Raw genomic sequence first — 45,471 nt, forward strand, 5'->3', positions numbered from 1 at the left:
GGATGTAGGCCGACACGTCGCCCGCCTGCGTCTCGATGATCGGCAGCGCGGTCAGGGAGCCGCCCCCGTTCACGTCCGACATCTTGGCCGCGCGCTCGAGCAGGCGCGAATGGAGGTAGAACACGTCGCCGGGATAGGCCTCGCGGCCCGGCGGCCGGCGCAGCAACAGCGACATCTGGCGATAGGCGACCGCCTGCTTCGACAGGTCGTCATACACGATGAGGGCGTGCATGCCGTTGTCGCGGAAATACTCGCCCATCGCGCAACCGGTGTAGGGGGCAAGGAACTGGAGCGGCGCGGGATCGGACGCGGTAGCGGCGACGATGATGGAATATTCCATCGCCCCGTTCTCCTCCAGCGTGCGGACGAGCTGGGCGACCGTCGAGCGCTTCTGCCCGACCGCGACATAGACGCAGTAAAGCTTCTTGGACTCGTCGGTTCCGGCGTTCACGGCGCGCTGGTTGATGAAGGCGTCGATCGCGACGGCGGACTTGCCCGTCTGGCGGTCGCCGATGATCAGCTCGCGCTGACCCCGGCCGACGGGAACGAGCGCGTCGATGGCTTTCAGGCCCGACTGCATCGGCTCGGAGACCGACTGGCGCGGGATGATGCCGGGCGCCTTCACCTCGACGCGGCTGCGCTGGTCCGACACGATCGGCCCCTTGCCGTCGAGCGGATTGCCGAGGCCGTCCACGACGCGGCCGAGCAGCCCGCGACCGACGGGAACATCGACGATCGTGCCGGTGCGGCGGACGACATCGCCTTCCTTGATCTGCGCGTCCGACCCGAAGATCACGCAGCCGACGTTATCGGCCTCGAGATTGAGCGCCATGCCCTGCACGCCGCCCGGGAACTCGACCATCTCGCCCGCCTGGACGTTGTCGAGGCCGTAGATGCGCGCGATGCCGTCGCCCACCGACAGCACCTGCCCGGTCTCGGAGACTTGAGCCTCCGAACCGAAATCGGCGATCTGGGCCTTGATGATCGCCGAGATCTCGGCGGCGCGGATATCCATGGTCTAGCCTTTCCGACGGCGAAAGCGCCGTCAGCCTTTCATTTGGTTGGCGAGGGTATTCAGACGGGTGCGGATCGAGCTGTCGATCATTTGGCTGCCGATGCGGACGACTAGGCCGCCGAGCAGTTCGGGATTGACGGCGAGATCGACCGAGACCTCGCGGCCCAGACGCAGGCGGAGCTGCTGCTTGAGCTCGGTCACCTGATCGTCGGTCAGCGGGTGAGCGGAGGTGACCTCCGCGTTCGTCTCGCCGCGGTGGCGCGAGGCGAGCGTACGGAACGCGCGTACGATCTTGGGGAGCTCGGCCAAGCGGCGATTCGCGGCGAGGACGCCCAAGAAGTTCGCGGTCGTCGCATCGACGCCCAGCGGTTCGGCCGCGGCCTTGACCGCGCGCCCGGCCTGCGCGCGCGAGATGACGGGGCTGGTCGTCAGGCGGCGGAAGTCGTCCGACTGCGCCACGGCGTCGCGGACGCGAAGCAGGCTTCGCTCCGCAATGTCGATCGCCTTGGCGTCTCGCGCGAGCTCGAACAGCGCGACGGCGTAGCGGCCGGCGAGGCTCGCCTGAATGTCGCCGCCCACATTACCGCCGCTGATGTTACCGCCGGATGCCTCCACGCGATCCAATTCCCTGTATGATCAGCCGGTTGATCCCGTGCGGACAGGGCGCACGAAGACGCCTCGGCACGAGTTGGCGAGCGGCTAGCATGAGGGGTCGGATGTTGCAACAATGCGGGCGGTGGACGCTGTCCCACCCGCTGATCTCGCGTGTTATCCAGATCCCGTACGGCTTGTGCAACGTCGATATGGCCGCCGGCCATGAACGCTCGCATACCAAGTGGATTGACATTGTACCGGTAGTTGTGCAGTTTAGGCTTATGGATGTACTTACCTACTCTGACACGCGGGCGAATCTTAAGGCCGTGATGGACCGCGTCGTCGAGGATCACGCTCCCGTCGTGATCGCGCGCCAGAACGGCAAGCCAGTGGTGATGGTCTCGCTGGAAGATTGGTCGGCGAAGGAGGAGACGGAGTATCTTATGTCCTCGCCCGCCAACGCCCGCGCGCTTCGCGAAGCCATAGCGCGAATGGACGCGGGTGAGGGCGTCGAGCACGACCTGATCGATCCGTGAAGCTGACGTGGGACGAGCCGGCCTGGCTAGACTATGTCGCTTGGCAAGGTGAGGATGCCAAGATTGCGGTCAGGATCAACGTGCTCATCCGCGAATGCCTGAAGACACCCTTCGCAGGTACAGGCAAGCCCGAGCCGCTTCGGCACGAACTGAAGGGTTATTGGTCGCGCCGGATCACCGCCGAGCACCGGTTGATCTATCGCGTTTCGGGCACCGGCAAGACACAGAGCCTGGAAATTATCCAATGTCGCTTGCACTACTGAACGAGCTCCATCCGACGATGTCGAACTGCGCGCTTTGATCGCAAGGCGCGGGATGCGCCGGCGAACGGGATGCGGCAGAACGTCCGCATGACGCATCCGATCGACCTCGACGCCGCATGGGCCGCCTTCGACGCGCGCGACCGATCCGCCGATGGGCGCTTCGTCGTCGCGGTCAGGACCACGCGCATCTATTGCAAGCCCTCCTGCCCCGCACGGCGACCCAAGCGAGAGAATGTCGAGATGCTCGGCGACGGCCCGGCGGCGCGGGCGGCGGGGTATCGCGCGTGCCTGCGGTGCCGGCCAGACGACGGCGCACGCGATGCGGAGGCGGTGGCGCGCGCGGTGGAACTGCTCGGGGAGGCGACCGAGCCGACGCCGCTCGCGGTGCTGGCGGAGCGGGTGGGCTATGCGCCGCACCATTTCCAGCGCCTGTTCACGCGGGCGCTGGGGGTCAGCCCCGCCGCCTATGCCAGAGGCTTGCGGGCGGAACGCGCGACGGCGGCGCTGAACCGGGAGGGAAGCGTGACGGAGGCGATCTACGAGGCGGGCTATTCGGGGCCGAGCGGCTTCTACGCGCAGGCCGCACCCCGGCTGGGCATGACGCCGGCGCGGGCGCGGGCGGGCGGCGCGGGCACGTCCATCGGATGGGTGGTGGTCGGCACGAGCCTGGGGCCGCTGCTGGTCGCCGCGACCGAGCGGGGCCTGTGCCGCGTGGCGTTCGAGGAGACGCCGGACGCGCTCGCCCGGCGATATCCGCAGGCGGCGATCGCGCCCGGCGGGGCGGAGCTGGCCGGGCTGGCCGCGCGGGTGATCGAGCTGGTCGAGCGGCCGACAGCGGGCGGCGCGGACGAACTGCCGATCGACGTGCGCGGCACCGCGTTCCAAGAGGCGGTGTGGGCCGCGCTGAAGGCGATCCCGCCCGGCGAGACGCGCAGCTACGCCGAGCTGGCGGCGGCGGCCGGCAACCGCCGAGCGGTGCGCGCGGCGGGATCGGCGTGCGGGGCCAACCCGCTGGCGGTGGTCGTCCCGTGCCACCGGGTGCTGCGCACCGGCGGCGGCGCGGGCGGATACGCCTGGGGCGTCGAGCGCAAGCAGGCGCTCATCGAACGCGAACGGGGCTGATCAGTCGAAAGCCGTGCGAGCGCCAGCCAGGCTTGGTTAGGCGGATGTAAAGCCTTGCGCCCTACCCCGTCCCGACGATCGAGGGGACCAAGCTGACATGAGTGCGTTCGGGCGTCGCGGCGGAATGACCGGGGGACAAGCGTCCCGCACCGCCTTCGGGGTCGCTAAGCCGATGCAGGGCGGCGGCCCCTCCCCGCGTCCCGAGGCGGACGGCGGCGACCAGTTCCCGCCGCTGGACACCGTCGGGCTGCCCGGCGGAATCGAGGCGGAGGCGGGCGGCCTGTCCGGGCTGCAAGGCGACGCGATGCAGCGGCTGGCCGACCGCCAGAACGCCAGCGGCGATGCGGGCAACAGCAAGATGGAGGGGTTCGAGGCCTCCATCCACAAGATCAAGGAACAGGTCCTTCCCCGGCTGCTGGAGCGCGTGGACCCGGAAGCGGCGGCGACGCTGGGCAAGGACGAGCTGGCCGAGGAGTTCCGGCCGATCATCGGCGAGGTCTTGGCCGAGCTGAAGCTGACGCTCAACCGGCGCGAGCAGTTCGCGCTGGAAAAGGTGCTTGTCGACGAACTGCTGGGGCTTGGGCCGCTCGAGGAGCTGCTGGCCGACCCGACCATCACCGACATCATGGTGAACGGACCCGAACAGACCTACATCGAGCAGAAGGGCAAGCTGATCCTTGCGCCCATCCAGTTCCGCGACGAGGAGCATCTGTTCCAGATCGCGCAGCGGATATGCAACTCGGTCGGCCGACGCGTCGACCAGACCACCCCGCTCGCCGACGCGCGGCTGAAGGACGGATCCCGCGTCAACGTGATCGTGCCGCCACTGTCCCTGCGCGGCACCGCGATCTCCATCCGTAAATTCTCGGCCAAGCCGATCACGCTCGACATGATGGCGGGCTTTGGATCGATGAGCCCGAAGATGGCGACCGCGCTCAAGGTCGCGGGGGCGAGCCGGTTCAACATCGTCATCTCGGGTGGCACCGGCTCGGGCAAGACGACGATGCTGAACGCCCTGTCCAAGATGATCGACCCGGGCGAGCGCGTGTTGACGATCGAGGACGCGGCCGAGCTCCGGCTCCAGCAGCCGCACTGGCTGCCGCTCGAGACCAGGCCCGCCAACCTGGAGGGCCAGGGCGAGATCACGATCCGCGACCTCGTCAAGAACTCGCTGCGGATGCGGCCCGACCGGATCATCCTGGGCGAAATCCGCGGGTCGGAGTGCTTCGACCTGCTCGCCGCGATGAATACGGGCCATGACGGGTCGATGTGCACGCTCCACTCCAACTCCCCGCGCGAGTGCCTGGGCCGCATGGAGAACATGGTGATGATGGGCGACATCAAGATGCCCAAGGAAGCGATCAGCCGCCAGATCGCGGACTCGGTCGACCTCGTCGTCCAGGTCAAGCGCCTGCGCGACGGATCGCGGCGCGTGACCAACATCACGGAGGTGATCGGCATGGAGGGCCCGGTGATCGTCACGCAGGAGCTGTTCAAGTTCGAGTATCTCGAGGAGTCGGCCGACGGCAAGATCATCGGCGAATACCGCGCGATGGGCTTGCGGCCCTACACGCTCGACAAGGCGCGGCAGTTCGGGTTCGACCAGGCGTTCCTGGAGGCTTGCCTCTAGTACCCGCGCCCGACATGCCGGGCGCATGCACCGGCTTCTCCCGCTCGCGGCGCTCCTGATCGCCGCGCAGTCGCCCGGGCCCAAGCCGCCCGTGCCGATCGCGAGCCGCGATCCCGGGCGCTTCGCGATCGCCCCGGACGCGGAGGCGCGGTGGGTTCCGTTCGATCTGACGCCGGGCAACCAGGTCCGCTTCATCATGACGGTCGACGGCCGGCCCGCCACCGCGATCCTCGATACGGGCGTCAGCTTTTCCGTGCTGTCGCGCGGGTTCGCGGGGCTCGAGCCCAAGCGCGTGCGGGCCGGGGGCGAGGCGAGCACGATCGGCGGGGCGGTGCCGATCGGCTGGGTCCCGACCGCCGTGCTGGAGCTGGGCGGGGTGACGCGCACGGGCGGCGGGCTGGTGGTGGCGACGCTGCCCGCGCTCGCGACCGGAAGCGCCGCGCCCGTCGACCTGCTGGTCGGCCGCGACCTGCTGGCGCGCCACGCACTCGATATCGACTATCCGGGGAGGCGATTCCGGCTGCTGCCATCCGGGCGGCTGCCGTTCCGGGGTGCGGTCGCGCCGCTCCGCGTGTCGGCGACGCGGCGGGTGTACGAGACCGAGCTTCGCCTGGGCGGGCGGCGCGTCCGCCCGGTGATCGTCGATACGGGCGACGGATCGCCCGTGACCGTCACCCGCGCGCACTGGCAGGCGGTCAGCCTGGCGGTGCTGCCGACGACCAGCGCGCTGTCTTACGGGTTGGCGGGACCGGTGATCCACGATCTCGCGATCGCGCCGGAGATCGGGCTGGGCGCGCTGACGATCCGGAACGTCGAGGTCAGGATCGAGCCGGCGGACGGCTTTTCGGGCAAGGTCGGGGTGGCGGGGCGGATCGGGAGCGGGCTGTTCGGCAGGCGGCGCGTGCTGCTCGATCCGGGCGCGGGGCGGATGGTGTTCGGCCCCGGGCCCGCGGTCGACGTAGGGCCGGTGCGCTCCACGAGCGGGTTGCTGGTCGGCATCCTGCCCGACCGCTTGCGGGTGCTGCATGTGATGCGCAGCGGCCCGGCCGCCGCGAGCGGGTGGAAGGACGGCGACCTGATCTGCGCGGTCGACAGCGTTCCCGTGACCGCCGCCTATCCGGCGAGCCCGCAGGCGCGGTGGACGGTCGGCGATCCGGGACGGGTCGTTGCCTTACGCACCTGCGCGGGGGTCGAGCGGTCACTGACGCTCAAGCGGTTCTATTGAGGCCGTGGTTGCGCGCTCGGGCGGTCCGGGGCATGCTCCGCGACACTATTCAGGAGGCCAAGCCCATGTCCCGTTTCGTCGCGCTCGCCTGCATCGCCGCCGCCGTGACCGGGGGCGCGGTGGCCCAATCGACCCGCCCCAACGCCGCGATCGCCGCGGCCGTCGCGTCGGACGCGCGCACCCCGGCCAACCGCGAGCGCGACCGGTACCGGCACCCGGCCGAGACGCTCGCCTTTTTCGGGGTGAAGCCGACCGACACGGTGGTCGAGTTCATCCCCGGCGGCGGATGGTACACCGAGATCCTGGCGCCGATGGTGAAGGGCCGGGGGAACTACGTTGCGCTGGTGCCGATGTCGCAGGGCGACCGCACGCGCACGATGCTGGCGGGCAAGGCGGCGCAGTTCGGCGCGGCGCGCGTCGAGACGGTCGACATGGCCGCGGGCACGACGACGATGGCCCCGGGCACCGCCGACGTGGTGCTGACCTTCCGCAACGTCCACAACCTCACGATGCAGGACAATGCGGCGGTGCCGGCCAATGCGTTCAAGACCTTCTTCGCGGCGCTCAAGCCCGGGGGCACGCTCGGGATCGTCGACCACCGCCTGCCCGAGGACAAGGATACCGCGCTGGAGAAATCGAGCGGTTACCTCAAACGGTCGACGGTGGTGCGGCTGGCGACCGCGGCGGGTTTCCGGCTGGCGGGCGAGTCGCCGGTCAACGCCAACCCGCGCGACACGCACGACCATCCGGAAGGCGTATGGACGCTGCCGCCCAATTACCGGTTGAAGGACGTCGACCGCGCGAAGTACGCCGCGATCGGCGAAAGCGACCGCATGACGCTGAAGTTCGTCAAGCCGCGTTGACGACAACCCTCTCCCGCTTTTGCGGGAGAGGGACAGGCGCGTGAGCGCCAGGGTGAGGGGCGGGCCTCTCTCGGGTAGGCCCGCCCCTCACCCTCGCCGCGGCTGCGCCGCGTCTTTCCCTCTCCCGCAAAAGCGGTAGAGGGTTTGGTTATGCCGTCAGCTCGTCCACCTTCGCCTGCAGTCGGGCGAGTTCGGCCTTGAGCGCGGCGATCTCGCGGTCCTTCGCGCCGGGGGCCGAGACACGGGCGGCGGGGGGCTGGAACGCCGACGTCGCCGCTTCGAACATCGCCATGTTGCGCTGGACGAGCTCGGCGAAGGGTGATCCGGCCCACGCGCCCTCGACCGCCGAGCGGAACTGGTCCTGGTTACGCTTCAGGCTGTCGAGCGAGGCGGACAGATAGCCCGGCACGACCGAGTGCATCGACCCGCCATACATCGCGATCAGCTGGCGCAGGAAGTCGACCGGAAGCATCGTCTCGCCCCGGCTCTCCTCCTCCATGATGATCTGGGTGAGAATGTTGTGGGTGATGTCCTCTTCCGTCCGCGCGTCCACGACCTTGAAGTCGCGCCCCTCGCGAGTCATCACGGCGAGGTGCTCGAGCGTGATGTAGGATGAGGACTCGGTATTGTAGAGCCGCCGGTTCGCGTATTTCTTGACGACGGCCACCCCGTCGCCGGCATTCTGCTTCTTCATGATCGGCGGTCCCAAGGTTCGGGCAGAGCGTAGGCCGAACGCTACCGCGCTGCAACATTCGCCCCGGCCGGACGGACGAGCGGGCGGGAACCGTCCGAGCCGCCGCGGACACCGGCCTGACCCGATATGAAACATATGGTCAAGAAACTGTAACCCGTGCGCAACAGTCGACTACGAAACGCCCTGTAATCATCACCTTACGCTTGTGCGAACCCGCCCGGTGCCGTTCATCATTCTTTCACTGGGATGAACGGACGCAGGGTCCGGTCCCGTGGGGACGTAAACAAACATGAACATCACTCGCTTGCTGGGCGCGACGGCGTTGGTCGGTTCTCTGTTCGTGGCGCCGGCGGTTTGGGCGCAGGCTGCGCCGAATGTTTCCAACCCGACGACCGGAACCGAAGCCACCCAGGAGACTACGACCGCCGAGGAGGATCAGCAGGTCAGCGCGGACGGCGAGGAGCGCGGCGGCAACGAGGTGATCGTCACCGGATCGCGCATTCCGCGGCCCGAGACCGACGGCGTGCTGCCGGGTGTCCAGGTCGATTCTACCCAGATCGTCGCTCGCGGCTTCACCAATGCGATTGAAATCCTGAACGACATCCCGCTGGTCGGCCCTGGCGCGTCCCCGCTCGGCAATAACGGCGGGCAGGCTGCGAGCCTGGGCGCAGGCTTCGCGGACCTTCTCGACCTAGGTACATCGCGCACGCTCACGCTGGTCAACAACCGCCGGTTCGTGTCGGGCAATGCGGCGTCATTGTTTGTGGCCGACAATTCGACCGGCAGCCAGGTGGACGTGAACGGTATCCCGGCATCGCTGATCCAGCGCGTGGACGTGCTGACCGTCGGCGGCGCGGCGGCGTACGGATCGGACGCTATCGCGGGCGTGATCAACTTTATCCTGAAGGACAATTTCGAGGGTCTCGAGATCGGCGGCCTAGCGGGCGTGACGACGCGGGGCGACGCGGGTCAGCAGCAACTCCGCGCGCTGGCCGGACGCAACTTTATGGACGATCGCGGCAACGTGACCCTGTCGTTCGAGTACAACCACAATGACGGGCTTCAGGCCGACTCGCGTGATTTCCGGCTGCGCCGTGCGTCGACGCTGGTCAACGGAAACTTCTTGAACGGCGGCGTCCGCAACCCCGCATTCGGCTCGGCAATCATCGACGTCCAGAACACCAATAACGGCGCGTTCCTGCGCGCGACCGACGACGGCCAGCCCGCGACCAGCGTGGGCGAAGGTTTGGTCAACCAAACGCTCAGCTTCAACGGCACCATTCTCAACACGCTCGCGGCTCCGCCCGCCTATTACACGCCCCTGACGCAATCGATCGGCGGCGCGGTCGCGACGAGCAACTTCATCGCGTTCCGCAACGGCCTAGGCGCGGTCGGCCAAAACTTCGCGGGCAACACGCTCGCGGGAACGCCGACCACCGTCACCGGACCCACCAATCAGCTCTTCTTCAACACCGGCGTCCAGTTGGTCCAGGGCGCCCCCGGATCGACGCTGATCGGCGGCACGGGGTTGAACGGCCGCGCCACGCCGATTGCCGGCCTGCCGATCACGACCTTCGCGCCGACCGCGCTGCCCGCGGGCGTCACGGCGGCGCAGGTCTTCACGCAGTTCGGCGTGACGCCGCCAGCGGGCGCGACCACGGCGCAGTCGACCGCGCTCGCCATCAACGTCCTCCAGGCGAACCGTCCGACCGCGCGCGAGTTCTTCGCGGCTAATCCGAACGTAAACGTCAACGCGTTCATCGGCACGTTCATCCCCGGCGTCCCACGCGTCGCCAATACCGACACGACCCCTGTCAGCGTCCGCTCGAACCAGGGCGGCGGAACCGTGCAGGTGCCGCTGAACCAAGTGCTCCCATTCCTCGCGGTGCCGCTGGAGTTCACCGAGGGCGGCCAGGTGCGGCCCTACACGGCCGCGTCGATCACGCCGACCACGCAGGCCACGATCGCGCAAGCCCCGGGGTCCGACGGCGGCTTCCTCCGCTCGATCGAGAACATCGTGCTGCGCGTTCAGCAGGACCGCTATATCGGCAACTTCTTGGGCAAGTTCGACCTGACGGACGAGGTGACGTTCTTCACGGAAAATCAGTACGCCCGCACCAAATCGGTAGCGCTCCAGAACAGCCCCAGCCAGAACTTCCTGTCCACGGGCGCGGAGAACGCCGGACTGGTGGTCAATGTCGACAACCCGTTTCTCGACGCATCGGACCGCACGGCGCTGAACGCGGTCGGCATCAACGCGGCGACGCGCGGCGGCACGTTCGTCGTGACCCGGCAGAACCAGGACATCTTCGGCGATAATCCTGTCAGCAACGATGCGGAAACCTACCGCTTCGTCGGCGGTGCCCGGTCTAACTTCAATTTGTTGGGGCAGCGTTGGAACGCGGAGGTGTCGGCCACCTACGGCCGCGCTAAGCAGAAGACGCGCACCACCCAGATCAACGACATTGAGTACCAGTTGGCGCTCGACGCGGTCGACCAGGGACTGGCGACAACAGGTGTGGCAAACGGCAACATAGTCTGCCGGTCGCAGCTGTTCCCGGCGCAGTATCTCGGGCGCACCCCGATCGGCACCGTCGCCAACCTGACGCGCCAGCCCGGCGCGGACGGGTTGCCGACCGAGGTGCTGTTCACCCCGACGATCACCCAGGCGCAGATCAACGCGTGCGCGCCGCTCAACCCGTTCGGTTACAACCAGATGTCGGAGGCGTCGAAGCAGTATGTCCGTCAGGACAATCTGTTCACCAACGTCGGCGAGCAGATTTTCCTTCAAGGAACGTTCGGCGGCGGGCTGTTCGAACTGCCGGGCGGCTTGGTATCGTTCGCGGCGGCGGCCGAATACCGCAAGGAGAAGCTCGACTTCCGCACCGACGCCCTCAACCAGCTCGGGCGCGGGCGCTCCGCTCCTTCGGCGCAGACCCGCGGCCAGATCGAGGCGTACGAGGTCGGCGGCGAGGCGCGCATTCCGATATTCGGGGGTGATTTCGGCCTGGGCGAGCTGGAGTTCAATCCGGCGGTCCGTGTGTCCAAGCAGGACGGCAGCTCGGCCGCGTTCCGCAACCTGGCCGGTCAGGTCGTCAGGCCGGAATCGAAGGGCGACGCCGCGACCATCTATTCGCTGGCGGGCAATTTCCGGCCGATCCCCGACATCACGATCCGCGGCAACTATACCAAGTCTATCCGCCAGCCGTCGGTGGTGGAGCTGTTCCTGGGAGGCCAGCCCGCCTTCGCCGCGCCGACCGATCCGTGCGGTCCCGCTCAGATCACGGGCGGCGCGAGCGCCGAGCGGCGGCGCGCCAATTGTCGCGCGGCCGTGATCTCGCAGGGGATAGCCGCCGACGCGACTACTGCGGACGCATTCCTGGCGACGTTCCTACCCAACGCCGCCGCCCTTCCGGGCAGCTTTTCGGGTGCCGCGGGCCTGTCGCCGGAGCGGGGCACGAGCTGGACGGCGGGCGCGGTGCTGGCGCCGCGTTTCGCGCCGGGCTTCAGCCTGTCGGCGGACTACATAAACCTGAACCTGCGGAACATCATTCAGCCGACCAACCTCGCCCAGGCGCTGCAATTCTGCTATGACAGCGCGACGTTCCCGGACACGGGGCCGCAGACGGGCGCCAACACCTGTGGCTTCTTCACGCGCAACGCGGCCGATTTCCAGGTCGCGCCGGGCTTCGCGTCGGGGTTCATCAATCTGTCGGCGGTGAAGCTGCGGGCGGTCAATATCTCCGGCCGCTACTCGTTCGAGCTGCCGCAGAACCTTGGACAATTCACGATCCGGGGCAACGGCTATCACCTTATCCGTTTCGAGGAGTCGGCCGCAGGCAACTTCACCGACGGTCTCGAGACGGCAGGGACCTTCACCCGGCCGCAGTGGGAGGCTCAGCTTTCCGGCCGGTACGAGAAGGGGGCGTTCTACACGCAGCTGACCTATAATTTCGACGCCAAGACCAAGCTGTTCACCAACGGCGCGCCGTCCACGATCGAGAACTTCCCCGACATCCGCTTCGATAGCGTGAACCTGTTCGACCTCACGGTCGGCGCGGACCTGAACGATCGGTTCCGGCTGCAGGCGACCGTGATCAACCTGACCGACAAGAATTATGCGGGCTCGAACGGGTTGGCGCAGGGGGCGTTCGTCGACCAGATCGGGCGGCGTATTCAAATTTCCACGAATCTGCGCTTCTGATCGGACCGACTTACCTGTGGGCCGCTCCCGAGAGGGGGCGGCCCTTTTCTACGTCCAGACCCGGTCATACCGATCACCCAAACCCGTCAGCAGCTCGTATTGCGACAGCCCTGTCGTCGCGCTCGCGGCGGGAAGAATGTAGGTGATCTCGACCCAGTCGCCCTCGCGCACATCCGGCGCGGCGGTGGCGTCGATGGCGAGCAGGTCCATCGATACGCGGCCGATGACGGGCAGCTCGGCTCCGTCCAGCCTCGCCGTGCCGCGGTCGGAGAAGGCTCGCCCGTAGCCGTCGGCGTAGCCGATGTTGAGGATCGCCACTGCCGTGTCGACGCGCGCGGTCCAGGTGGCGTTGTAGCCGACCGTCTCGCCCGCGGGGACCAGGCGGCGCTGGATCACCTGTGCTTCCGGGCGGACGACGGACAGGAGATCGCCCGCCATGTCGGGGCGGGGCACGCCGCCATAGAGCGCGAGGCCCGGGCGGGTCAGGTCGAACCGGTACGCCTCCCCGAGCGCGATGCCTGCCGAATTGGCGAGGCTGAGGCGGCGTGCGGCGGTGCGGCCGGCGAGTGCGGCGAGCGCGGCGCGCTGGCGCTCGTTCATCGCCGCTGCTTCGCCTCCGTCCTCCTCGGCGCGGGCGAGGTGGCTCATGAGCGTGTCGACCTCCAGGCCTTCGACCATCCCGCCCGCGACGTCGGCGACCGACAGGCCGAGGCGGTTCATGCCGGTATCGACCATCGCGTCGCACGGACCGCCCCCCGCCGCCCGCCAGCGCGCGACCTGGGCCGGGGTGTTCAGCACCGGGCGCGCGATGCCGGAGAGCGCGGCACCCATGTCCTCCTCGCGGACGCCGTGGAGGACCGCGACGGACAGGCCGAGCGGGGCGAGCCGCTCCGCCTCCCGCCAGTTCGACACGAAGAAGTCGCGGCACCCGGCCTCGGCCAACCGCCGCGCGACCTCGGTCGCGCCCAGGCCGTAGCCGTCGGCCTTGACCGCCGCGCCGCATGCCGCGCTGCCGCTCAGCCGGGCGAGCGTGCGCCAGTTGGATTGCAGGGCGTCGGTGTCGAGGCGGAGGCGTAAGGGGGCGGCAGTCACGCGCGCGCCGTTACCGCGATCACCCCGGCGACGCCACCGCGGGCTCCTCGCGCAGGCCGAACGCGGTCACGACCAGCGCCATCGCGACCACCGCCATCGTGTACCAAAGCCCCGCGAACGGATCGCCCGTCCTGGCGACGATATACTGGCTGATGAAGGGCAGGAAACCGCCGAAATAGCCTGTGCCGATATGGTAGGGGATCGACAGCGAGCTGTAGCGGATCGCGGGCGGGAACATCTCCGACAGCAGCGCGGCGACAGGGCCGTAGGTGATCCCCGACAGCGCGCCGAGCGACAGGATCGCGAGCAGGATCACGGCGATGCTCCCCGCCGACGGCGTGACGGGGGTGAGGTCGTAGCCCGCCCGCGCCAACGCCGCGTCGAGCCCGGCGGGGCTGCGGTCGGCGATCGCCTCGCCGCCGATCGACACGACCGTCGCGGGGGTGCGGCGCTTCTCGTACGCGACGCCCTTCTTGGAGAAATAGTCGAGCAGGCGGCCGCACTCGTCCGCCTGTTTCGCGGCGAACGGGCTGTAGGCGCAGGCGGGGCCCGACACGATCACCGGCGCGCGTGCCGCGGCGCGGGCGAGGCCGGGATTGGCGGCCTGCGCGATTGCCCAGAAGATCGGGAACAGCAGCACGAGCGTCAGTGCGTAGCCCCACACGATCGGCTTCTTGCGCCCGATCCGGTCGGACAACCGCCCGAACAGCACGAACCAGAACAGGCCCGCCGCGGCGCCCACCCCGACCAGCAGCTGCGCCGCCGTCTCCTCGACGCGCATGGTGGTCTGAAGGAACGACAGGACGGTGAACATCGCGGTATACCAGATCACCGTCAGCCCGGCGGCGATGCCGAACAGCGCGACGGCCATGCGGCGCAGGTTGCCGGGATAGGTGAAGCTCGCCTTGATCGGATTGGCGGCGACCTCGCCTGCTTCCTTCATGCGCTTGAAGACGGGGCTCTCGGACAGCTTGACGCGCATCCAGAGCGAGATGGCGAGCAGCACGACCGAGAACAGGAACGGCAGCCGCCAGCCCCACTCGTTCCATGTCTCGGTCGGGAGCAGCCCCTTGGTCAGCAGCACGACGACGAGCGACAGGATGAACCCGCCGACCACGCCCGCCTGGATGAAGCTGGTGTAGAAACCCGACTTGCCCGGCGGCGAATGCTCGGCGACGTAGATCGCGGCGCCGCCATACTCGCCGCCGAGCGCCAACCCTTGCGCGATGCGGAGCAGGATGACGATGACGGGCGCGGCGTAGCCGATCGCGGCGGCCGACGGCACCAGCCCGACCCCGGCGGTCGCGACGCCCATCAGCGTGATCGTGACGAGGAAGGTGTATTTGCGCCCGAGCCGGTCGCCCAGATATCCGAACAGCACCGCGCCGAGCGGGCGGAAGCCGAACCCGACCGCGAAGCCCGCCCAGGCGAGCAGCGTCTGGATGACGGCGTTGTCGCCGGGAAAGAAGGTGCGCCCGATGATGCCGCTGGCGGCGAGCGTGCCGTAGATGAAGAAGTCGTACCATTCGAACACCGTGCCCAGCGACGAGGCGGTGATGACGAGCTTGATGTCGGACGGTGACGGCTCGCTCGCGGCTTCGCCGGCGACGATCGGTGCTGCTTGGTTCATCTTCTCTCCTCCGACCGGTTTAGCGGGCGCGGAGGCGGGGGCAAGACCGGCTCGGTGCCCGGCGGGTACCGGCCTCCCCTTCTCACCCCGTCGCCGGGAATCCTTCACGAGCCGGCGCCGATATGCCGGCGAGCGAGCGCTGTATGAAGGTCAGCGCAAGCGGAGGCCGATCCACAGCGTGCGCGGGGTCGCGCGCTCGATCAGGTCCGCGCCGGTGATCGCCGCCTCGATGCGCTCGTCGGCCAGGTTCTCCGCGCGCGCCTCGACCGCCAGCCGGGCGGTGAGCGGCCACGCGGCGTAGGCGTCCAGCGTCGTCGCGGGCGCGAGGCGGCGGGTGTTGGCGTCGTCGTCCCACTGCCCGCCCGCATGGCGGAGCGTGAGCGACGCGGCGCGGTCGCCTGCGCGCCACGAAACGCTCCCCGCGATCTGGTCGCGCGGGGTCTGCGCCGGGCGCAGGCCGTCCAGCGCCGCCGCCGCGCCGGACGCGTCCACGCGGGCGTCGACCCGGCTCCAGGACAGCCGCGTCGCCACCGGGCCGAGTTGCCAAGCCGCGTCGACCTCCAGCCCCGTGCTGCGGACCGCGTCCAGGTTGCGGCGGATGCGGTAAACGCCGTTCGCGCCGACGAAGCCGACCAGCGGGAACTGCCCCGGCCCCGCGCCCGCGGTCACATTGGCGATCGCGTCGGCCAAGCGGTTGTGGAACACCGTCGCGCCGATGCTTAGCCCGGGGAGCGGGGTCAGCGTCGCGCCGCCCTCGACGCCGGACAACTGCTCGGGGCCGAGCGCGGCGTTGGGGCCGTTCGCGTCCGCGCCGACACGGAACGGGCGGTAGAGCTCGTTGAGCGTCGGCAGCCGCCACCCGCGATAGGCGGCGGCGCGCACGGTGGCGGCGTCGTCCACACGCCAGGCGAGCCCGGCGCGGCCGGTCGCCTCCGTGCCGTCGCGGTCGGGAAAGCGCAGATCGGTCACGCCCACGCCCGTCGCGAGCGTCCGCTCGACCAGCCGCCCGCGCGTGATCGTCCAGCGGTCCACACGTCCACCCAGCGCCAGCGTGAACGCGCCGGCCTCGACGCTCCCATCCGCGAATAGCCCGGCGGTGCGGGTGCGCCCGCCCGCGACGCGGCGGCGCGTCGGTGCGCCCGCTACGAAGGTGGCCAGCTCCTGGCTCTCGCCCTCCAGACCGCGCAGGTCCACGCCGACCCGAAGCGATAAAGTGCGTCCCAGCGGCGGCGCGATCTCGATGCGGCCGCCGATCCCGGTCGCGGGTGTGGAATATTGATCGAGCGTCCGAGTCGCCGTCGTGCGCGCCGCGTCGATCGCGGCGAAGCTCGACCGGAAATCGCGCGTCTGGACATAGGCGAGCGCCGAGAAGCCCCACCGCCCGTGCCCGACCAGCCGAACGCTGGCGTCCGCGCCCCGGCTGCGGTTGTCGGTGAAGGGCGTCCCCCGCTCCCGCCGGTCGTCGAACGCCGTGACGTTCGCCTGAAGCTCCGTTGCGGGCGCGACCTCCACGGCCGCGCGGATCGCGCCCGACGCTTGCTCGTAGGCCGCCGGGCGGTCGACCGACCCGCGCGCGGCGCGGACGATCGGGGTGAAGCCGTCACCGCGCCCGTACGCGCCCGACAGCGTGGCGAAGCCACCGCCGCGCTCCAGCGTCGCCGCACCTTGCGCCTCCAGCGAGTCGCGCGAGCCGTAGCTGACCGCGCCGTCCAAGCCGCCGAGTTCGCCGGGCGTCGCGCTCTCCAGCTCGACCGTGCCCGCCAGCGCACCCGGTCCCCAATATCCGCTGCCGCCGCCGCGGGTCACCTTGATCCGGCCGAGCCGCCCGGTGGCGTAGGCCGGGAACGCTATCCAGCCGCCGAACGGGTCGGCCTGCGGCACCCCGTCGAGGATGAGCAGCGCGCGGCTCGACGCATTGCCGCCGATCCCGCGCAGCGTGATCCCTTGGGCAGTCGGGTTGGCGCTGCGCGAATCGGAGCGGCGGAACTGCTGCAGGCCAGCGACCTCGCCCAGCACGCTTTCCAGCCGCCGAGCCGCATTCTCCTCCAACCGCGCGCGGTCGATCACGACCACCCCGAACGCACGGTCCGCGGGCGCGTCGGCCAGTCCGCGTCCGGTGACGACGATGTCGTCGGGCGGCGGCGCGGTCGGGGGCGGCGCGGTTTGGGCGGCGAGCGGTGCGGCGCACCCGGCGAGCAGGAGGAGGGGACGGGCGAGCGGCAAGACGATGATGACCTGGAAGCGCGGGGAGAGTGTCTCCTCCTATCTTTAGGACAAACGGAGTCGAAACCGGTTTGTTCAGCAGTCGCTCGTCAGCGGGTCGGCGTGGATCGCCGACGGATAGCCTGAGCGGTAGATGTCGCGCACTTGTGCCGGAGAAGCGAGCGCGTCGCCCTGGTCGACGCCGTCCGTCGTGCCGCCGTCGCCCACGAAATGCTTGGCGGTTGCGATCACTTCGTCGCCGCGCAGGTAGCCGGGGGGGCTGGGCACGCTCTGCAACCCCTTCCCCAATCGCCTTGGCATAACTCGCGACGATCGAGGGTCCAGCGGCGGCGTCGCGACGCGCGGCCAGGGCGCGGGTCGGGCGCGCTCGGCTGGCTGCGCGATCGACACACCGCGTGCGAGCAACATGCCCGCGCGCAGCAGCCCGCTCCGCCACCTGCACGACCCGTTCCGCATCGTCATCCCCCCTCCCCCGCTCGCCCGATCCCTGGACAGGGATCACCGACATTGCCTTGTCGGAACGGATGCGGCCTATGGACGCATGTTTCGATCGGCCGCGCCCGCTGACCACGACCGGCGGTCCCAGCGCTTCCTACGGGTCCTCGCGCTGGCCAATGCGGGCGGGGTCGTCGCCTATCTGCCGCTGCTGACCCTGCTGCTCCCGCTCAAGGTCGAGGAGGTCGCCGCCGACGCGCGGCTCGGGCTGCTGACCGCCATCTCGCTCGCGGGCGCGGTCGCGGCGTCGCTGTCCAACATCGCGTTCGGCATGCTGAGCGACCGCGCCGTAGCGCGCGGCGGATCGCGTCGGGGTTGGATCGCGGCGGGCGCCGTGCTGACCGCCGTTAGCTATGGCGCGGTCGGAGCGGCGCGGACGCCGGGCGGGCTGCTCGCGGCCATCGTGCTGTTCCAGGTCGCGGTCAACGCGCTGCTCGCGCCGCTGACCGCGACGATGGCGGACGAGGTACCCGACGATCAAAAGGGCACGGCGGGCGGGCTGCTGGCGTTCGGCGGCCCGATCGCCTCGGCGATATCCGCGTTGCTTGTCGGAATGAGCGCCCTGAACGGGAACGGCCGGCTGCTCGTCATCGTCCTCGCCTTTTCCGTCATGCTCCTGCCGCTCCTGCTCACCCCGGCCCGCGCCGTGCTTGCAGGGGCGGTAACTGGTGGCGGCAGGCGGCCCGGGCGGCGCGACCTGGTCTTCGCCTGGACCGGGCGGCTGCTCGTCCAGGTGCCTGGCGTCGTGCTGTTCGCCTATCTGCTGTTCTACTTCCGCACCGTCGCGCCCGGCGCACCGGGCGAGCGCGTCGCGGCCTGGACGAGCACGCTCCTCGCCTGCTCGTTCGCGGCGAGCGTGCCGCTGGCGCTCGCCGCGGGCGTCGCGTCCGACCGGTTCGGCGCGCGCAAGCTGTTTTTGGCAGCGGCGGCCGTCGCGACCGCGGCGGGGCTGGCGGTCATGGCCGTCGCGCGCGACTGGTGGCCGGCGGCGGCGGGCTTCGCGCTGTACGCCTGTGGGAGCGCGACCTTCCTCGGGCTCAACACCGCCCACGCGATGCAGCTGCTGCCGTCGCCCGATCGGCGCGGCCGCGATCTCGGGCTGCTCAACCTGGCCAATACAGCACCCGCGCTGATCGGCCCGGCGCTCGCCTGGACGCTGGCAACCGCCACGGATTTCCGCACGTTGCTGTTGGTGCTCGCCGCGAGCGCGCTCGCCGGGGGTGTCGTCACGATCCTGATCGGGAGGGGGCCGTCCCGGGCTTGAATGGTGGGCGTGGCAAGGATTGAACTTGCGACCCCTGCGATGTCAACACAGTGCTCTACCACTGAGCTACACGCCCACAACCGCGCACCTAGCGGGGCGGCCCCCGCCGCGCAAGCGCCCTAGTTCAGCCCGGCCTGGTCCTGTTCGAACATCCGGTCGACCTCCATCACCAGGTCGCGCAGGTGGAACGGCTTGGACAGCACGCGCGCCTGCGGCATCGCGCGCCCGGCCTTGAGCGTCACGGCGGCAAAGCCGGTGATGAACATGACCCGCAGGTTCGCGCACATCTCGCCCGCCTTCTGCGCGAGCTCGATCCCGTCCATTTCGGGCATGACGATGTCGGTGAGCAGCAGATCGAACTCCTGCGTCTCCAGCAGCGGGATCGCCGCCGTGCCCCGGTCGACCGCGACCACGCTGTAACCCGACCGCTCGAGAGCGCGCGTCAGGTACTCGCGCATGACCTGATCGTCCTCGGCCAACAATATCCGGATCATCGAAAGCCCAATCCCGAAGGCGCCCCGACGCGCCCTTATCTCAAGCCCCGCCTAGCGCAGGATTGGTTAAGATTTCCAGTGCCGTCGCCCGCCCGTCCCGTTGCCGCGCCCGCGCCCGCGCCCTACCGTTCCGAAATGGAGCCGAGCTTCGAAGTGTGGGGCGACCTGTCCCGGCCGGCGAGCCCGGTCATACTGTCGGTGCCGCATGCCGGCCGCGTGTACCCCGCCGCCATGCTGCCGCTTCTCCGCACGCCGCTCGCCGGCCTGCGCGCGCTCGAGGACCGTCATGTCGACGCCGTCGCGCTCGCGGCGCGGGCCGGACGGACGGCCCTGGTGCAGCGGATCGCCCGCGCCTGGATCGACCTCAACCGCGGCGAGGACGAGCGTGATCCCGCGGTTGACGAAGGAGCTAATCCCGCGCCCGCGCCGTCCGGCTCGGCCAAGCTGCGCAGCGGCCTGGGGCTCGTCCCCCGGCGCGCGTCCGCCACCGGCGAGATCTGGCGGCGCAAGCTGTCCGACGCCGACGTGCGCGCGCGCATCGCGGAGGCGCACCGGCCCTATCACCAGGCGCTGGAGGCCGCACTCATGGCGGCCCGAGCGCGGTTCGGCGTCGCGGTGCTGCTCGACCTGCATTCGATGCCGCCGCTCGGGAACGGCGCGGCGCAGGTGGTGATCGGCGACCGGTTCGGCCGCGCCGCCGGGGGGCGCTTCGTCGCCAGGGCGGAGGGCGCGGCGACGCTGCACGGCGTCCGCGTGTCGCTCAACAGCCCCTATGCGGGCGGGCATGTGCTCGACCGACACGCCGCGCCGATGCGGGGCATCCACGGGCTCCAGCTCGAACTCGACCGGACGCTCTATCTCGACCGCCGGCTCGACCATCCCGGCCCCGGCCTCGCCGGAGCGGTGCGCCTGGTCGAGGCGATCATCGGCGCGCTGGAGGACGAGGCGCTGTCCGGCGGCTTGGCGCAGGCCGCCGAATGACGACGGCCCGATAAAAAACCACCCTACGCGATCGAACGCGCAGGGTGGCCCAGGTTCAGGGAGGAGACGCGCTCAAAGCGCGTCGTGCGGGGCCCGCGAAAGGGGGAAACACGGACACCGCACCGATACGATCTAGGGACCGCATCGGCCGGTACAACCCGTCAATGTCCAAGGCGTTCCGAAAAAGTTAACGCCAGCGTTTTCCGTCAGTTGGGAAGCTGCGGCAGCGCCTGCGGCATCTGTCCCAGCTGGATCTGGCGTGCGAAGATCTCACGCATCAGCGATAGCGAGAACAGGTGGGCGTAAAGCAGCGGCAACATCCCCGACTTGCCCATCTTGCGCATCTGGTCGCCGCGCAGATCGGCCAGCTTCTCCTCGTTGATCATCTGAAAGCCGCGGTAGACGAAGGGCTGGGCCGCGCCGTCGGGCTGTATGGTGACCTCGCCGTCCATCAGCAGCTCGGTCTCCTTCAGCTCCTTCATGAAGGCCTGCGTGCGTCCGCCCGCCTGTTCGAACGTCTCGTTGAATTGCAGGATGGCCTTGGTCGCCTCGCTCGGCTGCCCGTCCGAAAACAGCGGCTCGCCATCATCGAACGCGCCGATCGAGTCGGCGGTCGGGTCGAAACACAGCGACAGTTCCTGCGCGTCGGGACGTAGCCGGGCCAGCATGTAGGGATAGCGACGGATATAGGCGGGAACGTAGAAGGTCGTGTCGCGAAGCTTGCCCTCGTCGTCGATGAAGACGTTGACGCCCTCGTTCAGGCCCATCAGCGCGATCGGCACGCTTTCCTCGCCGACCGAAAAGACGATGGGCATGTGGCGCTGCACCAGCGGGAACTCGTCCACCGTGATGGGAACGGCGTGCTGGCCGATCAGGAACGGCGCGCTGTCCTGCGGGCGGACGCGCCAGGTTGCGTGCGTCTCGCTCGAAAGCGGCTCGAGCCCGTTATAGAAGAGCGGAAGCGGCGCGCTGGCCATGTGGTCGGTACTCCAGGAGGGGGCGGCAGTGGGTCCGCCGGATCGCGCGCCGCTCTATTTGCGGTCCGTCCCCGGCGCAAGCGGGACGAGTTCGTCGGGCACGAGCGGGACCAGCTTGCCCGGATTCATGATGCCCAGCGGGTCGAGCGCCGCCTTGATCGCGCGCATCGCATCCGCGCGGGCGGGCGGGAGCAGCCGCGCGAGCTCGTCCCGCTTCATCTGCCCGATCCCGTGCTCGGCGGAGATCGAGCCGCCTGCGGCCGTCACCAGATCGTGGACGAAGCGCGTCACCCCCGGCGCGGCCTCGGCGTACCAGCGTTCCGGGTCCGCCCCCGCGGGTGCGCGCACGTGGAAATGGACGTTGCCGTCGCCCAGATGCCCGAACCCGCTCGCATGTGTGCCGGGGAAGCGCGCGTCGCACGCCGCAGCCGCCTCGATCATGAAGCGCGGCATGGCGGGGACGGGCACCGAAATGTCGTGCTGCGTCGCGGGCCCTTGCGCGCGCTCGGCTTCCGATATCGAGTCGCGGATGCGCCAGAATGCGTCGGCCTGGCGCTCGCTGGCGGCGACCACCGCATCGTCGCCGAGCCCTTTCGCGAGCGCATCGGCGAGCAGCCGTTCCAGGAGCGCGTCCGGCCGCTCGTCCTCATGGTCGGAGGCGGTCGCCTCGATCAGCAGGTGCCATGGATGCTCCCCGCCCAGCGGCGCGCGGCTGTCCGGCAGATGCGCGAGCACCGCGCGGAGCGATTCCGCGGGCAGGATCTCGAAGCTCTCGACCGCGTCGGTCTGCGCCTGCAGGCGGCGCAACAGCGCGAGCGCCGTATCCGGCGAGGCAACGCCGACCCACGCCGTTCCCCGTGCCGCCACCGCCGGCACCAGCCTGAGCGCCGCCGCCGTCACCACGCCCAGCGTTCCCTCCGCCCCGATCAACAGCTGGTCGAGATTATACCCGCGATTGTCCTTGGGCAGCGCCGCCAGCCCGTCATGAACCGCGCCGTCGGCCATCACCGCCTCCACGCCCGCGACCAGCCCGCGCATCGTCCCGAACCGCAGCACCTGCGTGCCGCCCGCATTCGTCGACACCAGCCCGCCGATCGTCGCCGACCCCCGCGCGCCGAGCATTAGCGGAAAGCGCCGCTCCTGCTCTAGCGCGGCGTCGTTGAGCGTCTGGAGGATGACGCCCGCCTCCGCTACCGCGAGGTTCGCGGCCGGGTCGACCGAACGGATGCGGTTCAGCCGCCGGAGCGACAGGATCACCGCGTCGCCCTCCATCGCCGGCGTCGCGCCGCCGACCATGCCGGTGTTACCTCCTTGCGGCACCAGCGGCACGCGGTGCGCCGCCGCCGCGCGCACCACGGCCGCGACCTGGGCCGTGTCGCGCGGCTCGACCAGCGCCGCCGCGCGGCCCCGGTATCGTCCACGCCAGTCGACCAGCCACGGCACCAAGGCGTTCGCGTCCGTCGTGATCGCCCCATCCGGCAAATGCGGCGCGAGCGTTTCGAGAAATGCGGACCGGGCTGACGTCATGACGTTACCGGTAGCATGCGCTCCCAAGTTCATCACCTATTCAACGAGCCGGCTTACCACGCCCGGCTTGATGCATGTTCCATTGCCTTTCGCGCTGCTCGCGCTCGCCGTCCCGGGGACGACCTCGGACGTCGACCGTGTCGAGCTCGCGCAGCTGACGATCCGCCAGCGCGTTATGGTGCGCGTGCCGCGGATGGAGCCGCCGCGCGCGCCCATGGTCAAGCCGGTCGAATGGCGCGAGAAGAAGGGACCCAGCTGCATCCCCATCGACGAACTCGGCGGCGCCATCGTCACCGCGCGCGACCGGATCGACCTCGTCCTGCGCGGCGGCAAGCGGGTGCGCGCCGAGTTCGACGATGATTGCCGCGGGCTCGATTTTTATCGCGGCTTCTACCTCAAGCCCGCCGCCGACGGCATGGTGTGCGCCGGGCGCGACGTCGTCCGGTCGCGGTCCGGCGCGAAATGCCCGGTGGAACGCTTCCGCAAGCTCGTCCCCAAAGGCTGAGATTCTTGACTTTCCGCTGTAACTCCGCGAGCGCATGACCACGTCTAGGGTCGCCGCATCTTCGCGCGCCCGGGCCTTATCCGGTAAAACCGCATGAGCTTCGCCGATCTCGGCCTTTCCGACGAGCTTCTCCGCACGGTGACCGACGCCGGTTACACCGAACCGACGCCGATCCAGGCGTCCGCGATTCCCAGCGTCCTGATGATGCGTGACATCATCGGCATCGCCCAGACGGGCACGGGCAAGACCGCATCCTTCGTGTTGCCGATGATCGACATACTGGCGCAAGGCCGCAGCCGCGCGCGCATGCCGCGATCGCTGATCCTTGAGCCGACGCGCGAACTCGCCGCGCAGGTGGCCGAGAATTTCGAGAAATATGGTGCCAACCACAAGCTGTCGATGGCGCTGCTGATCGGCGGCGTGTCGATGGGCGACCAGGTCAAGGCGCTGGAGAAGGGTGTCGACGTCCTCATCGCCACGCCGGGCCGGCTGATGGACCTGTTCGGGCGCGGCAATATTCTGCTGACCGGCTGTTCGCTGCTGGTGATCGACGAGGCGGACCGAATGCTCGATATGGGCTTCATTCCGGCGATCGAGGAGATCTGCACCAAGCTGCCCGCGACGCGCCAGACGCTGCTCTTCTCCGCGACGATGCCGCCGCCGATCAAGAAGCTCGCCGACCGATTCCTGTCCAATCCCAAGACGATCCAGGTCGCACGCCCCGCCAGCGCCAACGTCAACATCAAGCAGCTGGTCGTCCCCGTCTCGGCCAACGCCGCCGACAAGCGCGTGCGCCTGCGCCAGCTGCTCGCCCAAGAGGAGGTGACGAACGCGATCATCTTCTGCAACCGCAAGACCACGGTGCGCGAGCTCAACAAATCGCTCAAGCAGCACGGCTTCAAGTCTGGCGAGATCCACGGCGACATGGAACAGGCGCAGCGCATCGCCGAGCTCGACCTGTTCAAGGCGGGCGAGGTCAATATCCTCGTCGCTTCCGACGTCGCCGCGCGCGGGCTCGACATCAAGGGCGTGTCCCACGTCTTCAACTTCGACGCGCCGTGGCATCCGGACGATTACGTCCATCGCATCGGCCGCACCGGGCGCGCGGGCAAGACCGGCACCGCCTACACGCTCGCCACCCCGGCGGACGCGGAGAACATCGCCGAGATCGAGAAGTTGACCGGCCACAAGATCGAGCGTGTGGACGCGCCCACCCCGGCAGCCGCCGAGGATGAACCGCGCCCGGCTGCGAGGCGGAGCCGCGGCGGCCGCGAGGACCGGCCCGCGCGCGCCGAGCGTGCCCCGCGCGAAGATGCGCCCGTAGTGGCCGAAGCGCAGCCCGCCGAACGACGGGTCGGCGAAGAGCGTCCAGCTGCGGCGGACGCGCCCGTCCCGGAACGCGCTCCACGACCGGAACCCGCCGCCCGCTCCGAACGCGGCGGCCGCGACCGAAGCGCCGACCGCGACCAGGACCGCCCGCGCGACCGGGACGGCGGCGCGGAGGAGGGCTGGAACGGCCCCGTCCCCGACTTCCTCCACGTCGCCTTCACCGTCTGAGCACCACCGCTCCCGTGCCGGTCGTAAGCCCGTGCATCGGCACATGCCGCATCGACGAGGCGGGCCTGTGCGAAGGGTGCGCCCGCACTCTGGACGAGATCGCCCGCTGGGGAAGCATGATGCCCGCCGAACGCGATCTGATCATGCGCGCGCTGCCGAGCCGGTCTTCCTGATCCTCGAACGACTTCGGGCAGGATCAGTTCACGCCGCCGCGGCCGGCATCGCCGCGTCATCCAGCGCCGACGCCCGTACATGCGCTTCCCGTTTCGCCAGCCGTCCCCAATATTCCGCGAACGCGTCCCGTTTGGGCAACGTCCCGAACTGCATTCCCCACATCAGATGGCTGCCGACATACACGTCCGCCGCCGTGAACCGATCGCCCGCGATGTAAGGGTGCGTCGCCACCGCCCGTTCCAGCACGTCGACCGTCATGTCGTAGCTGCCGTACCCCGACATCCGCTCCTTGCCCTCGGTCGACACGCCCATGCTCCGGTTGGTGATCGCCTGCTCGACCGGCCCCGCCGCGAAGAACAGCCAGCGGTAATAGGGCGCGCGCTCTTCGCCGATCGGTGCGAGCCCGGCATCCGGAAACGCGTCGGCCAGATACGCGCAGATCGCCGCGGTCTCCGTCACCACCTGCCCTCGGTGGACGATCGCCGGCACCTTGCCCATCGGGTTGAGCCGGAGGAACTCGGGTGCCTTCATCGACCTATCGTAATCGAGCGCCACCGTGTCGTAATCGGCCCCGACCTCTTCAAGAATCCAGCGCGCGATCCGTCCGCGTGACATCGGGTTGGTATATAAGGTCAGGTCGGCGGCCATCGGTGATCTCCCCTGAGTCGTCGTGAACACAAAGGGAACATGGATCACTTCACGCGTCAAGCTCGCGCTTCAGGAACGCCGTGCTCCGCGCCCAGGCTAGGTCGGCCGCCGCCTTGTCGTACCGCTCGGCCGAGGTGTCGTTGTTGAACGCATGGTCCACTCCCGGATAGGTGAACGCCTCCACCCGCTTCCCCGCCGCCTTTAGCGCCTCGGCCCAGGGCAGCGCCGTCGCGTTCACCCGTGCATCCTTCCCCGCCAGCTGGATCATCAAGGGCGTCTGCACCTTTATAGCCTCCGCCGGGTTCGGCGCGGTCCCGTAATAGGGTACGCCCGCCGCCAGCGCCGGCCCCGCCGCGACAGCCAACCGGTTCACGAACGCCCCGCCCCAACAGAACCCGACCGCGCCGATCCGACGCGGGCCGTCCGCCGCCGTGAGCGCGCCGTTCATCACGGCCACCGTGGTTGCAACCGCCGCGCCCAGATCGAGCTGGCCGATCATCGTGCGCGCCCGGTCCTGGTCGGCCGGAGTCCCGCCTGCTCCCGCCAGATAATCGGGCGCGAACGCAGTGAAGCCCGCCAATGCGACCCGGCGCGCGACGTCGCGGATGTGATCGTTCAGCCCGCGATTTTCATGGATCACCATAATCATCGGCCGCCGCGAGCGGCTACGCCTTGGTTGCGCCAGATAGCCCGTCAGCGACGCCGCCCCGGTTCCGATGGTCCGCGTCTCCGTCCGCAGCCGCTTGTCGTCCGCCGCGATCACCGCCGCCGCGGCGGGCGACGCTCCGATCCCCGCGATCAGCCCCTTCGCCGCCGCGACCGACCCCGCCACCGCCGCCATTTCGCGCAGCAACCGCCGCCGGTCGCGGTGCTCGTGCGTGTAATCGTCGTAAAGCCGGACGGCCTGTTCGCGAATGTCGGTCATGGACGGATTCCTGTTGGGTCGAACGCATCCTAGCCGGGTCGCGGGAGAAGGACAGCGCCACCGCGCGTTCCCGCGCCCATGCGCCAGTCCACCACCATGCTCGACCTGCCCACCCCCGGCCAGGGCCTCCACGACGTCACCACCCCGATCACTCGCTGGACGCGCGAGCAGGGGATGCGCGAGGGCTTGCTCACCGTCTTCATCCGCCACACCTCGGCGTCGCTCCTCATCCAGGAGAATGCGTCGCCCGCCGCCGCCCGCGACCTGGAGCGTTGGATGACCCGCCTCGCTCCGGAGTCCCGTGAGTATGAGCATGACGAGGAGGGCCCCGACGACATGCCCGCCCACCTCCGGGCAGCCGTGACCAACACGTCGTTGACGATCCCGTTGATCGACGGCCGCCTCGCGCTCGGCACCTGGCAGGGCGTGTTCCTGTTCGAACACCGCCGTCGCCCGCACGTCCGCCGGCTCGCGCTCCACCTGCTGGGCGAGTAACCCGCGCTTCCCGGAACGAGCGAAGGGCTGGACAAGATGGCGCTTTTCCCCACATCGCCCCCGTAAAGGAGATCAAGTAATGGCGGGCATGGGCCGGTTCGATTGGGAGGATGCGCTCCTCCTCGACGATCAGTTGACCGAGGACGAGCGCATGGTGCGCGACACCGCGCGCGGTTACGCCCGCGACGAACTCCTCCCGCGCATCGTCGACGCCTTCGCGCACGAACGCACCGACCCGGAGATCTTCCGCGAGATGGGCGCGCTCGGCCTGCTCGGCCCCACCATCCCCGAGGAATATGGCGGCGTCGGCGCGTCCTACGTCGCCTACGGACTCGTCGCACGCGAGGTGGAGGCGATCGATAGCGGCTACCGTTCGATGATGAGCGTCCAGTCGAGCCTCGTCATGTACCCGATCATGACCTTCGGCTCGGAGGAACAGCGGCTTAAGTACCTTCCCAAGCTCGCCAGCGGCGAGTGGATCGGCTGTTTCGGCCTGACCGAGCCCGACGCGGGGTCCGACCCCGGTTCCATGACCACGCGCGCCGTGAAGACCGTCGACGGTTACCGCATCTCGGGCGCCAAGACCTGGATCAGCAATTCGCCCATCGCCGACGTCTTCGTCATCTGGGCCAAGTCCGACGCGCATGACGACCAGATCCGCGGCTTCGTGCTGGAACGCGGATCGGACGGCCTCGTCACCCCCAAGATCGACGGTAAGCTGTCGCTTCGCGCCTCGATTACCGGCATGATCATGATGGACGACGTCGAGGTCGGTGACGACGCGCTCCTGCCCGACGTTCAGGGGCTGAAAGGCCCCTTCGGCTGCCTCAACCGCGCGCGTTACGGCATTTCATGGGGCGCGATGGGCGCGGCCGAGTTCTGCCTCCATGCCGCCCGCCAATATGGCCTCGACCGCAAGCAGTTCGGCACCCCGCTCGCCGGCCGCCAGCTCTACCAGAAGAAGCTCGCCGACATGGAAACCGAGATCGCGCTCGGCCTCCAGGCCAGCTTGCGCGTCGGCCGCCTGATGGACGAGGGCCGCTTTGCTCCGGAAATGGTCAGCCTCGTCAAGCGCAACAATGTCGGCAAGGCCCTCGACATCGCCCGTACCGCCCGCGACATGCACGGCGGCAACGGCATCTCGGGCGAATACCACATGATGCGCCACCTGATGAACCTGGAGACCGTCAACACCTACGAGGGCGCGCACGACGTCCATGCGCTGATCCTCGGACGAGCGATTACGGGGTTGGCGGCGTTCTAGGCGCCAGGGCGCACGCGCCGAGCGAAGCTCGAAGCGAGACGCCCCAGCCCGGCCGACGACCGCGCGCATCGATGCGCGCGTGTCGATCGACGACGCGGCTTTGCCGCGGCGTATCTTGCCTGACCCCTTCGTCACCCCGGCCTTGAGCCGGGGTCCCGCTTCTTCTTTCTACGCCGGAGAAGAAGCGGGATGCCGGATCAAGTCCGGCATGACGGAGTAGGTCGACGTCGGTTCAAGCCGCCTCGCGCTCGACTCCCGCAACGTCGAACCGCCGCCCACACACCCACATCGCCTGTTCAAGCTGCGCCACCGTTGAAGCGTGGCGCAGATCGAGCAATCGGTCGATCTGCCGGGGGTTGAGTCCCATCGCCCGCGCGAGATCCGCCTTGCGCCAACCCCGCGCGCGCATCGCTTGATACACGGACAGCTTGAGCGCCCCGAGCAGCGTCGGCGCGACCGTCAGGCGACCATTCGCGGGCGACGGCGGCGGTATGTCCTGTCGGTCGGTCATGTACGAATTCAGGATCGTCTCCAGCCCATCGACCGCGTGATCGAGCGCGTCCCGTTCGTCCTCGCCAAAGGTCGCACCGGGCAGGTCGACGAACGTCACGAGCACCGTGTCGTTATCATCAGGGGCGAGTTCTACGGGGTATTGGTACATGACAGGCTCCAAGCTCGGGATCACTCGATCCCCAAATCCTTCTTGATCTTGCGCATCAGGCCCGTGCCGAGCTGCTTGGCGGACCCATGCTGCGGTATGAAGCTCTTGCGATCGCCGCGCTTCACATCCAGGTGCCCGCCCCTGCCCGGCTCGAACGTGCAGCCCTGCTTGGCCAGGTAACGGCGGAACTGGTCGCTGTTTACGTGAGAAGAGTAGACACATACGTCTATTTGGTCAAGCACTTGCCCGCGCTACACGATCCCGATGCGCGACAGCCGTGACCTCCTGCGTGATGCTCCGATCGGCGACGCTACTGGCGTGGCCGACGATGAACCCACCTTCCCCGCCCTCCTCGCCGACGCCTCCCGCATCACGCTCAAGATCGGCTCCTCGCTCCTCATCGGCCCCGACGGCTCCGGCCTCAGCACCGAGTGGCTCGCCGATCTCGCCGCCGACATCGCCGGGCTGCGGCGCGCGGGCAAGCAGGTGGTTGTCGTCTCGTCGGGAGCGGTCGCGCTCGGGCGCGATCGGTTGGGGACCCGGCGGTCGCCCCGGCTCGAGCTGAAGCAGGCGGCCGCCGCGATCGGCCAGCCATTGCTGATGCGCGCATGGGGACAGGCGCTGGGCGAACACGGGATCGGCTGCGCGCAGCTGCTGCTGACGCTCGACGATACCGAGCGCCGCCGCCGCTGGCTCAACGCGCGCGCGACGACGGAGGCGCTGCTCGCGCACGGGCTGGTACCGATCGTCAACGAGAACGACAGCGTCGCGACCGACGAGCTACGCTACGGCGACAACGACCGGCTCTCCGCCCGCGCGGCGCAGCTGGTGCGGAGCGACCTGCTGATCCTGCTGTCGGACGTGGACGGGCTCCACACCGCAGACCCCGCGCGCGACCCCGCCGCGCGGCATGTGCCCGTGGTCGCCGAGATCACACCGGCGATCCTGGCGCTGGCGGGCGACGCGTCGGTGGCGGGCCCCGGCACCGGCGGGATGCGGACGAAGCTGGCGGCGGCGGGCATCGCCGGGGCGTTCGGCTGTTCGACCGTGATCGCATCCGGCCACGCGCCACATCCGATCGCCGCGCTCTCGGAGGGCGCTCGTTGCACGATCTTCCCCGCCCGTGTCTCGCCCGCGAGCGCCTACAAGCAATGGATCGCCGCCTCGCTCGACCCCGCCGGATCGGTCGCGGTCGATGCGGGCGCGGCGCGCGCCCTCGCCGGCGGCGCGAGCCTGCTCCCCGCCGGAGTCCGCTCCGTAACGGGCGCGTTCGGACGCGGCGCATGCCTCCGCGTCTTGGGTCCGGACGGCGCGGAGATCGCGCGCGGCCTGTCCGCCTACGACGCCGCCGAGGCGCGCGCGATCGCGGGGGCGGGCAGCGCGCGCATCCCGGCGCTGCTGGGCTATGTCGGCCCCGACGAACTGATCCACCGCGGCGATCTGGTGCTCCGATGACCCTGCGAGAACGCATGTCCGACATGGGCCGCTCCGCCCGCCACGCCGCCGAGACGCTGCGCCTTGCCCCGTCCGAGCAGCGCACCGCCGCGATCCGGGCGATGGCGCGCCACATCCGCGCGGCGGAGGACGCGATCCTCGCCACCAACGCCCGCGACTTCGCCGTCGCGACCGGCCGGCATGACCGCCTCGCGCTCGACCCCGCCCGCGTCGCGGCGATGGCGGCGGGGATCGACGTCGTCGCCGACCTCCCCGACCCGCTCGGCCACGAGCTCGCGCGCTGGACCCGCCCCAATGGCCTCGACATCGCGCGCGTCCGCTCGCCGATCGGCGTGATCGGCATGATCTACGAGGCGCGCCCCGGCGTCACCGCCGACGCCGCCGCGATCGCGGTCCGGTCGGGCAACGCGCTGATCCTGCGCTCCGGCTCCGACGCGCTTGGCAGCGCCCGCGCGATCCACCGCGCGGTCGCTGCCGGCCTGGTCGAAGCGGGGTTGCCCGCCGAGACGGTCCAGCTCGTGGACACCCCCGACCGCGACGCCGTCGGGCTGATGCTGGAAGGGCTCGACGGCGCGATCGACCTCCTCATCCCGCGCGGCGGCCGGGCGCTGGTCGAGCGCGTCCAGCGCGAGGCGCGCGTCCCGACGCTCGGCCATCTGGAGGGGAACTGCCACACCTACCTCCACGCCTCCGCCGACCCCGCCATGGCCGCAAGCATCGTGGCCAACGCCAAGCTCCGCCGCGTCGGCATCTGCGGCGCGACCGAGACGCTCCTCGTCGACCGCGCCGCCGCCCCCGACCTGCTGCCCCTCGTCGTCGACGTGCTCCCCGGATGCGAGCTGCGCGGCGACGCGGAGGCGGCGGGGATCGTGCCGATGACGCCCGCGACCGAGGCCGACTGGTCGACCGAGTATCTCGCACCGGTTCTGGCGGTCCGCGTTATTACCGACCTCGACGAGGCGGTCGCGCACATCGCCCGCTACGGCACCGGCCATACCGAGGCGATCGTGGCCGATGACCCCGCCGCCGCCGAGGCGTTCCTCGCCCGCGTCGACAGCGCGATCGTGCTGTGGAACGCCTCCACCCAATTTGCCGACGGCGGCGAGTTCGGTTTCGGCGCGGAGATCGGCATCGCCACCGGCAAGCTCCACGCGCGCGGTCCGGTCGGCCCAGAGCAGCTCACCACCTTCCGCTATGTGGTGCGCGGCACCGGCCAGGTCCGCCCTTAGAACGCGCGACCGCTCGCACTCCCGCCCGCCACGGGGTACGGCGGACCATGCAGTCCCCCCATCCCCTCCACGGCATCAAGGTCATCGAACTCGCCCGCATCCTCGCCGGTCCGTGGGCGGGGCAGGTGCTCGCCGACCTGGGCGCGGAGGTGGTCAAGGTCGAGGGACCGGGCGGCGACGACACCCGCACATGGGGCCCACCCTTCGTTTCCGATCCGGACGGCGGGCGGACAGCGGGCTATTACCACGCCTGCAACCGGGGCAAACGCGTCGTCGTCGCCGACTTCGCCACGCCCGAGGGCCAGCAGGTCGTCCGCGATCTCGTAGTCGACGCCGACGTGCTGATCGAGAACTTCAAGGTCGGCGGGCTCGCCAAATACGGGCTTGACTATGCCAGCCTGTCCGCGCTCAGCCCGCGCCTGATCTATTGCTCGATCACAGGCTTCGGCCAGGACGGGCCCTACGCGCACCGCCCCGGATACGACTTCATCATCCAGGGCATGGGCGGGATCATGGACCTGACCGGCGAACCCGACGGCGCGCCGCAGAAATCGGGCGTCGCCTTCGCCGACCTGTTCACCGGCCTCTATTCGGTGATCGCCATCCAGGCGGCACTCCACATGCGCGAGCGGACGGGGCGCGGGCAGCAGATCGACATGGCGCTGCTCGACACGATGACGGGCGTGCTCGCCAACCAGGCGATGAATTACATGCTGACCGGCATCACCCCGCCCCGCGTCGGCAACGCGCATATGAACGTCAGCCCCTATGCCGTCTTCCCCTGCGCCGACGGCTGGTTCATCCTCGCGGTCGGCAACGATGCGCAGTTCCGGCGGTTCACGAACGTCGTCGGCCTCGACGGAGCCGACCCGCGCTACGCCACCAACGCGCTTCGCCTAGAGCATAAGGCACCGCTCTTCGCCGCGATCGAGGAACGGTGCCGCGCCTTCGGCCGGGACGACCTCCTTGCCCGGCTGGAAGGCGCGAACGTCCCCGCCGGACCGATCAACACCGTCGCGCAAGCCTTCGATGACCCACAGGTCATCCACCGCGGCATGCGCATCAAGGTCGCCCGCGAGGACGGCACCACCCTTCCCGGCCTACGCACCCCCATCCGCTTCAGCGACGCGGAACTGGCGCTTGGCGGCGCGGCCCCCCTCTCGTCACCCCGGGCTTGACCCGGGATCCCGCTTCTTCGTTCCTGCGCCCGACGAGAAAGCGGGATCCCGGCTCAAGGCCGGGGTGACGGAGGGAGAATAAAACAAGACGAGCCCTGCCCCGCTCATCGGCATCCGCATCGTCGAGCTCGCGGGCATGGGCCCCGGCCCCTTGGCGGGCATGATGCTCGCATCCGGCATGCTCGCCGGGCTCTTTCACGAATGACGGACGAAGGTCAGGTACTTGATGAGCTCACCAACCGCTTCCGCCGACACACCCAAGCAAAATGGGTCGATGCCTTCCGCTGGATCGCGCCGTCCTGATCGACCTCGGCTTCTCGGGTGCGGAGATCGCCGATCTCGGCGACCGATTGCCGCCGCCCCGCACCCGTGGCATACTCCGACCGATAAGATCAGGAGAGCACGCCATGGCCACCGCCCTTCGCCGGCCGCAGATATCCGCCGCCGAATGGGAGGCGCGCCAGGAGCTCGCCGCCTGCTACCGCGTCTTCGACATGCTCGGCTGGTCCGAGATGATCTACAACCACATTACCGTGAAGCTGGATGAGGAGGGCGCGTTCCTCATCAACCCCTTCGGCCTCCACTTCTCCGAAGTGACGGCGTCGAACCTCGTCAAGATCGACATCGACGGCAACAAGCTCGACGACAATCCCTACCCGGTGAACCTGGCGGGCTTCGTCCAGCACGCGATCTTCCACCGCAACCTGCCCGACGCGCATTGCATCATGCACACCCACACCACCGCGGGCATGGCGGTCTCGTCGGTCGAAGGAGGCCTGCGTCCCCTCAATTTCTACGCCTGCAACTTCGCTGGCCAAATCGCCTATCACGATTTCGAGGGCGTCACCGTCCGCTCGGAGGAGGGCGAGCGATTGGTCGCCAATCTCGGCAATAAGCGCATGATGTTCCTTCGCAATCACGGCATCCTCGTCATGGGCCGCACCCTGCCCGAGGCGTTCGTCAAGCACTGGGCGCTCCAGCGCGCCTGCGAGATCCAGCTCGCGACGCTCAGCATGGGCGTGCCTCTCGAAGTGCCTGCAGATGTGATCGCGGTCCACCAGCGCGACCTCCACAAGACGTCGGCCTCCGCCAAACCGGGCGCGGCCGACTTCGCCGCGATGGTCCGCAAGGTCGACAAGATCGACACTAGCTGGAGAGACTGATCCACCAGCCGATCCTCCCCCGGAGGGAGAGGGGGACCATGCGAAGCATGGGGGAGGGGTAGCTCTCGACATGCACAGGCCAGGGTAGGTCGAGAGCTACCCCTCCGTCACGCCTTCGGCGCGCCACCTCCCCTTCCAGGGAAGGATCTACGAGGGTCCGATCCATGCGCCTCACCGTCAACAACCAGCCCGTCGAATACCGCCTTGATCCGGACACCCCGCTTCTATGGGCGCTCCGCGACGCGTCGAACCTGACGGGCACCAAATACGGCTGCGGCACCGGCCATTGCGGCGCGTGCATCGTCGATATCGACGGTGACGCCCGCCCCTCCTGCCGCGTGCCTATCGGCGCGATCGAGGGCAGCGCCGTTACCACGATCGAGGGGCTGTCGCGCGACCGGACGCATCCGCTCCAGCTCGCCTTCCTCCATGACAACGTCGTCCAGTGCGGCTTCTGCATCCCCGGGATCATCATGGCCGCGCAGGCGCTGCTTCGCCGCGACGCCGACCCCAGCGAGGCGACCATCCGCGAGCGCATCACCAACCTGTGCCGCTGCGGCGTCCAGCCCCGCCTGTTCGAGGCCATATCCCGCGCCGCGCGCGCCATGCGCGGCGAGGAGGTTATCCCCGCCGGCGCGCGTCCCGGCATCGACGCCGACGACGCCGCCCGCGCCGTCCCCGCGCTCCTGCCGCGCGCCCGCTGATCCTGTCGCTTCGCTGACGACACGGTTCAGCACCGGCTCAATACCCCGTGCGTATTGCCGACGTATCGACCCCCGCGTCCGGGCGACCGAGCGTAGGAGACAAGCCATGAAGCGTCTGGTGGTGGGATTGTTGCTTGCGGCGACCGCATACATACCGCTCGCGGCCGGGGCGCAGCGTCGCGAGGAGTCGATGCAGGCGACCAACGACGTCGATCGTCAGGAACGCCGGGAACGCCGGGCCGAACGTCAGGAAGCGGGTACCGCCGTCCTCACCCCCGCGCCCTCCGTCGACCGTCCGCGCCGCGACCGCGACGGTGACGGCCTGCCTGATCGCCGTCGCGACCGCGCGGAGGTCGCACGTCCTGATCTCGATATCGACCGTGCCCCCCGCCCCGACCGGATCGACCCCGGCCAGGTCGAGCGGGCGGAACGTCCCGATCGCCCCCGCCGCGCGGACGGCGGCTTCACGCGCCCGGACGGCCGTGGCCAACGGCTCGACCGACCCGACGACAGCGTCGTCTCCCCCGATTACGAGACCGATCGACGAGATCGACGTCGGGATCGATTGGAGAACCGCCCCGACCTGCGCCGCGACGATCGCGGACCGCGTCGCGATAGGTTTGACGATCGTGGCGGCTTTCAGAACGACGACCGCTTCGACGAGCGGGGCCGCTTCGGGAACGACCGCCGGCTCGGCGAACGCGACCGGTTCGACGGTCGGCGGGACGGCCGCGGCTTCGACGGGCGCAGCGCCGACCTGTACCGCGGGGGCCAGGTCTGGAACCGAGGCTGGCGCAACGACGACCGCTACGACTGGAACCGTTACCGCGATCGCAACCGGAACGCCTATCGCCTGCCTCGCTACTACGCTCCGCAGGGCGCGGGGTACGGCTATCGCCGCTTCGGCGTCGGCTTCCAGCTGTCGCGCTCGCTGTTCGCGCAGGATTATTGGCTCGACGACCCGTACGATTACCGCCTGCCGCCAGCCTACGGCCCGTACCGCTGGGTCCGCTATCACGGCGACGCGCTGCTCGTCGATCTGCGCACCGGGCGCGTGATCGACGTGGTGTACGACATCTTCTACTGACGGGCCGGGGGCCGGCATTGCACCCGTCCCCCCTTGCCGCGCGGCGACCGATCCAGCATCTTCGCGGCCATGTTCTTCGCCCGCAAGCCACAGGCCCCGACCGCTGCCACTGCCTCTCCCGCCCGCGCGCGCCTCGGTGCCGCGGTCGCTGCCCGCCTGCTCGACCGTCCGCAGGTCCGCCGCACGCCGACCGACGCGGTGAGCATATTCCAACACCCGGATTTCCTAAGTGGCGAACAGTGCGGCGCGCTGGTCGCGGTAATAGACGCGAACCGCCGCCCGTCGACACTTCTGTCCGACCGCGCCGGCACGGGTTTCCGAACCAGCGAGAGCTGCGACATGGACCGCTGGTCGCCCGACATCCGCCCGGTCGATGAGGCCATCGCCGCGCTGCTCGGCCTGGACGCCGCGCACGGCGAAACGATGCAGGGGCAACGCTACGCGCCCGGCCAGCAATTCCGCGCCCACCACGACTATTTCAGCGACCGCGAAAGCTATTGGCCGGCCATGGCGGCGTCGGGCGGCCAGCGTACCTGGACCGCGATGATCTATCTGAACGACGTGCCCGAGGGCGGCGCGACCTGGTTCCCGCGTGCCGGCGTCCGCGTCGCGCCCCGCCGCGGGCTACTCCTGACCTGGAACAATATGGGCCCGGACGGCGCGCCCAACGACGCCACGATCCACGAAGGCATGCCGGTCGTCGAGGGCGTGAAGTATATAGTCACCAAGTGGTTTCGCGAGGGCAGCTGGCTTCGCGACCGGGACGGGGCTTAATTCGCTCCCTTGCCCTCTGCCTTTACCGCGAACAGTTCGTCCCAGAACTTGTCGCACAACAATGCATGCATCTCGTTCCCGTCGCGGCGATCGTCCGGACATCCCGCCTGATACCCGAGCGTGCGCGACGCGAGCTCGTTATGCACCTCCTTGGCGAAGTCGGACCCCAGACGCCTCGTAAGCACGACCATCATCGCGCGCGCGCCTTCCGCTCCCCAAAGCGACCGCGGATCGGGCGCATAGGGAACGACGCCCGGATCCTCGGCCTCCTCCGCGTCGTTGGCCGCCAACTCCTCGTCGATCATCTCGTCGGCGGTCAGGGGTTCGATCGACTGGTCCATGGTTATCCTCCATCGCGGTCCTGGCCGTATCAACGCGCCGGCCATTGAGTCGGCTCCGCCGGCCGTCGGCGCGTTCGAACCGCAAGAAGCCCCTGTCCTACAAGCACATGGCCGGGCATAGGCGGAACAAATGCCGTCCAATCGACCTTTTTCAACGCCGCCCCGCCCAACGCGGCACTCGGCTCGCAACCACGTGTACGCCCATACTTTCCTAAACTTGTTCAGGTTCGGACGCGCGCGATGACCCCCGTTCTCGGCGTGACCCGGTCGATTCTCGGCCAGCCCTGGCGCTGGCGCGCGCTCGCCGCCGACGCGCGCGACGGGCTCAGCCCCGACGATCTCGTGACCCAGCTGCTGCTCGCGCGCGGTTGCCCGCGCGAGGGGCTGGACGAGCACCGCCTTCCCTCCATCCGCGGCTTCATGCCCGACCCTAGCAGCTTCCGCGACATGGATCGCGCGGCCGACCGCCTCGCCGACGCGGTCGAGGCGGGCGAGCAGGTCGCGATCTTCGGCGATTACGATGTCGACGGCGCCACCTCGGCGGCGCTGATGATCCGCGTGCTCCGCGATCTCGGGCTCACGGCGCGGCCCTACATCCCCGATCGTCTCCTCGAAGGCTACGGCCCATCCGGCGCGGCGCTCGTCCGCCTGGCCGCCGAGGGCGCGACGCTGATCGTCACCGTCGATTGCGGCGCGCAGGCGTTCGAGGCGCTGGCGGCGGCGCGTGACGCACAGGTCGATGTCGTCGTCGTGGACCACCACAAATGCGCCTCCGAGCATCCTCACGCGCACGCCTTCGTCAACCCCAACCGCCTGGACGAGGTCGGTGGGGCGGCGCACGGCCATCTGGCCGCGGTCGGCGTGTGTTTCCTGCTCGCCGCCGCGCTGGTCCGCACGCTCCGCGCACGCGGGTACTTCGCGAACCGCGCCGAGCCCAAGCTCATCGACCTGCTCGACATGGTCGCGCTCGGCACAGTGGCCGACGTGGCCCAGCTCCGCGGCCTCAACCGCGCATTCGTCGCGCAGGGTCTGAAGGTCATGGACCGGCGTCGCAACGTCGGCCTGGCCGCGCTGATCGAAGCGTCGCGGCTGACCCGCGCGCCGACCTGCTCCGATCTCGGCTTCGCGCTCGGGCCGCGCATCAACGCGGGCGGACGCGTCGGCCGCGCCGATCTCGGCGTCCGACTGCTCACCACCGACGACCCGGAGGAGGCGCGCCGGATCGCGGCCGAACTCGACCGTCTGAACGGGGACCGCCGCGCGATCGAGGGCGGCGTCCAGGGAGCGGCCGAAGAGATGGCCAGCGCGCACGCCCGCGTCGCGGTCGTGTCCGGGCACGGGTGGCACCCCGGCGTGATCGGCATCGTCGCCGGTCGCTTGAAGGAAAAGCTGGGCAGCCCCGCGGTCGTCATTGCGGTGGACGAGCATGGCATCGGCAAGGGATCGGGCCGGTCGATCACCGGCGTCGATCTCGGCGCGGCGGTGCTTGCCGCGAAGGAGCACGGCTTCATTGTCGCGGGCGGCGGTCACGCCATGGCCGCCGGGCTGACGATCGCGGCCGACCGCATCGCCGATTTCGCCGCGTTCCTGGAGGACCGGCTGGGCGACGCGGTCGACCGCGCAACGGCCGACCGCGCGCTTCTGGTCGACGCGGTGCTCGCCACCGGCGGTGTCACGCGCGATCTGGTGGAGGCCATGGAGGCGGGCGGCCCCTACGGCGCGGGTTGGCCCGCCCCCCGCGTTGCTGCCGGACCCGTCCGCGTCGTGCGCGCGGACGTGGTCGGCAACGGCCATGTTCGCGCGGTCGTCGCGGGCGAGGACGGCCGCAGCCTCAAGGCTGTGGCCTTTCGCCAAGCCGACACCCCGCTCGGGCAGGCGCTGCTCGCCGCGCCGCCCCACCGTCGCCTGTGGCTGGCGGGTCGCGCCAAGCTCGACGACTGGAGCGCCAAGCCAGCCGCCGAGCTGCATGTGGAGGACGCTGCCTGGGCCCTCTAGGTTGACGGCCCGAGGGTTCATCCATAGGTCAGCCGCCGCTGGCCCCTTCGTCTAGTGGTTAGGACGCGGCCCTTTCACGGCTGAGACACGGGTTCGAGTCCCGTAGGGGTCACCAGCGAAAACAATTACTTAGCTCTCACGACCATCCACCCCGCATCAAATTCGTGCAAAATACGTTGGCGGAAATTGGCGAATATGAGCGGATGAATAATTTTGCTAGCTAGGGACTCGAGCGCTCGGTGTGGGTTCGCGAAGTCACGAAAGCACGCAGGCTCTCCACGACGACGAGGCGTGATCGGCCTACTTTGATGGTCGCGATGATACCGTCGTCCATCAGCTCATACAGTTTAGATCGGCCCAACCCCAGCATGGTCATGGCGGCTGGAATGCGGATCGTGAGCGGGTCTGGAGCGACCCGCTGATCACCACCGGCGGCTTGGTTCCTAGCGAGACGCATCGGATCGTCCCGGCCTAGCAAAACGCCGATCACTGTCGAGAAAGCTTTTCAGCATCGCAGGAATTAGTTCACTGACCGGCTCCTGCGTACCGTAGGTTTCTGCGTAGAGCGCCGCATATTCGGCAAGTGCCTGATTAAGCTCCGGCGTGAGACTGATCGTGATCTTGACCGGCACCCGGTCAGGCAGCTTGGGCAGTTTCAGCATCATCCGCTCCAGGGTTCGAGGACAAGATCCTTGTTGACGACCACGCGCAGCGGCCAGCCTGGTCGCACGGTGATCGTCGGTTGAATGTTCAGGTTCTTGGAAACGATCTGGTCGCCTGCGCGCGACGCGTTTTGCTGCGTCGACTCGCGGACGGCGCGCACGAGGTCGCCCTCGCCCCCGATGCTGAGCTCCGTGCCGACGCCAAGCAGCGTGGACAGAGCCACGCCCTTCAGGAGCTGCCAGGTGTGAAGGTCGACCTTGTCGGCGAGGCCGGCGAACCCCCGAGCGTCGCTCGCCGGCATGTTGTCGATCCGGAGCGATGAGCCATTCGGCAGGATGATGCGCTGCCAGACTACGAGCGCGCGCGTCTGCCCGAACGCGACCACGCTGTCATAGCTGCCGATCAGCCGCGACCCTTGCGGGATGAGCACTGTGCGCCCGGTCGCGCTGTCGTCGACGTTCTGCGTCACTTGCGCCGTCACGAGCCCCGGCAAGTCGGAGTTGAGACCAGTGATTAGGCTCGCCGCGATGACGCTCCCTGCCGTGATCGTGTACGGCGACGGGGCCGGCGTCAGCGCGTGCGGGTTCGTGTCCTGCCCGCGACTACCGTCGGCAAGGAAGTCGGCCTTGCGCTGCTGACCGCCTGGATCACGCGCCGGATCAAGCGCTAGCCGCGGGTTGGCAGACGCGTCGCCCGGCTCGGTCGGCGGCGACTCTGAACCGACCGGTGTATTCGCGGCGGTCGGCTTGGTCGTGCCGGAGGTCTGGACCAGAACGCCGGACTCGCGCGCCGCCTTCCGCTCGGCGGCGAGCTGTTCGCGCTGGGCCTCAGCCTGCTGCTCCAGGCGTCTTGCTTGCTCCTCGGCGGGGTCGGGACTGGTCTGCGCATCTTGCGCCCTTCGCTCGGCGTTTAGGATGGGCCGGCCCAAATCGCCCGGCAAAGGCGGCCCAAGTACCGGCACGTCGCCGTACGTCTTGGGCGCGTTCGCCAGCGCGTCGGGTGGTGCCTTCGTGCCCTCCTCCGGCCGGTTCTCATCGGTCGCGACGCCGCGGAACGTGGGCGGCTTGAGCGCGACCCACGCGACCCCGACAAGCGCGGTCGAGCCGAGCGCGGCGATGCCGATCACCACGCCGCGCCGGAACCGCACGACGCGGGCGGGCCGGCCACGCAGCACCATCGTCTCCGGGTCGAGCTTCGGCGGGACCGCCGGTTCGGAAGCCTCGGTCACGGCCGCCCACCCCTGCCCCGCCCGCGCGCTGGCTCCTCGCCCACGCGGCTGATCCTGACCACCTGCTGGGGCTTGGTCCCAAGCCGGAGTTCGGCACGATGGAACAGCCGGTCGACGACATAGTAGCGCCCGCGCACGCGGTAGTTGACGAGCTCGGCCTCGTTCTTGGCACCGAGCAGGAACAGCGGCGGCGCCTCGGTCACGGCGATAGCGGCAGGGAACTCTATGAAGGTCTGCCGGCCATCGTCGAACGCGCGGAGCGGTCGCCAGGGCGGGTCGTCGCCATCGATCCTGTAGCCGAACCGAAGCGCCTCGATCTGGAGCCCCGCCGCTACCGGTGCCGCAGCTTCCGCTTGGCGGCGAGCGCGCACGATCGCGAGCAGCGCATCCTGCGGATAAGTCCATGAGATCGCAGCCATCGCGGTCGCAGCCGTGCTCTCGAGCTGGAGATGGTAGATGCGCCGATCGGTCGCGATGACGAGGTTGGTGCGCAGGCCAGGCGCGAACGGCTTGACCAGAATGTGCGTGCGCTTGACCTCGCCGGCACCGCTCGACGTGTCGCCGACCGTCCAGCGCGCGGTATCGCCGGCCGCGACCGAGACGAGCGTCTCGCCGGGCTGGAGGGCGATGTCGCTGACCCGCTCGGGTGCCGTGTAGAGGCGGTACACGACGCCTTCCGAGTAGGGGTAGACCTGCACGGCATTGACGAACCCTGGCGCGGTCGGTTCGCGCAACGCCGCTCGGTTCGCGGCGGTGACGCGAGCGGCAGAAGCCTTCAGTTTCGCTCGCTGAGCCTCGGCCGGTGCAGGAATTGAGAGCAGAAGGGCTGAGGCAAACAGGATGGTACGGTTCATTGGTCGGTCCTCGGGTTCTGGGGCGAGCTGGCTGGGGCGGCAAGGTTTGGGTCGAGCGGCGAACCGAGCGGCAGGTTTGGCGGGCTCGCGGGGGTCGGGGTCGACGGCTCAGGATCAGGGGGTGGCGCGGCGGGCGTTGCCGCCGGCGCATCGAGCTCGCTGCTCCAGTCGATCGCGTCGACGTAGAGGCCGAGCGGGTTCTTACGGAGCGTGTCGGCCGACTTGGGCGGGCGCACGATCACGGTGAGGATGGCAGTCCAGCGCGACGTGCCGGCGGCGCTACCGCGTTCGAACGCCGTCTCGGTCCATTTGACCTGGAACGAACGAGTGGAGGCGCGGACGACGCTGGTGACCTGGATCGATACGGTGCGCTCGCCGACGCGGGCGAACGGCTGCGCCGAGCGGGCATACTCGCCAAGGAACAGTGCACCGCGTGGGGAAGCGAAGTCGTAGGCTGACAGCCACTGCTCGCGCAGGAGCACGGGATCGAGCGAGACGCTGCGCACGTTCGCGATGAACCGGCCGAGATGCCACGCGACTTGCGGATCGGTCGGCCGGTAGTCAGTCTCGACCGGGGTTACCGCCCGTGCCTCGCCGAGACGGTCCACCTCGACGACGTATGGGACGACGCGGCTCTGCATCGATTGCCAGACGAGCGCGCCCGACAGGCCGGTGGTCAGCGCCAGGCCGCCGAACGCCATCAGCCGCCAGTTCCGGGCTTGGACGCGCGCCGAGCCGATCCGCTCGTCCCAGAGCTGGCCAGCTCGCTGGTAAGGCGTCTCCGGCTCAGGGGTGCGGCCGTAGCGTTGGATGGAGCGTCGGAAGCGCATCATTCGGGTTCCTTGATGTCCGGGGTTGCGGAAGCGCCGCCGCGGTCGCCGTCCTTCAGCGTCTGCAGCGCGACATGGCGGTGATGACGGCCGGCCTGCTCGGCACGGATCTGGCGCGCCCAAGCCGGCGCGCCGGAGGCGTCGCCGCCTTCCGCGCCGCCAGCGGTCGCGGGCTTCGGGTTCATCGCCGCCCAGGCCCCCTGGCGGCCGCGCTCGGCGGCTTGGCCCAGCCCGAGCGCACCGCTGACCTTCTGCGAGGCCGCGCCTTTGACCGCGGCGGCGATGCCGCCGATGCTGGAGCCGCCCGCCTCACGGCCGAGCTTGGCGGCGGTGGATGCAGCGGAGCCCATCGCGGTACCGGCGCGGATCGCGCCGAGCGCAGCGCCGCCCGCCATGCGCGCTGCGCCCGCCGCCGCGCCCGCGCCGAGCGCCAGCGTCCCGGCCGCGCCGACAGCGGTGCCGACCGCGGCGCCTGCGCCGAGCTGCGGCGCACCGGACACGAGCCCCGACGCGATCGACGGCCCAAAGATGCCGAGCCCGAACAGCGCGAGGCTGGCGAGCACGAGCGTCATCGCCTGGCCGATATCGGGTTCTTGCCCCTGCAGTGCGGCCGTGATCTCGGCGAAGAAGCCGGAGCCGATGCCGACGATCACGGCGAGGACCATGACCTTGATGCCCGAAGCCACGACGTTGCCGAGCACGCGTTCAGCCAGGAAACTGGTCCGGTTCCAGAGCGCGAACGGCACGAGAACGAAGCCGGCAAGCGCGGTCAGCTTGAACTCGATGATCGTGACGAAGAGCTGCACGGCGAGGACGAAGAAAGCGATGATCACCACCACCCAGGCGATCAGCAGCACCATGATCGTCAGGAAGTTGTCGAAGAAGGTCGAAAAGCCGAGCATCTGGCTCGCCTGTTCGAGCAGCGGCCACGCCGCCTCGAAACCGGTGCCGGCGAGGCGGCCGGGCTTGAGCAGGTCGCCGGCCGCCATCGTGCCGCCGCCGGCGGTCAGTCCGGCCTGCGCGAACGAGCGGAACACAATGTCGGCGAGCGTGGAGAAGCTGTTCAGGATGAGCGCGAACGCGCCGACGAAGAGGATCTTCTTGAGGAACTTGGCGATGACGTCGTCCTCGCCGCCCAGCGCCCAGAAGAGCCCTGCCAGCGTGATGTCGATCCCGATCAGCACCGTGGTCAGGAAGCCGACATCGTTGCCCAGCAGTCCGAACCCGCTGTCGATGTAGCGGATGAAAGCTTCCATGAAGCGGTCGATGACGTTCAGGTCGTTCACGTCGCTGTCCTGCTCGGGTGGGAAGGTTTGTCGCGGGGCTCGCTCGGGGACAGTTGCGAGCCCCGCGACGAGACGGCGGCGGAGGGAAGCGCCGCCGCCTCAGCTCGTCAGCGCGGCGTGTACGCGCGCCCGGCGCCAAGGAAGCGGCGCGTCGCCCCCCTCGCCTCGTCGCTCTCCTGGACCCTCCGCGCCTGCTCGATCGACTCGCTCCTGAACTGCGCCGCCATCATGGCCTGAAGCTGGAACTGCTGCTTGGCGGTGAGTGCGAGGAGCTGATTGGTGGCCTGCTGCGCCTGCAGCGAACCCTCCGCACCCTGGCTCGTCGCGACAATGGCGGAGAGAGTCTCGGCGTCGTCGCGAACGTTCTCCACGACCTGCGCCTGCACCGTCATGGTATGACGGAACGCGCCCATGCTGGTGTCGAGGCGGTTGCGGGCGTTCCGTACCCGCTGGTCGGTCCGTAGGGCCTGGTCGAAGGCGTCGGGGAACAGGCGGCGGAACTTCTCGTCGAGTTGGTCGACCCGGAAGTCGATCCCCTGCGCCTGGCCCATCAGACGGTCGATCTGCACGAGCTTCTGCTGGAGCTCCCGCAACTGCGGGAAGTCCACGCGCGACAGGTTCTTGGCCATATTGGTCAGCATCGCCGCCTCGTTCTGGAGCGACCGGATCTGCTGGTTGATCTGCTGGAGCGTGCGCGCGGCGGTGAGCAGGTTCTGCGTGTAGTTGGCGACGTCAAACACCGGGATCGCCTGGGCGGGCGTGCTGGTGAACACGCCGGCGGCGAGCGAACCAAGGCTGGCGGCACCGAGCAGCGCGGTGATGACGTACTTCTTCATGGGCGTTCTCCTTCGGGTGTAGCGGAGGCGGGGAAGCGGGCGAGGAGGTCGGCGGCCCAGTCGAGGCCCACCTGGGTCAAAAAGCGGGCCGCGAAGTCGGGGCGCCCGTGCTCCGCCAGGATCGCGTCGATACGGGTCTGGGTCGCGGGATCGGAGGCGCCGCACAGCGCCAGCGCGACGGGGCCAAGCCCGAGCTCGAACAGCCGGTTCCTACGTGCGGACTGGAGGTAGTAGTGGCGCTTGGGCGTCGCGCGCGAGATAAGCTCGATCTGCCGCTCGTTAAGGCCGAACCGCTCATACGCTGCCCGGCTCTGCGGCTCCGCGGCACGGTCGTTGGGCAACAGGATGCGCTGCGGGCAGCTCTCGATGATGGCGGGCGCGATCGAGCTCCCGGCGATGTCGGCCAGGCTCTGCGTCGCGAACAGCACCGCGACGTTCTTCTTGCGCAACACCTTCAGCCACTCGCGGATGCGGGCTGCGAAGAGCGGATGGTCGAGAAAGATCCAGGCCTCGTCGAGCACGAGCAGCGTCGGCCGGCCGGTGAACCGCTCTTCCAAGCGGTGGAACAGGTAGGTCAGCACGGGCGCGACCACGCCCGCCTGCCCCGTCAGCGCCTCGGTCTCGAAGCACTGGACGTCGGCGATGCGAAGATCGTCCTCGGCGGCGTCGAGCAGACGACCGTAGGGTCCGTCGAGGGTGTAGGGCGCGAGCGCCGAACGCAATGCGGCCGACTGGAGCAGCAGCGACAGCCCGGTGAGCGTGCGCTCGTCCTCCGGCGCCGTGCTGAGGC

At 69.3% G+C, this 45,471-nt stretch carries 45 protein-coding genes, 2 tRNA genes and 1 pseudogene; 23 read left to right on the forward strand and 25 right to left on the reverse strand.

Annotated features, from left to right (window positions below):
- Both atpA and ACFE7F_RS07830 read right to left on the reverse strand, forming a co-directional pair.
- On the reverse strand, positions 1-1,015 hold a 1,015-nt coding region (gene atpA / locus ACFE7F_RS07825; RefSeq protein WP_375403292.1), incomplete at its 3' end, for a F0F1 ATP synthase subunit alpha.
- A 30-nt stretch (positions 1,016-1,045) separates the two neighbouring features.
- Positions 1,046-1,630: a F0F1 ATP synthase subunit delta gene (locus tag ACFE7F_RS07830; RefSeq protein WP_375403293.1), complete on the reverse strand. Its 585-nt coding sequence runs from the start codon at positions 1,628-1,630 to the stop codon at positions 1,046-1,048.
- Positions 1,631-1,890: 260 nt separating this feature from the next.
- On the opposite strand from ACFE7F_RS07830, the gene ACFE7F_RS07835 reads away from it, so the two are divergent.
- From ACFE7F_RS07835 to ACFE7F_RS07860, 6 genes are all read left to right on the forward strand, one after another.
- On the forward strand, positions 1,891-2,145 hold the full coding sequence (locus ACFE7F_RS07835) for a type II toxin-antitoxin system Phd/YefM family antitoxin (protein ID WP_375403294.1): 255 nt from the start codon (positions 1,891-1,893) through the stop codon (positions 2,143-2,145).
- Complete coding sequence (locus ACFE7F_RS07840) at positions 2,142-2,408, forward strand: Txe/YoeB family addiction module toxin (protein ID WP_375403295.1); 267 nt, start codon at positions 2,142-2,144, stop codon at positions 2,406-2,408. The genes ACFE7F_RS07835 and ACFE7F_RS07840 overlap by 4 nt, the downstream gene beginning before the upstream one ends.
- An 87-nt stretch (positions 2,409-2,495) precedes the next feature.
- Positions 2,496-3,530 (forward strand): bifunctional transcriptional activator/DNA repair enzyme AdaA, encoded by a 1,035-nt coding sequence (locus ACFE7F_RS07845; RefSeq protein ID WP_375403296.1) that lies wholly within the window; start codon positions 2,496-2,498, stop codon positions 3,528-3,530.
- Positions 3,531-3,627: 97 nt separating this feature from the next.
- Entirely contained in the window at positions 3,628-5,160 is a 1,533-nt protein-coding gene (locus ACFE7F_RS07850) for a CpaF family protein (protein WP_375403297.1), read from the forward strand.
- A gap of 25 nt (positions 5,161-5,185) precedes the next feature.
- The gene (locus tag ACFE7F_RS07855) at positions 5,186-6,385 is read left to right on the forward strand and encodes an aspartyl protease family protein (protein ID WP_375403298.1); all 1,200 of its coding nucleotides are present in this window, start codon (positions 5,186-5,188) and stop codon (positions 6,383-6,385) included.
- A 65-nt stretch (positions 6,386-6,450) separates the two neighbouring features.
- The gene (locus ACFE7F_RS07860; RefSeq protein WP_375403299.1) at positions 6,451-7,248 is read left to right on the forward strand and encodes a class I SAM-dependent methyltransferase; all 798 of its coding nucleotides are present in this window, start codon (positions 6,451-6,453) and stop codon (positions 7,246-7,248) included.
- Positions 7,249-7,396: 148 nt separating this feature from the next.
- On the opposite strand, the gene phaR is transcribed toward ACFE7F_RS07860, so the two are convergent.
- Positions 7,397-7,942 carry a polyhydroxyalkanoate synthesis repressor PhaR gene (phaR, locus tag ACFE7F_RS07865; protein WP_375403300.1) on the reverse strand — a complete coding sequence of 182 codons (546 nt, stop codon included), beginning with the start codon at positions 7,940-7,942 and terminating at the stop codon, positions 7,397-7,399.
- Positions 7,943-8,231: 289 nt separating this feature from the next.
- Between phaR and ACFE7F_RS07870 the strand changes: the two genes are divergently transcribed.
- The gene (locus ACFE7F_RS07870) at positions 8,232-12,146 is read left to right on the forward strand and encodes a TonB-dependent receptor domain-containing protein (protein ID WP_375403301.1); all 3,915 of its coding nucleotides are present in this window, start codon (positions 8,232-8,234) and stop codon (positions 12,144-12,146) included.
- A 48-nt stretch (positions 12,147-12,194) separates the two neighbouring features.
- Here ACFE7F_RS07870 and alr read toward each other — a convergent pair whose 3' ends face one another.
- The 4 genes from alr to ACFE7F_RS07890 all read right to left on the reverse strand — a co-directional run bounded on the left by alr (position 12,195) and on the right by ACFE7F_RS07890 (position 17,358).
- Positions 12,195-13,238 carry an alanine racemase gene (alr, locus tag ACFE7F_RS07875; RefSeq protein WP_375403302.1) on the reverse strand — a complete coding sequence of 348 codons (1,044 nt, stop codon included), beginning with the start codon at positions 13,236-13,238 and terminating at the stop codon, positions 12,195-12,197.
- Between the two features lie 19 nt (positions 13,239-13,257).
- Positions 13,258-14,868 carry an MFS transporter gene (locus ACFE7F_RS07880; RefSeq protein WP_375403303.1) on the reverse strand — a complete coding sequence of 537 codons (1,611 nt, stop codon included), beginning with the start codon at positions 14,866-14,868 and terminating at the stop codon, positions 13,258-13,260.
- 150 nt (positions 14,869-15,018) lie between these two features.
- Entirely contained in the window at positions 15,019-17,091 is a 2,073-nt protein-coding gene (locus ACFE7F_RS07885) for a TonB-dependent receptor (RefSeq protein ID WP_375403304.1), read from the reverse strand.
- Positions 17,092-17,166: 75 nt separating this feature from the next.
- Complete coding sequence (locus ACFE7F_RS07890; protein WP_375403305.1) at positions 17,167-17,358, reverse strand: hypothetical protein; 192 nt, start codon at positions 17,356-17,358, stop codon at positions 17,167-17,169.
- A gap of 274 nt (positions 17,359-17,632) precedes the next feature.
- Here ACFE7F_RS07890 and ACFE7F_RS07895 point away from each other — a divergent pair, with 274 nt between their 5' ends.
- Positions 17,633-18,850 (forward strand): MFS transporter, encoded by a 1,218-nt coding sequence (locus tag ACFE7F_RS07895; RefSeq protein WP_375403306.1) that lies wholly within the window; start codon positions 17,633-17,635, stop codon positions 18,848-18,850.
- A gap of 1 nt (position 18,851) precedes the next feature.
- Here ACFE7F_RS07895 and ACFE7F_RS07900 read toward each other — a convergent pair.
- Together ACFE7F_RS07900 and cpdR are read right to left on the reverse strand one after the other, a co-directional pair.
- Positions 18,852-18,926 (reverse strand) — tRNA-Val (locus ACFE7F_RS07900).
- Positions 18,927-18,969: 43 nt separating this feature from the next.
- Complete coding sequence (gene cpdR, locus ACFE7F_RS07905) at positions 18,970-19,344, reverse strand: cell cycle two-component system response regulator CpdR (protein WP_375403307.1); 375 nt, start codon at positions 19,342-19,344, stop codon at positions 18,970-18,972.
- A 135-nt stretch (positions 19,345-19,479) separates the two neighbouring features.
- Between cpdR and ACFE7F_RS07910 the strand changes: the two genes are divergently transcribed.
- Positions 19,480-20,325: an N-formylglutamate amidohydrolase gene (locus ACFE7F_RS07910; protein WP_375403308.1), complete on the forward strand. Its 846-nt coding sequence runs from the start codon at positions 19,480-19,482 to the stop codon at positions 20,323-20,325.
- Between the two features lie 206 nt (positions 20,326-20,531).
- On the opposite strand, the gene ACFE7F_RS07915 is transcribed toward ACFE7F_RS07910, so the two are convergent.
- Together ACFE7F_RS07915 and ACFE7F_RS07920 are read right to left on the reverse strand one after the other, a co-directional pair.
- A complete protein-coding gene (locus ACFE7F_RS07915) occupies positions 20,532-21,302 on the reverse strand; it encodes a SapC family protein (RefSeq protein ID WP_375403309.1) in 771 nt (256 codons plus the stop codon).
- 54 nt (positions 21,303-21,356) lie between these two features.
- The gene (locus ACFE7F_RS07920) at positions 21,357-22,829 is read right to left on the reverse strand and encodes an FAD-binding oxidoreductase (RefSeq protein WP_375403310.1); all 1,473 of its coding nucleotides are present in this window, start codon (positions 22,827-22,829) and stop codon (positions 21,357-21,359) included.
- Here ACFE7F_RS07920 and ACFE7F_RS07925 point away from each other — a divergent pair.
- The 3 genes from ACFE7F_RS07925 to ACFE7F_RS07935 all read left to right on the forward strand — a co-directional run bounded on the left by ACFE7F_RS07925 (position 22,828) and on the right by ACFE7F_RS07935 (position 25,064).
- The gene (locus tag ACFE7F_RS07925) at positions 22,828-23,334 is read left to right on the forward strand and encodes a hypothetical protein (RefSeq protein WP_375403311.1); all 507 of its coding nucleotides are present in this window, start codon (positions 22,828-22,830) and stop codon (positions 23,332-23,334) included. The genes ACFE7F_RS07920 and ACFE7F_RS07925 overlap by 2 nt on opposite strands.
- 93 nt (positions 23,335-23,427) lie before the next feature.
- A complete protein-coding gene (locus ACFE7F_RS07930) occupies positions 23,428-24,891 on the forward strand; it encodes a DEAD/DEAH box helicase (RefSeq protein WP_375403312.1) in 1,464 nt (487 codons plus the stop codon).
- 14 nt (positions 24,892-24,905) lie between these two features.
- The gene (locus ACFE7F_RS07935; protein ID WP_375403313.1) at positions 24,906-25,064 is read left to right on the forward strand and encodes a DUF1289 domain-containing protein; all 159 of its coding nucleotides are present in this window, start codon (positions 24,906-24,908) and stop codon (positions 25,062-25,064) included.
- A gap of 28 nt (positions 25,065-25,092) precedes the next feature.
- On the opposite strand, the gene ACFE7F_RS07940 is transcribed toward ACFE7F_RS07935, so the two are convergent.
- Complete coding sequence (locus ACFE7F_RS07940; RefSeq protein ID WP_375403314.1) at positions 25,093-25,713, reverse strand: glutathione S-transferase family protein; 621 nt, start codon at positions 25,711-25,713, stop codon at positions 25,093-25,095.
- A 49-nt stretch (positions 25,714-25,762) separates the two neighbouring features.
- On the reverse strand, positions 25,763-26,638 hold the full coding sequence (locus tag ACFE7F_RS07945; protein ID WP_375403315.1) for a dienelactone hydrolase family protein: 876 nt from the start codon (positions 26,636-26,638) through the stop codon (positions 25,763-25,765).
- 78 nt (positions 26,639-26,716) lie between these two features.
- Between ACFE7F_RS07945 and ACFE7F_RS07950 the strand changes: the two genes are divergently transcribed.
- On the forward strand, positions 26,717-27,133 hold the full coding sequence (locus ACFE7F_RS07950) for a secondary thiamine-phosphate synthase enzyme YjbQ (RefSeq protein WP_375403316.1): 417 nt from the start codon (positions 26,717-26,719) through the stop codon (positions 27,131-27,133).
- 79 nt (positions 27,134-27,212) lie between these two features.
- The gene (locus tag ACFE7F_RS07955) at positions 27,213-28,397 is read left to right on the forward strand and encodes an acyl-CoA dehydrogenase (RefSeq protein ID WP_375403317.1); all 1,185 of its coding nucleotides are present in this window, start codon (positions 27,213-27,215) and stop codon (positions 28,395-28,397) included.
- Positions 28,398-28,629: 232 nt separating this feature from the next.
- Here ACFE7F_RS07955 and ACFE7F_RS07960 read toward each other — a convergent pair whose 3' ends face one another.
- Both ACFE7F_RS07960 and ACFE7F_RS07965 read right to left on the reverse strand, forming a co-directional pair.
- On the reverse strand, positions 28,630-29,058 hold the full coding sequence (locus ACFE7F_RS07960) for a type II toxin-antitoxin system HicB family antitoxin (protein ID WP_375403318.1): 429 nt from the start codon (positions 29,056-29,058) through the stop codon (positions 28,630-28,632).
- A gap of 20 nt (positions 29,059-29,078) precedes the next feature.
- Positions 29,079-29,300, reverse strand: a complete 222-nt coding sequence (locus tag ACFE7F_RS07965) for a type II toxin-antitoxin system HicA family toxin (RefSeq protein ID WP_375403319.1) — start codon at positions 29,298-29,300, stop codon at positions 29,079-29,081.
- 76 nt (positions 29,301-29,376) lie between these two features.
- Here ACFE7F_RS07965 and proB point away from each other — a divergent pair, with 76 nt between their 5' ends.
- The 5 genes from proB (at position 29,377) to ACFE7F_RS07990 (ending at position 34,787) form a co-directional block, all read left to right on the forward strand.
- Positions 29,377-30,513 carry a glutamate 5-kinase gene (proB, locus tag ACFE7F_RS07970; RefSeq protein ID WP_375403320.1) on the forward strand — a complete coding sequence of 379 codons (1,137 nt, stop codon included), beginning with the start codon at positions 29,377-29,379 and terminating at the stop codon, positions 30,511-30,513.
- Positions 30,510-31,742, forward strand: coding sequence for a glutamate-5-semialdehyde dehydrogenase (locus ACFE7F_RS07975; RefSeq protein WP_375403321.1), 1,233 nt, complete (start codon positions 30,510-30,512; stop codon positions 31,740-31,742). The genes proB and ACFE7F_RS07975 overlap by 4 nt, the downstream gene beginning before the upstream one ends.
- 47 nt (positions 31,743-31,789) lie before the next feature.
- Positions 31,790-32,920 carry a CaiB/BaiF CoA transferase family protein gene (locus tag ACFE7F_RS07980; RefSeq protein ID WP_375403322.1) on the forward strand — a complete coding sequence of 377 codons (1,131 nt, stop codon included), beginning with the start codon at positions 31,790-31,792 and terminating at the stop codon, positions 32,918-32,920.
- A gap of 407 nt (positions 32,921-33,327) precedes the next feature.
- Positions 33,328-34,083, forward strand: a complete 756-nt coding sequence (locus ACFE7F_RS07985; protein ID WP_375403323.1) for a class II aldolase/adducin family protein — start codon at positions 33,328-33,330, stop codon at positions 34,081-34,083.
- 164 nt (positions 34,084-34,247) lie between these two features.
- The gene (locus ACFE7F_RS07990) at positions 34,248-34,787 is read left to right on the forward strand and encodes a (2Fe-2S)-binding protein (protein WP_375403324.1); all 540 of its coding nucleotides are present in this window, start codon (positions 34,248-34,250) and stop codon (positions 34,785-34,787) included.
- A gap of 37 nt (positions 34,788-34,824) precedes the next feature.
- Here ACFE7F_RS07990 and ACFE7F_RS07995 read toward each other — a convergent pair whose 3' ends face one another.
- Positions 34,825-35,277: a hypothetical protein gene (locus ACFE7F_RS07995; protein WP_375403325.1), complete on the reverse strand. Its 453-nt coding sequence runs from the start codon at positions 35,275-35,277 to the stop codon at positions 34,825-34,827.
- Between the two features lie 75 nt (positions 35,278-35,352).
- Here ACFE7F_RS07995 and ACFE7F_RS08000 point away from each other — a divergent pair, with 75 nt between their 5' ends.
- Positions 35,353-35,874, forward strand: a complete 522-nt coding sequence (locus ACFE7F_RS08000; RefSeq protein WP_375403326.1) for an RcnB family protein — start codon at positions 35,353-35,355, stop codon at positions 35,872-35,874.
- A 69-nt stretch (positions 35,875-35,943) separates the two neighbouring features.
- Entirely contained in the window at positions 35,944-36,648 is a 705-nt protein-coding gene (locus ACFE7F_RS08005) for a prolyl hydroxylase family protein (RefSeq protein WP_375403327.1), read from the forward strand.
- Here ACFE7F_RS08005 and ACFE7F_RS08010 read toward each other — a convergent pair.
- Positions 36,645-36,989 (reverse strand): hypothetical protein, encoded by a 345-nt coding sequence (locus ACFE7F_RS08010; protein WP_375403328.1) that lies wholly within the window; start codon positions 36,987-36,989, stop codon positions 36,645-36,647. The two genes, ACFE7F_RS08005 and ACFE7F_RS08010, sit on opposite strands and share 4 nt — an antisense overlap.
- Before the next feature lie 240 nt (positions 36,990-37,229).
- On the opposite strand from ACFE7F_RS08010, the gene recJ reads away from it, so the two are divergent.
- Both recJ and ACFE7F_RS08020 read left to right on the forward strand, forming a co-directional pair.
- Positions 37,230-38,984 (forward strand): single-stranded-DNA-specific exonuclease RecJ, encoded by a 1,755-nt coding sequence (gene recJ / locus ACFE7F_RS08015; RefSeq protein WP_375403329.1) that lies wholly within the window; start codon positions 37,230-37,232, stop codon positions 38,982-38,984.
- Between the two features lie 40 nt (positions 38,985-39,024).
- Positions 39,025-39,099, forward strand: a tRNA-Glu gene (locus ACFE7F_RS08020).
- Positions 39,100-39,204: 105 nt separating this feature from the next.
- Here the strand turns inward: ACFE7F_RS08020 and ACFE7F_RS08025 are convergent.
- The 8 genes and pseudogenes from ACFE7F_RS08025 to ACFE7F_RS08060 all read right to left on the reverse strand — a co-directional run.
- A complete protein-coding gene (locus ACFE7F_RS08025; RefSeq protein WP_375403330.1) occupies positions 39,205-39,441 on the reverse strand; it encodes a helix-turn-helix domain-containing protein in 237 nt (78 codons plus the stop codon).
- Positions 39,428-39,646 (reverse strand): DUF2274 domain-containing protein, encoded by a 219-nt coding sequence (locus ACFE7F_RS08030; protein WP_375403331.1) that lies wholly within the window; start codon positions 39,644-39,646, stop codon positions 39,428-39,430. Before ACFE7F_RS08030 ends, ACFE7F_RS08025 begins: the two co-directional genes overlap by 14 nt.
- The gene (locus ACFE7F_RS08035) at positions 39,646-40,875 is read right to left on the reverse strand and encodes a TrbI/VirB10 family protein (protein WP_375403332.1); all 1,230 of its coding nucleotides are present in this window, start codon (positions 40,873-40,875) and stop codon (positions 39,646-39,648) included. The genes ACFE7F_RS08030 and ACFE7F_RS08035 overlap by 1 nt, the downstream gene beginning before the upstream one ends.
- Entirely contained in the window at positions 40,872-41,729 is an 858-nt protein-coding gene (trbG, locus tag ACFE7F_RS08040) for a P-type conjugative transfer protein TrbG (protein ID WP_375403333.1), read from the reverse strand. The genes ACFE7F_RS08035 and trbG overlap by 4 nt, the downstream gene beginning before the upstream one ends.
- On the reverse strand, positions 41,726-42,559 hold the full coding sequence (trbF, locus tag ACFE7F_RS08045) for a conjugal transfer protein TrbF (RefSeq protein ID WP_375403334.1): 834 nt from the start codon (positions 42,557-42,559) through the stop codon (positions 41,726-41,728). The genes trbG and trbF overlap by 4 nt, the downstream gene beginning before the upstream one ends.
- Entirely contained in the window at positions 42,559-43,845 is a 1,287-nt protein-coding gene (gene trbL, locus ACFE7F_RS08050; protein ID WP_375403335.1) for a P-type conjugative transfer protein TrbL, read from the reverse strand. The genes trbF and trbL overlap by 1 nt, the downstream gene beginning before the upstream one ends.
- 107 nt (positions 43,846-43,952) lie before the next feature.
- Positions 43,953-44,681, reverse strand: coding sequence for a P-type conjugative transfer protein TrbJ (gene trbJ, locus ACFE7F_RS08055; protein ID WP_375403336.1), 729 nt, complete (start codon positions 44,679-44,681; stop codon positions 43,953-43,955).
- Positions 44,678-45,471 (reverse strand): annotated as a pseudogene (locus ACFE7F_RS08060) (conjugal transfer protein TrbE); the annotation flags it as partial. The pseudogene ACFE7F_RS08060 and the gene trbJ, both read right to left, overlap by 4 nt.

Origin of the sequence: uncultured Sphingomonas sp., assembly GCF_964235535.1 — a bacterium.
Lineage (GTDB): Bacteria > Pseudomonadota > Alphaproteobacteria > Sphingomonadales > Sphingomonadaceae > Sphingomonas.

Excerpts from the sequence above, each read along its gene's own strand:
- ACFE7F_RS07855 (WP_375403298.1), top strand. The coding sequence starts at position 5,186 with ATGCACCGGCTTCTCCCGCTCGCGGCGCTCCTGATCGCCGCGCAGTCG.
- trbF (WP_375403334.1), bottom strand. The coding sequence starts at position 42,559 with ATGCGCTTCCGACGCTCCATCCAACGCTACGGCCGCACCCCTGAGCCG.
- ACFE7F_RS08030 (WP_375403331.1), bottom strand. The coding sequence starts at position 39,646 with ATGCTGAAACTGCCCAAGCTGCCTGACCGGGTGCCGGTCAAGATCACG.
- ACFE7F_RS07910 (WP_375403308.1), top strand. The coding sequence starts at position 19,480 with ATGGAGCCGAGCTTCGAAGTGTGGGGCGACCTGTCCCGGCCGGCGAGC.
- ACFE7F_RS07950 (WP_375403316.1), top strand. The coding sequence starts at position 26,717 with ATGCGCCAGTCCACCACCATGCTCGACCTGCCCACCCCCGGCCAGGGC.
- ACFE7F_RS08010 (WP_375403328.1), bottom strand. The coding sequence starts at position 36,989 with ATGGACCAGTCGATCGAACCCCTGACCGCCGACGAGATGATCGACGAG.
- ACFE7F_RS07870 (WP_375403301.1), top strand. The coding sequence starts at position 8,232 with ATGAACATCACTCGCTTGCTGGGCGCGACGGCGTTGGTCGGTTCTCTG.
- ACFE7F_RS08025 (WP_375403330.1), bottom strand. The coding sequence starts at position 39,441 with ATGCGTCTCGCTAGGAACCAAGCCGCCGGTGGTGATCAGCGGGTCGCT.
- ACFE7F_RS07980 (WP_375403322.1), top strand. The coding sequence starts at position 31,790 with ATGCAGTCCCCCCATCCCCTCCACGGCATCAAGGTCATCGAACTCGCC.
- ACFE7F_RS07925 (WP_375403311.1), top strand. The coding sequence starts at position 22,828 with ATGACGTTACCGGTAGCATGCGCTCCCAAGTTCATCACCTATTCAACG.
- ACFE7F_RS07955 (WP_375403317.1), top strand. The coding sequence starts at position 27,213 with ATGGCGGGCATGGGCCGGTTCGATTGGGAGGATGCGCTCCTCCTCGAC.
- trbJ (WP_375403336.1), bottom strand. The coding sequence starts at position 44,681 with ATGAAGAAGTACGTCATCACCGCGCTGCTCGGTGCCGCCAGCCTTGGT.
- ACFE7F_RS07930 (WP_375403312.1), top strand. The coding sequence starts at position 23,428 with ATGAGCTTCGCCGATCTCGGCCTTTCCGACGAGCTTCTCCGCACGGTG.
- ACFE7F_RS08005 (WP_375403327.1), top strand. The coding sequence starts at position 35,944 with ATGTTCTTCGCCCGCAAGCCACAGGCCCCGACCGCTGCCACTGCCTCT.
- ACFE7F_RS07915 (WP_375403309.1), bottom strand. The coding sequence starts at position 21,302 with ATGGCCAGCGCGCCGCTTCCGCTCTTCTATAACGGGCTCGAGCCGCTT.
- ACFE7F_RS07990 (WP_375403324.1), top strand. The coding sequence starts at position 34,248 with ATGCGCCTCACCGTCAACAACCAGCCCGTCGAATACCGCCTTGATCCG.
- ACFE7F_RS07960 (WP_375403318.1), bottom strand. The coding sequence starts at position 29,058 with ATGTACCAATACCCCGTAGAACTCGCCCCTGATGATAACGACACGGTG.
- ACFE7F_RS07850 (WP_375403297.1), top strand. The coding sequence starts at position 3,628 with ATGAGTGCGTTCGGGCGTCGCGGCGGAATGACCGGGGGACAAGCGTCC.
- ACFE7F_RS07860 (WP_375403299.1), top strand. The coding sequence starts at position 6,451 with ATGTCCCGTTTCGTCGCGCTCGCCTGCATCGCCGCCGCCGTGACCGGG.
- cpdR (WP_375403307.1), bottom strand. The coding sequence starts at position 19,344 with ATGATCCGGATATTGTTGGCCGAGGACGATCAGGTCATGCGCGAGTAC.
- ACFE7F_RS07895 (WP_375403306.1), top strand. The coding sequence starts at position 17,633 with ATGTTTCGATCGGCCGCGCCCGCTGACCACGACCGGCGGTCCCAGCGC.
- ACFE7F_RS07845 (WP_375403296.1), top strand. The coding sequence starts at position 2,496 with ATGACGCATCCGATCGACCTCGACGCCGCATGGGCCGCCTTCGACGCG.
- ACFE7F_RS07940 (WP_375403314.1), bottom strand. The coding sequence starts at position 25,713 with ATGGCCGCCGACCTGACCTTATATACCAACCCGATGTCACGCGGACGG.
- ACFE7F_RS07985 (WP_375403323.1), top strand. The coding sequence starts at position 33,328 with ATGGCCACCGCCCTTCGCCGGCCGCAGATATCCGCCGCCGAATGGGAG.
- ACFE7F_RS07945 (WP_375403315.1), bottom strand. The coding sequence starts at position 26,638 with ATGACCGACATTCGCGAACAGGCCGTCCGGCTTTACGACGATTACACG.
- ACFE7F_RS07920 (WP_375403310.1), bottom strand. The coding sequence starts at position 22,829 with ATGACGTCAGCCCGGTCCGCATTTCTCGAAACGCTCGCGCCGCATTTG.
- phaR (WP_375403300.1), bottom strand. The coding sequence starts at position 7,942 with ATGAAGAAGCAGAATGCCGGCGACGGGGTGGCCGTCGTCAAGAAATAC.
- recJ (WP_375403329.1), top strand. The coding sequence starts at position 37,230 with ATGACCCCCGTTCTCGGCGTGACCCGGTCGATTCTCGGCCAGCCCTGG.
- ACFE7F_RS07835 (WP_375403294.1), top strand. The coding sequence starts at position 1,891 with ATGGATGTACTTACCTACTCTGACACGCGGGCGAATCTTAAGGCCGTG.
- ACFE7F_RS07880 (WP_375403303.1), bottom strand. The coding sequence starts at position 14,868 with ATGAACCAAGCAGCACCGATCGTCGCCGGCGAAGCCGCGAGCGAGCCG.
- trbG (WP_375403333.1), bottom strand. The coding sequence starts at position 41,729 with ATGAACCGTACCATCCTGTTTGCCTCAGCCCTTCTGCTCTCAATTCCT.
- ACFE7F_RS07975 (WP_375403321.1), top strand. The coding sequence starts at position 30,510 with ATGACCCTGCGAGAACGCATGTCCGACATGGGCCGCTCCGCCCGCCAC.